Here is a 57671-nt window from a genome sequence, read left to right on the forward strand (position 1 = left end):
TTACTCACCCGTCCGCCGCTCGTCAGCAGAGAAGCAAGCTTCTCCCTGTTACCGCCCGACTTGCATGTGTTAGGCCTGCCGCCAGCGTTCAATCTGAGCCATGATCAAACTCTTCAATTAAAAGTGTTTGATGCTCAAAGAATTAAACTGTTTACTGCTGCTTATTTCTAAGCTGCTGTATTGGTCACTCTTCAAGACTTCTCAAAAATAATATTTTTTGTGATATGTCCTGCGAGTGCCCACACAGATTGTCTGATAAATTGTTAAAGAGCAGTTGCAACATTCGCTGCCGTTGCCGGTCTTCTGCGTTGTTGCGAGGCTGCGTATATTACGTTTTCAGCCCCTTCGAGTCAAGCAATAATTTCTTATCCGCCGTTCTCTTTTTTCCTGCCGGACCGCGTGTTACCGCGTTGTTCCGTGTCAGTGGAGGTGCATTATAGGGAGTCGCTTTCAGAAGACAAGTGTTAATTTTCTATTTTCTGACTGTTTGCTGCATTCCCCAGCAAAACCCCTGTTTATACCGGGTTACACACAAAGTTATCCACAGACAGTAAAAAATCACAAAATTCACAAGCATCACGCAAACGTTTGCGTTACAATCTGCTGCATTCGTGTACCGTTGCTTTTTACTCCGGGTTTTGAAATCTTATGAGATACACCGATTTCACCTGCAACCTATTGTCATCTATTCGTTGAATTCAAGGGATCCAAACTCATGCAACAGCTTCGCCCAATCCGTCGCGCCCTGCTCAGTGTCTCTGACAAAACCGGCATCACTGAATTTGCTCAGGCACTTTCCGCCCGTGGTGTTGAATTGTTATCAACCGGCGGTACTGCCCGCCTGCTGGCTGACGCCGGTTTGCCGGTGACTGAAGTCTCCGATTACACCGGTTTTCCGGAAATGATGGACGGACGCGTCAAAACCCTGCATCCGAAAGTACACGGCGGAATACTCGGCCGCCGCGGCACCGATGATGAGATTATGGCGAAGCATCAGATCTCTGCTATCGACATGGTGGTTGTGAATCTCTATCCGTTTGCGGAAACGGTGGCAAAACCCGGCTGCACATTGGAAGATGCAGTTGAAAATATTGATATCGGCGGCCCGACCATGGTGCGCTCCGCCGCGAAGAACCATAAAGATGTGGCGATTGTGGTAAAAAGCAGTGACTACAGCAATATCATTGCCGAGATGGATGCCGGGCAAAACAGCCTGAGTTTCGATACCCGTTTTGATCTCGCGATCAAAGCCTTTGAGCATACCGCAGCCTATGACAGCATGATCGCCAACTATTTCGGTCAGAAGGTAAAACCGTACTTCGGCGATACCACTCAGCCTTCCGGTCAGTTCCCGCGTACCCTGAATCTCAACTTTATTAAAAAGCAGGATATGCGTTACGGCGAAAACAGCCATCAGAATGCAGCTTTCTATATAGAAGAGAATATTCAGGAAGCGTCTATCAGTACTGCCGTACAGTTACAGGGTAAAGCCCTCTCTTATAATAATATTGCTGATACTGATGCCGCACTTGAATGTGTGAAACAGTTTGATAAGCCGGCCTGTGTGATCGTCAAGCACGCCAACCCGTGTGGTGTGGCTGTTGCTGATACCTTACTGACCGCTTATGACAACGCCTTTAAAACTGACCCGACCTCCGCTTTCGGCGGTATTATTGCGTTTAACCGTGAACTGGATGCCAAAACAGCAGCAGAAATTACCGGACGTCAGTTTGTGGAAGTGATTATTGCCCCGTCTGTCGCGGCAGACGCCCTGCCGGTACTCGCCGCCAAACAGAATGTCCGCGTGCTGACCTGCGGTCAGTGGCAGCATCCGGTTGCAGCCCTTGATTTCAAACGGGTGAACGGCGGCCTGCTGGTGCAGGATCGTGATCTCGGGATGGTCAGCGATGACGATCTGAAAGTGGTCAGCAAACGTCAGCCGACAGAGAAAGAACTGAAAGATGCGCTGTTCTGCTGGAAAGTGGCGAAGTTTGTTAAATCCAATGCCATTGTTTACGCTAAGAATAATATGACCATCGGCGTGGGTGCCGGGCAGATGAGCCGGGTTTACTCCGCGAAGATTGCCGGGATCAAAGCCGGTGATGAAGGACTGGAAGTGGCGGGATGCGCCATGGCATCCGATGCGTTCTTCCCGTTCCGCGATGGTATTGATGCGGCAGCCGCTGTCGGCATTACCTGTGTGATCCAGCCGGGCGGTTCTATCCGTGATGATGAAGTCATTGCCGCAGCGGATGAACACAATATCGCGATGATTTTCACCGGCATGCGCCATTTCCGTCATTAATACCCGGAGCTGACTTATGAATATCCTGATTATCGGTAATGGCGGACGCGAGCACGCGCTGGCCTGGAAAGCCGCCCAATCCCCGCTGGCAAAAAATGTCTATGTCGCGCCCGGTAACGCCGGTACCGCACAGGAACCGAATCTGACCAATGTGGATATCAGTGCGACAGATATTGACGGGCTGGTCGCGTTTGCCCGCGCCAATAATATCGGCCTGACCATTGTCGGCCCGGAAGCCCCGCTGGTGCTGGGTGTGGTTGATGCATTCAAGGCTGCGGGTCTGACAATCTTCGGCCCGTCAAAAGGTGCCGCACAACTGGAAGGTTCCAAAGCATTTACCAAAGATTTTCTGGCGCGTCACCACATCCCGACGGCAGACTATCAGAACTTTACTGAGATTGAACCGGCACTGGCTTATCTGGACAAAACCGGTGCGCCGGTGGTGATCAAAGCTGACGGCCTGGCGGCCGGTAAAGGCGTGATCGTCGCCATGACCCTGAAAGAAGCACAGGACGCGGTACATGACATGCTGGCCGGCAATGCCTTCGGGGATGCCGGGCACCGTATTGTGATTGAAGAGTTCCTGACCGGCGAGGAAGCCAGTTTTATCGTCATGGTGGACGGTAAAAATGTGGTACCGATGGCAACCAGCCAGGATCACAAACGGGTCGGTGACAATGACACCGGGCCGAACACCGGCGGCATGGGCGCTTACTCCCCGGCACCGGTGGTGACCGATGCCGTTCATCAGCGTGTGATGGAGAAAGTGATTTACCCGACGGTTGAAGGCATGGCGGCAGAAGGTCATACCTATCAGGGCTTTTTATATGCAGGGCTGATGATTGATGAACAGGGCGAGCCGAAAGTTATCGAATTCAACTGCCGCTTTGGTGATCCGGAAACCCAGCCGATCATGATGCGGTTGCAGTCAGATTTGGTTGAGCTCTGTCTGGCCGGTGCGCAAGGGAAACTGGCCGGTAAAACTTCACAGTGGGACCCGCGTCCGGCACTCGGTGTGGTCATGGCAGCCGGGGGTTACCCGGGTGATTACCGTAAAGGTGATGTTATTGAAGGTCTGGATATTCAGGAAGCAAACTGCAAAGTCTTCCAGGCCGGGACAGCACTGAAAAATGGCGCCGTAGTGACTGATGGCGGCCGGGTATTGTGTGTGACGGCATTGGGTGAGGATATTGCTCAGGCACAGAAACAGGCTTATGCCGCGCTGCAACACATTCACTGGAATGATGCGTTTTGCCGCAGTGATATCGGTTACCGGGCGATTGCCCGCCTGAATAAGTAAACAGCGTTAATAACCTGCGGGAGATTTACAGTGAATCTTCCGTAGGTTCCCATTTACAGAAGTTATCATTTGCCGCCAGCAGAATTTCCCGTCCTTCCGGTGAATCCAGCCATGCAATATAGATAGGTGATGCGCTGCTGCGCTGACGCTTCGCCAGAAACTGTTCTGTTTTCGCATCAAATTCAATATACGATTTGTTACCCTGACAATCCGTGACATAGCTGTCACGCCACTGTCCCTGCTTCAGACGGATATCACCAATCACCAGCGCGCTGTTCAGCGTCAGTTGTCTGCCTGCCACAAAGGTCATCCGCGTGATTTCATCTGCTGTCAGCGGAGATTTATGGCCGTCTTTTTCACGCTGCATAAAGATAGCATTGCCTTCGTGATCCAGCCGTAACTGTTCGGAAAAGCCGTTATCGCCCAGATATTCTGAACGGATCTGCCAGAGCTGACCTCTGCGGTATTCATAAACGGTGACGACGGTTTGTTGTCCGCTGTGATAGGGACTGAAGACACTCATCAGGACACGGGGCTGATTATCAGCGTTGAGACGCCACATTCTGACAGCGCCGTCATCCGCGATATAGCCGGATGCGCTGAAGGGAGGAAGATCAGGCTGAACAGAGCAGGCGCTGAGCAATGAGCCAAAGCCCAGTGCAAGCAGCCCCTGTCTGATCAACAAAAGGGGACGAAATCCCCCTCTATCAATCTGTTTTTGCAACGCAATTATTTTACTGCGTCTTTCAGTGCTTTACCGGCAGTGAAAGCAGGCACGTTTGCTGCTGCAATTTTGATTTCTTTACCGGTCTGCGGGTTACGGCCAGTACGCTCTGCACGATGGTTAACTTTAAAAGTACCGAAGCCAACTAATTGTACAGCATCGCCTTCTTTCAGAGAGTCAGTGATGGCAGCCAGAGTTGATTCCAGCGCTGCTTTAGCTTGTGCTTTAGACAGCTCTGCTTTTTCTGCGATAGCATCAATCAATTGAGTCTTATTCATAAAATATCCTTACAGTGTGTTTATCGTTTGCAAAGCATCGAGTGCGTCGGATGTGCCATTTGACAGCCCTGATACACGCGCCCCGATAGCCACTTCTTTTCGCCCCCCACTGTAGACCAGAGACGGGGCAATTGTGAAGCCTTTAACACCGGCATTTATAGGCTTAAATCACGTTTTTTGATTTAATCGCCTAAACTAACACCAATATTGCTGATCCCCGCATCACGGAGATCGGATTTCAAGCCTTTTATCAACTCAATATCGCGCTCTTCGCAGGCGGCCAATAAGCGGAAAATTTCCCACTGAATGTCCCACTCTTCTTCAACAGCGGACAATTCATTTAATTCGTCGTCGGACATTTCGCGTCCGGCATGTGTCATTTCCAGTACGGCGACAGTGCCGACTGAAATCTCACTGACCGCAATAGCATGTTCCAGTGTTTCCCCGCTCAGGCGGGTATGGATAAGCTCACTGAGTGCCGCACAGGCATCAATCGCCGGATACACACCGTAAATATCATAGTTATCTGCATCAGGGATGACATCTTCCAGCTTTTCCAGCTGATTATCAAAGTTCACTTTTGCATCTTTGACCGTCAGGATTTCCCAGATGAGATCCAGAATACGCCGGTAAAGTGACGGATCGGTAAACCCGGTCTGCTGACAGAAAACGGCATAATTCGGGTACATTCTCTCGCACAGACATGCCGCGAAGGTGAGATGCTGCCAGCTCTCCAGTTTTTCCAGCCGTAAATGGATCGGGTTCTTTAACATTCCGCTTTACTCGTTACTCTGACGTGAGCCGCAGTTTACCTGAAAATCCGTGATATCCACATCTTTACGTGGAAAATCGGGAAATTTCTGCTTCAACCGGACAAAAAACGTTCGATTTGAGGCAATACCATCAGCCCAGCGGGTCGGTTCAGGCAGGCGATAGCCGCGTGTCAGGGCTTTTACCCAGGTCAGCGCGGTATCAATACTCATATGATGACCCGGTGAAATAAACAACGGATTGCAACGGTTTTTGCTGCGCCAGACCCAGCCGAGCGGCTCACCTTTGTCTGTCAGCAGCGACTGCGCCCCGGCCTCTTCCGCCAGCGGTTCAAACGTACCGCATAACCGGCTCTTGGCAACACCAATCGCAGGTAAATCCAGCAGTACCCCGAGATGCCCGGCGACGCCGAGACGGCGCGGATGAGCACGCCCCTGGCCGTCCACCAGCACCAGTTCAGGTTTTAAGGTCAGCTTTTCCCAGGCAGCAAGTGCAGCGGGAATTTCACGGAAGGAGAGCAGCCCCGGAATATAGGGCAGTTGTGTGGGGATGCGGGCGGTCTGATACTCCGCCACCTCCAGCTCAGGCCAGGTGAGGATCACCACGGCAGCCCGTGTGACATTTCCCCCGTCCTCAAAGCCGACATCCACCCCCGCAATATAGCGGGGACTGAGAGGCACATCCTGCAGACTGACCTGTTGTGCCAGTTCCGTCTGCCGGGCTTTCAGGGCGCGGGTGTCAATGGCTGTCATGGTGACCTCCGTTATCTGTCAGTGATCAGCCCTGATGGTATTTGGCTGACAGACGATGAACAGACTCAACAAATGCGCCGGCATGCTCAGGCGGAACATCCTGGTGGATGCCGTGTCCGAGGTTGAACACATGGCCTTCCCCCTGCCCGAACCCGGCCAGGATAGATGCCACTTCCGCTTCAATGCGGGCAGGCGGCGCATAGAGCATGGACGGGTCCATATTGCCCTGTAAGGCTACTTTATTACCGACCCGGCGGCGGGCATCCGCGATATCCATGGTCCAGTCCAGCCCCAGGGCATCACAGCCGGTTTCCGCCATCGCTTCCAGCCACTGTCCGCCGCCTTTGGTGAACAGCGTAACCGGCACACGGCGCCCGTCATTTTCACGGATCAGACCATCGACAATCTTATGCATGTAATTGAGTGAAAACTCACGGTAATCACGCCCGGTCAGTACCCCGCCCCAGGTGTCAAAAATCATCACGGACTGCGCACCGGCTTTAATCTGCGCGTTGAGATAGAGGATCACACTGTCTGCCAGTTTATCCAGCAGCAGATGCAGGGTCTGCGGTTCGGCGTACATCATCTTTTTGATTTTGGTAAAGGCTTTGCTGCTGCCGCCTTCCACCATATAAGTAGCCAGTGTCCACGGGCTGCCGGAGAAACCGATCAGCGGCACATCGCCGTTCAGGGCTTTGCGGATGGCGCGTACGGCATTCATGACATAACCGAGTTCCTGCTCCGGGTCCGGTACCGGCAGTTTTTCAACATCGCGGGCATTCTGGATCGGATGGACAAAACGCGGCCCTTCGCCGGTTTCAAAATAGAGCCCGAGACCCATCGCATCAGGAATAGTCAGAATATCGGAAAAGAGAATTGCCGCATCCAGCGGGAAACGACGCAGCGGTTGCAGGGTGACTTCACAGGCCAGTTCGGTGTTTTTGCACAGTGCCATAAAATCCCCCGCCTGTTCGCGGGTGGCTTTATATTCAGGCAGATAGCGCCCGGCCTGACGCATCATCCACACAGGGGTTATATCCACCGGCTGACGCAGTAATGCCCGCAGATAGCGGTCGTTTTTCAGTTCACTCATGACAGACTCCAAAAAGTTGTTGGCCGCGTAACGTATTGACGTCCTGAATAAAACCCATTGTAACACGCCTGTCGTCCGGGGTCAGGGCGGTGTTACGCGTCTTCGTCATCCTGTCGGCACAATGCGACGGTATCTTCAATCAGACGGCGGGCGATGGTATCCGGCGGCGGAATAACCGGCAGATTATCATACCGGTACCAGTCTGCGCTGAGCAGTTCTGACGGATCGTGATGAATTTCACCGTCCGCGTAATCCGCCAGGAATCCCATCATCAGCGAGTGCGGGAACGGCCACGGCTGCGAAGAGACATAACGGATATTCTGAATCTCAATCCGGCTCTCTTCCATCACCTCACGGGCAACGGCTTCTTCCAGAGTTTCGCCGACTTCGACAAACCCGGCGAGCACGGTAAACAGCGGCGCACTTTTGTGGCGGCGGTGCTGTGCCAGCAGTATAGAGTCATGACGGCGGATGCCGACAATAATACAGGGCGCTATCTGCGGATAGTAACGTTCGCGGCAGCTGTCACACAGACACGCCCACTCACTTGCACTGTATTTCATGGCTGCGCCGCAATAGCCGCAATAGCGGTGTGAGCGGTAAAATTCCGCCAGCTGCACGCCGCGTCCGGCCATTTTGAAAAGATCATCATTATCTGCGGCAATAACGCGTGGGGAACACATATCAGAACGCATTTTTTCGCGGATAAGCCAGACCGGCAGCCCCTGCCACTCCCCGATACGCACGGCCGGTTTCCCGGTCAGCATCCATTGTGCCGCACTGCCCTCCGGCAGTTGTCCTTCCGGCAGCCAGACGCGGTTATCCGCGCTGATCACCCAGTAACCGGTTTCATTGCCTGTTAAAATCTGCTGCATAATAGAGACATCATGTTAATGAAATAATAATGGATTAAATCATACTCCCTTTGCCGGGAGAATACTCAGCAGAACGGGGGATGTTTTTCCGTGTCACCCGGCTGTCAGAAAAGTGTCACACCGATGTCAGTTGCCTGTCACAAACGCGTCATACCCTAGCCACACCACTGATACTGAATCAGTTAACTGACGAGGGTTTTATGACACGCTTTCCTTCTGCCAAACTAGTACTGACCGCCGCAGCGGTTACTGCCTCTTTCTCTGCTTTTTCTGCCGGGCAAAATACCATTCCTGAAGAACTGATTGCCGCAGCCAAAAAAGAGGGCGTGGTTTACAGTGTCGGGATGCCGGATACCTGGGCTAACTGGAAAGGCACCTGGGCTGATCTTGAAAAACTCTACGGTATCCGCCATCAGGATACCGATATGAGCTCCGCCCAGGAAATTGCCAAGTTCGCCGCTGAAAAAAATAATGCCACTGCGGATATCGGGGATGTGGGTGCCGCTTTCGGCCCTGTCGCCGTACAGAAAGATGTGGTGCAGCCTTACAAACCGACCACCTGGGATCAAATCCCGGACTGGGCAAAAGATAAAGACGGTAACTGGGCACTGGCCTATACCGGCACCATTGCATTCATTATCAATAATGACCTTGTCAAAGAACAACCGAAAAGCTGGGCCGATCTGCGCAACGGTAACTACCGCGTGACTATCGGTGATGTCGGTATCGCAGCACAGGCCAACAGCGGTGTGCTTTCCGCAGCCTTTGCCCTCGGCGGTAATGAAACCAATATTCAGCCTGCGATTGAATTGTTTGCGGATCTCGCCAAACAAAAACGTTTATCCCTGAATGACCCGAGCGTGGCAAACCTGGAAAAAGGCGAAGTGGAAGTGGCGGTAATGTGGGATTTCAACGCCCTTAACTACCGCGACCAGATTGATGCCAAACGCTTTACCGTGGTGATCCCGTCTGACGGTTCAGTCACCTCCGGTTACACCACTATCATCAACAAATACGCGAAGAACCCGAACGCCGCCAAACTGGCCCGTGAATTTATCTTCAGTGATAAAGGACAACTCAACCTGGCCGAAGGCTATGCCCGCCCGATCCGCGCTGCACATCTGACCCTGCCGGACGATATCAAAGCCAAACTGCTGCCTGAATCCCAGTACAGCAACGCCAAACCGATTACCGATTTTGACGGCTGGGAAAAAACCTCCCGCCAGTTGCCGAAGCTGTGGCAGCAGAACGTTATCATCAACATGAATTAACGGAATGACAATGAATAACCCTGTTATCCTGGTTGTTCTGGATGGCCTAAACTACCGCACAGCCCATGACTGCATGGGCTTTATGCAGGGGTTAGCCGAATCCGGGGACGCCACACTGTACCGCCTGAACTGTGAACTGCCCTCACTCTCCCGCCCGCTCTATGAATGTATTCTGACCGGCGTGCGTCCGGTTGACAGCGGCGTGGTGCACAATCAGGTGGTACGTCTGTCACACAACGACAGTATTTTCTCCCTCGCACAAAAAGCCGGAAAAACCACCGCTGCCGCTGCTTATCACTGGGTCAGTGAGCTGTATAACCGTACGCCGTTTGATGCCGTCCGTGACCGCTTCACTCATGATGATTCGCTTGCAATACAACACGGCTGTTTTTATCAGGCGGATCACTATCCGGACGATCATTTATTTCTCGATGCGGAATATTTACGCCGCCAATACCATCCCGACTTTCTGCTTATTCACCCGATGAATATTGATGATGCCGGACATAAATTCGGCGGTGATTCACAGCAGTACCGCAACAGTGCCCGCCGTGCAGACGGCCTGCTCTCCGCGTATCTGCCTGCGTGGATTGAAGCGGGTTATCAGGTGCTCGTCACGGCTGACCACGGCATGAATAATGATCGCTCCCACGGCGGAATTCTGGATGAAGAGCGTGCGGTGCCGCTGTTTGTTGTTGGTGATGCATTCTCTCACGAAGCAGACCTCCCGGTGCAGCAGACACAACTGTGCGGCACTGTCTGCCGGTTGCTCGGCCTGAGCGGACATAATAAAGCTGCTGCACCGCGCCTGCTGCGGGAGACACACCATGGCTGATATTCTGCCGGAGCTGACCGCGATGAAAAGTAAGCAACATACCCGCTCTCTGTCACGCCGTCTGCCGCTGAAACCGATGCTGTTACTGCTCCCTGCCGCGCTGCTGTTCACGCTTTTCCAGCTTGCGCCGATGTTATGGGTGATTATCAACAGCTTCGTGTATGAAGATGCCTGGTCATTGGGCAATTTCACCGAAATCTTCAGCAGCCCTTTTTATATTCAGTCCTTCGAAAACACGCTGTGGATTTCCGGGATATCGGCGGTCGGCGGGCTTCTCCTCGCGATGCTGTTCGCCGCTTCCTTACAGCACGCCCCGCCGCGTCCGCGCCGCTGGCTGATTGCTTTCACTAACATGACCGGCAATTTCAGCGGTGTGCCGCTGGCGTTTGCCTTTATCATTATTCTCGGCGTCAACGGCGCTATCACCCTGCAACTGAAAGCCTGGGGAATAATTCAGGATTTCAATCTCTACAGCGCTTCCGGACTGATGCTGATTTACCTCTATTTTCAGATCCCGCTGGGAATTCTGCTGCTCTATCCGGCCTTTGATGCCCTGAAACCGGAATGGGAAGATGCAGCCAAAACCATGGGAGCCGGCCGCCTCGCCTACTGGCGTTATGTCGCGCTGCCGGTGCTCTCTCCGGCACTGCTCGGTACGTTTATCATTCTGTTTGCCAATGCTGCCGGCGCTTATGCCTCCACCTATGCGCTGACTACCGGGAACTACAATATGGTGACCATCCGTATCGCCAGCCTGGTGTCCGGCGACCTGTTCCTGGAACCGAATATGGCAGCAGCGCTTTCTGTCCTGCTGATGGTTATCCTTGGATTCATCACTGCTGTCTATCACTGGCTGCTGAAACGGAGTTACCATGCCAAGTGCTGATCTCACACTCAATCCGCCGTCCATGCCGCGTTATCACAAATTCATGCTCAGCCTGATTGTGATCCTGCTGCTGTTACCGATTATCGCGACACTGGTGTATTCCTTTTCCACCCGCTGGGGCGCCACGGTGCTGCCGGACGGCCTGACGTTACAGTGGTATCTGAAGCTGTGGCAGGACCCGCGTTTCGTCGCGGCATTCGGCCGCTCGCTGTTTATCTGTTTTGTCACACTCGCTCTCAGCACGCTGGTGATCCTGCCGCTGGTATTTGCCGTATTTTATTATTTCCCGCGGCTGAAAGGGCTGATGGAGATCCTGATTATTCTGCCGTTCGCGGTACCCCCGGTCGTCTCCTCCGTCGGATTGCTGCAACTGTTTGCTGACGGGCCGCTGCCGATTGCCGGTACACCGTGGATTCTGATCGGTACCTATTTCACCATCACCCTGCCGTTTATGTACCGGGCGCTGGCCAACAGCCTGAACGGCGTGCCGCTGAAAGACCTGCTGGATGCCGCTCATCTGCTCGGCGCAGGTACTTTTAAAGCATTTCTGCTGGTGGTGGTGCCGAATATCCGCAAAGGACTGCTGGTGTCATTGCTGATCGCGTTCTCTTTCCTGTTCGGTGAGTTTGTATTTGCCAATATCCTGGTCGGCACCCGTTACGAAACCCTGCAAATCTATCTCTACAACATGCGTCAGACCAGCGGGCATTTCACCTCTGCCCTGGTGATGAGCTACTTTATTTTCACTCTGATCCTGACCCTGATCGCAACACGCTTAAGCCGCTGAGGAATCACCGATGAGCTATGTAATTACTGAAAACCTGACAAAATCCTTTGCTGCCACCCCGGTCTTTTCCGGTCTGAATTTTTCTGTCAGCAAAGGGGAATTTATTACCCTGCTCGGCCCGAGCGGCTGCGGTAAATCCACTCTGCTGCGCTGTCTCGCCGGGCTGGAGCCTGTCAATGACGGCAGAATTTATGTGAATAAACATGATATTACACTATCTCCGCCACAGCAGCGGGAGATCGGCATGGTGTTTCAGAGCTATGCGCTGTTCCCGAATATGACGACCGAACGCAACATTGCTTTCGGTCTGAAGATGCAGAAAATCCCGGAAAATGAACAGCGCAAAGCCGTTGCAGAAGTGATTGAGCTGGTGGGTCTGAAAGGAAAAGAACAGCATCTGCCGCATCAGCTTTCCGGCGGCCAGCGTCAGCGGGTGGCGCTCGCACGGGCACTGGTGATGAAACCACGTATCCTGCTGCTGGATGAACCGCTCTCCGCGCTGGATGCGCAAATCCGCAAACACCTGCGTCAGCAAATCCGTCAGATCCAGCGGGAACTGAATCTGACCACGATTTTTGTCACCCACGACCAGGAGGAAGCGATGCTGATGTCAGACCGTATCTTCCTGATGAACAAAGGTGAAATCGTGCAGAGTGATACGGCTGAAAACCTCTACACCCAGCCCGCCAATGAGTTTGTCGCGCGTTTTATGGGTCATTACAATCTGGTGAACGCACACAACGCCAACAGCCTGCTCGGCCTGGATCTCAGCGGCATTGTGGCGATCCGCCCGGAGTCCATTTATGTCCGCGAGGCCGGAAGACAGTACGGAGAACACATTTCCCGTCCGGTTTCAGGTACAATCCGTGACAGTCAGTTACTGGGCAATATTATTCGTTATCAGGTGGATACCGGAATGGGCGCACTGACCGTGGATCTGCTGAACCGCTCCTCTGAGCGGCTGTTTGAACAGGGCACACAGCTGGAGCTGATGTTTAATAAAAATGAAATCCGCGCCCTTGCCCCGTCAGTTAATTAAAGGAACGTCATGTCAACATTAGCGGTTTTCGACCTCGATCACACCTTAATCGCTGCGGACAGCAGCCTGTTATGGACAGACTATCTGTGGGAGAAAGGCATTATCACTGATCCGGCCTTTTTTGCCGCAGATAAGCAGATGATGGCAGATTACAGCGCCGGGAAGCTGGATATGGCCGCGTATATGGCCTTCAGCCTTAAGGCATTGGGTAATGCCACCGTTGCACAGATTGATGAATGGGTGGCTGAGTTTACCGAAAGCAAAGTGCGCCCGCTGGTCTACCCGGATGCCATCAAAACCCTCGCGTTTTACAAAGAACACGGCGTACCGGTGATTATTATTTCCGCCACCGCCGATTTTATTGTCAAACCGGTGGCGAAGATGCTGGGGGTGAATCTGGCGTTTGGTATCGAACTGGAAATCAAAGATGACCATTACACCGGCGCATTACAGGGGATCACCACTTTCCGTGAAGGCAAAGTAGAAAAACTGGCTAACTTTTTGGATATTCGCCAGTTTTTACCGGAACGTACGATTTTTTATACCGATTCCGCCAACGATTTACCGCTGTGCCGCTATGCCACCGATGTGCTGACGGTCAACGCCGACCCGGTATTGCAGGCAGAGGCAGAAAAACAGGGTTGGATGCAGCTGACGTGGTCATTAAACACAATAAACAGCTAATCTTCCTGCCCGTCACTGATAAATATGATACCCGCAGCCGAAGATACGTCAGCGGGTATCAGCCGGATCAGGCAGCGCTGCTTCCCAGTCTGAATTGGGTCATGACCTGCATGAGCTGCCCCGCCTGCTGATGCAGGCTTTCCGCTGCGGCCGCATTTTCAACCACCAGCGCGGCATTCTGCTGTGTGACCTCATCAATCTGCTGCACAGCAATCCCGACCTGCGAAATACCCTGAGACTGCTCATTCGCCGCCAGTGTCAGCTCGTCAATCATCTGGCTGACGCCTTGTGTCTGAGTGACAATCACCTGCATCGATTCACCGGCTTCTGCCACCAGCTTACTGCCGGCATCCACCTGTTCAACACTGGTATTAATCAGATTTTTTATTTCACCGGCCGCCTGTGCACTACGCTGTGCCAGTGTCCGGACTTCGCCGGATACCACAGCAAAACCGCGCCCGTGTTCACCGGCACGTGCGGCTTCCACCGCTGCGTTCAGAGCAAGGATATTGGTCTGGAATGCAATGGAATCAATCACACCGATAATGTCAGTGATTGTCCGTGAAGAGTGTGAGATATCCTGCATGGCATGAATAACCAGATCCACTTTCTCACCACCGTGACGGGCTGTTTCAGACGCTTCCGCTGCCATCATGTTCGCTTTGGCGGCAATCTCCGCACTGCTTTTCACCGTGGCAGACAGCTGTTCCATTGATGCCGCTGTCTGTTGCAGACTGCTGGCCTGGGATTCCGTGCGCTGACTCAGATCCGCATTACCGCTGGTTATCTGCATTGTCCCGGTCACAATACTGTCACTGTTATTACGCACTGTACCGACGATACCGGCCAGATTCCTCTGCATTGCCTTCAGGGTACTCAGCACGCTACCGTCCGGAACCGGATGCGTTTCATCGGACGGCGACAGATCACCGGAAGCGACACGTTCAGCCACTTCTTTCAGTTGTGCGGGTTCGGCACCCAGCGCACGGGTCAGGTTCCGGATAATCATCACCCCGGAAACAATCGCCAGCGTTAATGCCAGCAGTGCGAACACCAGAATAATGTTGCTCTGACGCTCAAAATTCGTATTAAACTGCTGAATAAGCTGATTACCGGTTTCAGTGCCGTGATCTCTGCTGGCACGGAATGACAGGATATAGGCATCCGATGCCGCATATTCCGCATCCATCATTTTCGCAATGGCTTCCTCATGCCGGCCCTGCTTATCCAGTGCGAGTACTTCCCGGGTCACGGCGGCATAGTGTTTTTCATCCGCTATCATTTTATCAAGCAGGTCCCGCCCCTGCGGATCCATACCGAACTCATTAACCATATCCAGCAGCGTCTGAGTTCTTTCACTCACTTTCCCGTCTTCTTCTTCAAAACGGTTCAGTTCTTCTGTTTTATCTTTCTTATCAGTCGAATTGATCATATCCCGCAGCATGATCGCCCGCTCTTCCGTTGCATGGCGGACTTCATACGCCTGAACCTGAAGTGCATATGTCCCGTTGACGTAATCCGTGAACATCTCCTTGTCTTTGTACAGGTTCATAACCGCCATCCCGGAAACCAGCGCCAGAATGGCGATCAGAACACCGAATGTGACAGATAACCTGACCCGGATCGTCATATTTTTAAGATTCATTTTTTTTCCTGATGCAGAAAGCAATCAATAAGGCCAATAAATAACCAAATATCTTTTCTTAATATGCCGTAATAAGGCACGCCGACAGAAAACATCGGCAACTGGCCGGAAATTATCAGTTTTAATTTAATTTTTTTTATATTTAGCCACTGCGGTGTAACTGCTGACTATCAGAGGGGAATGATCGGGAACGCTTCAGGTAAATAAATGATGTTATAAAAAGGTTGTAGTTTCCGGGCAGCTTCTTATACTGAAATCTTTCTTGTCGGAGTGCCCAGCATTTATCTCTGTGATAAATCGGGCTGAGACCGTTAATTCGGGATCCGCGGAACCTGATCGGGTTAGTACCCGCGAAGGGAACAAGAGTAATCTTTCCTTTTTTAACCGCCGTTTTTCAGCCGCCGCCATGCGGATGTTGTGTACAGCCGGTTATCACGCATTACTCCTGACGCACCTCCAGACAAGCAATTTCTCACTTTTTCTTCCGGCGTTGCCGGTTTCACTGTAAGGAATTTGCTATGTCCCGTGAACAACGTATTGATACCACTGATCTCTCCCCGGGCGCGGAAACCGCAGCTCCCTCCAAAGCCCGTACCCGCCGTGAGCAGCGCGACGCGGCTGAGGAATATATCAGCACGCTGAAAGGCGTCAATTTCCCGAATTCGTCCCGTATTTATCTCACCGGCTCCCGCCCGGATATTCGTGTGCCGATGCGGGAAATTGCCCTGTCAGCCACACTGATCGGCGGTGACAAGGCCAATCCGCAGTATGAAGAGAATGAACCGGTACCGGTTTATGACACCGCCGGGCCATATGGAGACCCGCAGGTGAAACTGGATGTCCGCGCCGGTCTTGCCCGTCTGCGTGAACAATGGGTTGCAGAGCGGGGTGATACCGAAGCAGTGACACATCTGAGTTCTGATTTTACCCGTGACCGGCTGGCTGATAACGGACTGGATCATCTGCGCTACCCGGATCGTCCGGCGCCGCTGAAAGCCAAAGCCGGAAAATGCGTGACGCAGCTGCATTATGCCCGGAAAGGGATTGTTACCCCTGAGATGGAATTTATCGCCATCCGCGAAAATATGGGACGTGAACGTATCCGTGGCGAAGTCCTGCTGCAACAGCATCCGGGACAGCATTTCGGCGCCAATCTGCCGGATAACATCACGCCGGAGTTTGTCCGCGATGAAGTCGCCGCCGGACGTGCCATTATCCCGTCCAATATTAACCACCCGGAATCCGAACCGATGATTATCGGCCGTAATTTCCTGGTGAAAGTGAATGCCAATATCGGCAACTCCTCTGTCACCTCCTCCATTGAAGAAGAAGTGGAAAAACTGGTCTGGTCCACCCGCTGGGGGGCAGATACGGTGATGGATCTCTCCACCGGCCGTTATATTCACGAAACCCGCGAATGGATACTGCGTAACAGCCCGGTGCCTATCGGTACCGTACCGGTCTATCAGGCTCTCGAAAAAGTGAACGGTGTGGCCGAAGATCTGACCTGGGAAATGTTCCGCGATACGCTGCTGGAGCAGGCGGAACAAGGGGTGGATTACTTCACCATTCACGCCGGGGTTCTGCTGCGCTATGTGCCGATGACCGCAAAACGCCTGACCGGCATTGTGTCACGCGGCGGCTCGATTATGGCGAAATGGTGCCTGTCTCATCATCAGGAAAACTTCCTGTATCAGCACTTCCGTGACATCTGTGAAATCTGTGCGGCCTATGATGTGGCGCTGTCTCTCGGTGATGGTCTGCGTCCGGGGTCAATTCAGGATGCCAACGACGAAGCTCAGTTTGCGGAACTGCATACCCTCGGCGAACTGACCAAAATCGCGTGGGAATATGATGTGCAGGTGATGATTGAAGGCCCGGGTCATGTGCCGATGCAGATGATCCGCAAAAACATGACGGAAGAGCTGGAGCATTGCCACGAAGCACCGTTCTACACGCTGGGGCCGCTGACCACCGATATCGCGCCGGGTTATGACCACTTCACGTCCGGTATCGGCGCGGCACTGATCGGCTGGTTCGGTTGCGCGATGCTCTGTTATGTCACACCGAAAGAGCATCTCGGTCTGCCGAATAAAGAAGACGTTAAACAAGGACTTATCACCTATAAAATCGCTGCGCACGCCGCCGATCTTGCCAAGGGGCATCCGGGAGCCCAAATCCGCGATAACGCGATGTCAAAAGCACGTTTCGAATTCCGCTGGGAAGATCAGTTCAATCTGGCGCTGGATCCGGAAACCGCCCGGACTTACCACGATGAAACGCTGCCGCAGGCATCCGGAAAAGTCGCGCATTTCTGTTCCATGTGCGGGCCGAAATTCTGTTCAATGAAAATCTCACAGGAAGTCCGCGACTACGCCGCCGGGATGGAAGAGATGTCTGACGCCTTCCGTGCCAAAGGCAGCGAGCTGTATCACAGTGCAGAGGAGCGTATCGATGAATCTGCCTGACGCGCCGTTTGCCCGGACGGAACATAAACTAGGGCTGTATCCGGTAGTGGATTCGCTGGTATGGATTGAGCGGCTGCTGGCATACGGTGTGCGGACCATTCAGTTACGCATCAAAGACAAAACCGATGCACAGGTGGATGAGCAGATCCGCACCGCCGTCGCGCTGGGAAAACAGTATCAGGCGCGGCTGTTTATCAACGATTACTGGCGCCCGGCGATAAAACACGGTGCTTATGGTGTGCATCTCGGCCAGGAAGATCTGGATATTGCCGACCTGCGGGCTATTCAGCAGGCCGGGCTGCGTCTCGGGATTTCCACTCACGATGATACGGAATTGCAGCGCGCCAAAGCGCTGCATCCCTCCTATATCGCACTGGGACATATTTTCCCGACACAAACCAAAATCATGCCTTCTTCCCCGCAGGGATTAGAAAACTTAGCCCGCCAGGTTGCCGCCACGCCGGATTTCCCGCTGGTCGCCATCGGCGGTATTTCCCTTGATCGTGCTCCTGCTGTTGCTGCCACCGGGGTCGGCGGCATTGCGGTGGTCAGTGCGATCACCAAAGCCGCTGACTGGCAGACCGCCACCCGGCAACTGATGATACTGACCGGGGAAATCACAGAGCATCAGGAGGTTAACCATGCTGAATGATCACGACTTTATGCGCTACAGCCGCCAGCTGCTGCTGGAGGATATCGGCCCGGAAGGCCAGCTGAAACTCAAACGGTCTCATGCGGTGATCACCGGCCTCGGCGGACTGGGCTCACCTGCAGCGCTGTATCTGGCTGCGGCCGGTGTCGGTGAGCTGACACTGATTGATGATGATGAAGTGCATCTCTCCAATCTTCAGCGTCAGATTTTATATACCGAAGCCGATGTGCCGGACAATAAAGCCCGTACCGCAGCGGCGCGTCTGCGGGCGCTGAATCCCGCACTGACACTCAATGTGATCACCGAACGCCAGACCGGGGAAACGCTGCAACATATTGTACAGACAGCGGATATTGTCCTCGACTGTACCGATAACATGGCGACCCGCCATGCTATCAATACCGCTTGTGTCACGCAGCAAAAAACCCTGGTCAGCGGCAGTGCGGTCGGATTCAGCGGACAGCTTCTGGTGTTGCAGCCACCGTTTGAGCACGGCTGTTACTGCTGTCTTTATCCCGATGATGTGATTCCGGAACGCAACTGCCGCACCGCCGGTGTTCTCGGTCCGGTTGTCGGCGTGATCGGCACGCTCCAGGCGCTGGAAGCGATTAAACTGCTGGCCGGATTACCCTCCCCGCTGAACGGAAAATTACGTCTCTTCGACGGCAGACAGCAAAGCTGGAGCACACTGCAACTACGGCGGGATACCGGTTGCCCTGTATGTCAGGAGGCAGCCGCATGCGCATAACGGTTAATGACGAGATCATGAATTTTGATGCTCCTGTCACCGTCAGTGAACTGCTGGCATCCCTCGGCCGCCCGGCGGCGGGTATGGCTGTCGCGGTCAATCAGACCATTGTTGTCCGCGGCTGCTGGTCAGAACACGTTGTCCGCGACGGCGATCAGATTTTACTTTTTCAGGCTATCGCAGGAGGTTAATCATGCTGACGATTGCAGATACTACATTTACATCTCATTTATTTACCGGCACCGGGAAATACACCAGCAGCCGGGTGATGCAGGAAGCCATTGCCGCCTCCGGCAGCCAGTTAGTCACCATGGCGATGAAGCGCATCGATCTGACACAAGGACACGATGATATCCTCGCCCCGCTCCGTGAACTCGGTATTAAACTGCTGCCGAATACCTCCGGGGCGAATAACGCCCGGGAAGCGGTCTTTGCCGCACAACTGGCGCGGGAAGCACTCGGCACCAACTGGATCAAACTGGAGATCCACCCCGATACCCGTTACCTGCTGCCGGACCCGGTTGAAACCCTGGCAGCGGCAGAAATACTGGTAAAAGAGGGCTTTGTTGTCCTGCCTTATTGCAGTGCGGACCCGGTGTTATGCCGCCGGTTGCAGGAAGCCGGATGCGCAGCCGTTATGCCGCTGGGGGCACCTATCGGCTCCAATCAGGGATTACAGACCCGCGACATGCTGCGCATTATTATTGAGCAGGCAACGGTTCCGGTAGTGATTGATGCTGGGATTGGCACGCCCGGGCACGCCCTGGAAGCCATCGAACTGGGCGCGGACGCCGTGCTGGTCAACACCGCCATGGCGGTTGCCCGCTCGCCGGTCATCATGGCGAAAGCGTTCCGCCAGGCCGTTGAGGCCGGACTGCTGGCCCGGGAAGCCGGACTTGCGCCGAAGCAGCAGCAGGCATCGGCATCCAGCCCGCTGACCTCATTTCTGGAGGCGTTGTGATGCGTGAAACAACCTTCAGCGATCACTGGCGGCTGCTGGACTGGGATGATCTCACCCTGCAACTCAACAGCAAAACTGCCCGCGATGTCGAACGGGCACTGAGTGCGGACACGCTGACCACGGCGGATTTTATGGCGCTGATTTCCCCTGCCGCCCGTCCGTATCTCGAAGTGATGGCGCAGAAAGCACAGACGCTGACCCGTCAGCGTTTCGGCCATGTCGTCGGAATGTATGTCCCGCTTTATCTCTCTAATCTGTGTGCCAATGACTGCACTTACTGTGGTTTCTCCATGAGCAACCACATTAAACGCAAGACCCTGACACCGGAAGAAATCCATACAGAATGCAGGGCGATAAAAGCCCTCGGGTTTGACAGCCTGCTGCTGGTCACCGGCGAACATCAGCGCAAAGTGGGAATGGACTACTTCCGTGAAACATTCCCGCTGATCCGCGATTATTTCAGTACCATGATGATGGAAGTGCAGCCGATGGCGACAGAGGAATACGCCGAACTGCGCACGCTGGGGCTGGACGGGGTGATGGTGTATCAGGAAACCTACCATGAAAGCACCTATCAGCGGCACCATCTGAAAGGGAAAAAACAGGATTTTCACTGGCGGTTACAGACACCGGATCGTCTCGGTCAGGCCGGGATCAGCAAGATCGGCCTCGGCGCGCTGATCGGTCTGTCCGGACAGTGGCGGACAGATTGCTATATGGTCGCGGAGCATCTGCATTATCTGCGTCAGCGCTACTGGAAAGCCCGTTATTCCATCTCTTTCCCGCGTCTGCGCCCGTGCGCAGGTGGTATTGAGCCGGAATCCCTGATGAATGAAACGGAGCTGGTACAGCTTATCTGTGCTTTCCGCCTGTTCGCACCGGATATTGAACTGTCTCTCTCCACCCGCGAATCACCGTATTTCCGTGATCATATGGTGCCGGTGGCGATAAACCAGGTCAGCGCCGGTTCCCGGACCCAGCCCGGCGGCTACGCCGAAGATGATGATCCGGAACTGGAGCAGTTCAGTCCGCATGATAACCGCTCTCCGCAGCAGGTCGCCGATGCCCTGCTGGCCGCCGGTCTTCAGCCGGTCTGGAAAGACTGGGATAAATATCTGGGACGATGATGTAAAAAGGCCGGTGAATACCGGCCTTGAGATTGCTGACAAAGCAGGATAAAACGCGGTTTTTCCTGCTTTGTGTTATCAGTCGAAAATCAACAGATTGATTTTCCTGGTTTATTTTTACAACCTCTGGCGGTCGTCGCCAACCCCTGCGGGTTTGTCAACGGCCTGAAGGCCGGTGAATACCGGCCTTGTTTTTTTAGTCTATCCGCTTACAGTAAGTTACCGGCGGCACATCCTGCCCGGCATTTTTCGCCGGAATATAGCGATCCCAGAAATCATTAAACAACCGGAAAATCTCTTTTCGTCTGCTCAGTATTAATGTCATGGTGATCAGCACATAAACCGCACTCAGAATATCCGTCAGCGCCCATAAAATATCAGCCTGAAGGTTCGTAAATAACACAATCGGCGCCAGATAATAAACCCGGTACAGGTTTTTCGCGATTTTATTGGCTTTGGTATCCCCGAAGAAAAAGTTAACCGCTTTCTCACAGGTAAAATACATACCGATGGTCGTCGTACAGGCCAGCAGAGTAATAAATATCGCCATAAACCAGCTGCCTGCATCACCGTATGTCACTTTAAATGCCAGCGTGGTCAGGCGTGATGAGGTGATACCGGCGTAATCCACCCAGACATTGGTGGTCAGAATAGCCAGCGCCGTCACGGTACAGATAATAATGGTCAGGAAAACCTCGCCAAAACCCCAGCTGGACTGGCGGATCGGGTGATCCGTTGTTGCTGCCGCATGTGCCACAATACCGTAGCCGGTTCCGGCATCATTGGAATAAATCCCCCGCGCGATCCCGAAACGGATGGCTTCCATCACGGTTGCCCCGGCAAATCCGCCGACACCGGCAGCCGGTGAAAAGGCCGATTTAAAGATCAGGGCAAATGCAGACAGGATCTGATCATAATTCATCACCAGCAGAATCACCGCGACGGTCAGATAGGTGATCGCCAGTTTCGGCACCACACTTTCCATTTTGGAGGAAATACCTTTTAATCCGCCGATAATGACACTGGCAATAAAAATAACCATCACCAGCAATGTCAGATAACTGTCGACATTAAACGCTTCTTCGATAGAAGATGTTGCGGATTCACTTTGCACCAGACATGTCCACGGCCCGAGCATAAAACAGCACACCGACAATGCAACCGCACCTTTTTTCCAGCCCAGTGCATGTTCCATCACAAATGAACGGTCACAGACATATTCATCCATCGATTTTTCATATTTGACGCGGTAACGCTGGCCGAGAATAATTTCACAGGCTTTCGTTGCGATTCCGAAAAAGGCGGAGAACCAAAGCCAGAATATCGCGCCCGGCCCGCCCATCGTAATCGCGGTTGCCACCCCGCCGATACTGCCGATACCCACGGTATTCGCCAGCGCGGTACAGGCGGCGGCAAAACTGGACACCGATCCCGTACCCTGAATTTGTTCACCGGCATTTTTTTTCTTAAATAATCCGCCATAGGTATTTTTAATATTAAAACGAAAATTAAGCTGGTATTTAAAACGGAATTTAATAGTCAGCCAGATACCGAGACTGACTAATAAAACCGGCATCGGATAAGTCCAGATAAAATCTGAAAACTGATTAATAAGATTAAGAATCGTGTCCATAATGAGTATCCGGTTTAATTAAACACATCAAGTGCCTGAGTAATATCAGCAATTAAATCTTCGGCAGCTTCGCATCCGGCAGAAATACGGATAAGCCCTTCGTGCATACCAAAATCAATCAGCTGCTGCGGTGTAAATTCAGTGCGGAATGCGGTCGCCGGATGCGCCAGAGAGGTACGGAACCCGCCCAGCGTGCCCAGATAGGTAATGAGATTTAAGCGGCGGATAAAATCATCGACCTTTGTCTGGTCGTCAGCAACACGGAAACTGAGCATCGGACCGCAGCCCTGCAGAAACAGGGATTTCGCCAAATCATGCTGCGGATGTGAAGCCAGTCCCGGATAGTTCACTTGTGCCACGCGCGGGTCGCTGCTGAGCGCCTCCGCAATACGCTGCGCATTTTCCATCTGGCGTGATACCCGCATTTCCATTGTCCGGATACTGCGCAGACAGAGCCAGGCAGTATAAGGATCACTGCATCCCCCCAGCAGGCGGGCTTTCAGCTCAATTTTCTGCATCAGCGCCTGAGAGCAGGTCACCGAACCGGCTGTTAAATCACTGTGTCCGCCGAAAAACTTGGTCAGGCTGTGGATCACGATATCCGCGCCGTGCTGTAATGGTTTGATAACAAACGGGGTTGAAAAAGTATTGTCCACCACCAGCAGACAATCATTCGCTTTACTGATACGGGCAATAGCATCGATATCGACAACTTTAATCAGCGGGTTACTGATAATTTCGGTATACAGCATCACCGTTTCCGGTCTGACAGCCGCCAGCACCGATTCCGGTGACAGGAAATCTGCATAAGTGACCGTCACACCGAACGGAATCAGAATTAAATCAATCAGCTCAATGGTTTCACCGTAGATAGCCTCATTGACGACAATGTGATCGCCCTGTCTGAGCAGGCTCAGTAATACTGCCGAAATGGCCGCCATCCCGGACGCCATAACAGCAGATACCTCACCGTCTTCCATCAGTGAAATTGCCGCCGATAAGCTGTCACGGTTAGGGTTTGCGGTACGGTTATACTGATACTCACCATTGCCGCTGCTGACAGCAAAATAGTGCTGTGTATCCTGCATGGCATAGGCGGTGGCCGGAAAAATAGCGGGTGCATCCGGGTGAATATGACCCGGTAAATTCATTTCCCCTGAATACAATAGCTGTGTGCGTTCTTTCATTTTTTATCCTGCTTTTTTTAACAATAAATAACAATGCGCACACCCTAAACCTTATAGCTGGAATAAGGTTAAATCCGTAATTCAGGTTATGAGAAGATAATCACAAAATTATTTCCCCGGGAAATAGTATGTTAATTTTAAATCTGATAATTTAAATAAAAGTAATTATTTTACAGGCAGCAATCATGAAGAAATATTTTACTATCGGGGAAACCGCTGCGTTATTAGGTGTCTCAACGCAGACACTGCGTTTTTATGATAAGAAATCCATTCTCAAACCCGGTTATACGGATAATGAAAACGGATACCGTTATTATACATTTGAACAATTTCATTATATCGACAGAATTAAATATCTTCAGAAGATGAACATGAATCTGAATGATATTAAAACCATTATGGAAAGCGGTGATAAAAATAAATTAACCGAATACTTAATTCAGGAAAAATCCCGTAAATTACAGCAGATGGCAGAATTAAAAAAAACCATTGAAACACTGGACTGGTATCTGGATTACTTTACCTTCACCGATAATAAACCACGTAACGGGGCTTTTTATACTACTGAATTACCGGAACGCTGGTGTCTGTTTGTTCCCTGTTATCCGGCAGATCGTCCGATTTCAAAAATGGAACTGCGACTGGCTGAAATGAAAGCCAGACCGGAAAATCAGTCACTGGATTATCTGCGGCAGTACGCCTATGTGCTGGATTATAAAAACATTATTGAACAAACCTTCTACCCGTCAAAATACCTGATTTACTTAAAAGAAAAACCGGATTTTGATTCGCCTAACCTGGTGTGTTTACCGGCGGGATTTTACCTTTGCTGTATCTGTCATTATCTCAGTGAAAATATCGATGCAGAAATGGTTAAACGTTATTTTCACGGAAAAGAAAAACCACGGATGGTTATTGCCAATGAATTTGAAGATAACCTGGTCAGCTATGAATCTGCGCCTTATGAACTGCAATTTTTAATTTCATAATATATTCTGTAAAAAAACGGCCTGATAATCATGATTAACAGGCCGTGAGTTGTTATATAAAAACAATATTATCTGTCGACAACAATATCCTTATTCACCACTTCCGGACCACTGTTGCCAATCATGGTGGCAAATTTTTCAACCGGGTCAGTTCGCAGTGCATAGAGACGTTTCAAGGCATACGGATTATCACCGAGACGGACCTTTCCCTGAATAGTCGTGACGGCCATCGTCATGCCGGCCTGCTGTGCGGCATCCATCGCATCCTGATTATATGCCCCGAAAGGATATGCCAGATAGTGCTGCTGCGGATTCAGTTTCGCCAGTACGCGCTGTGAACGCTGGTAATCCAGCAGGAGCGTATGTTCTTTGCGGCTGAAAATAATCGGGTTTTTGCGGTTATCGAGACGATGTAAGAAATGAGTATGTGACTGAATATCAAATACATCCCGTGACTGCATCAGTTCCGGCCAGCACATAAACTGCAATCCGTCCGGCGCCCATTTCTGTGATTTTGATTTCACCCGCGAGGAAATCACAAACAGCGTGGCCTTTTGGTCATTCTGTTTCAGGATCGGATAAGCATACCGGTACACCGATTTCAGACCATCATCGAACGTCAGCGCGACCACTTTCCCCGGCAGGTTATTTTCTTTCGCCAGATAACCGGCCACATCATCAAGAGAAATTGTCCGGTAACCGGCCTGCTTCAGATAGTCCATCTGCGCCTTAAAGGCTTCCACTGATGTTGTGGTTGAAGTATGGCGGAAGTTTCTGTTTTCACTGTCTTTCAGGATATGGTGATACGTCAGGATCGGGATACCTTTATCCAGTTCCACATCCGGTAAACGGATATAGGCCAGCCTGTCCGCCAGACGGATCGTCAGCCAGACAACTTTTTCACCCTCCCGGTTTTCTCTGACCATTTTAGCCAGAACCGGATAACGCAGATCACCAAACAGGGTGGCAACCGGGGATACCGAATCATCCGGTGTGCCGAAAACAGGAGTGTTGCTGATAGTGATCAGATAGTCATAGATCGGATTATTCAGTTCATTCAGCGTATCCAGCGGCGGCACGACTTTAGGTTTTTTATCCGACAGATACTCACTGCCGATAAAACCGCGGTCATTACCAAACTGTAACTCGCGGAATTCCCCTTTCATCGGGTAAATATAAAAACCGTGTGACGGATTCAGTTCAGCAACGCCCTGCATCGTACCGGCAACCGGTGCAAAAATGACCTGTGGTTCTTTTACCTGGATCAGTACCGGCGGTTCATCTTTCAGTAACCATTCCTGTGAATCTGACGGGACTTCCGCGGCCCGGCTGATACCGGTGACGGAGAATAAAACCATAATAATAAACAATACGTTGCGCATAATATGCCCATTTACTTACGGTACTGCACAAAAAAGCCCTCCTTAAAAAGGAGGGCTGTTCAGTCAGTTACATCGCTGTATCACTTACTCTTTACTGCCACCGAAGCCGGCGTTCAGAAGCTCAGCTAAGTTAGCTGTTGCTTCATCAGCACTGACCTGCTGTGGTGCTGCATCGGCAGTTTCTGCCAGATGGCGGCGGCGGATACGATCCTGGTGGTACGCGAAACCGGTACCGGCCGGGATCAGGCGACCCACGATGACGTTCTCTTTCAGACCGCGCAGTTCGTCGCGTTTACCCGCAACGGCCGCTTCGGTCAGAACGCGGGTGGTCTCCTGGAACGATGCCGCAGAGATAAAGGACTCTGTTGCCAGAGACGCTTTGGTGATACCCAGCAGATCACGTTCGAAGGTTGCAGGGATTTTGCCTTCCTGCTCCAGCTGACGGTTTGCCACTTTCACGCGTGCATATTCAACCTGCTCACCTTCGAGGAACTCAGAGCTTCCCGCAGAGGTGATGGTGACTTTACGCAGCATCTGACGAACGATAACTTCGATGTGTTTATCGTTAATCTTAACGCCCTGTAAGCGGTAAACTTCCTGGACTTCGTTCGCGATATAACGGGCAACCGCATTCACGCCACGCAGACGCAGGATATCGTGCGGTGATTCCGGACCATCGGATACGACGTCACCACGTTCAACCATTTCACCTTCAAACACGTTGAGCTGACGCCATTTAGGAATCATCTCTTCGTATGGATCGCTGCCGTCGATTGGTGTGATCACCAGACGACGCTTACCTTTGGTCTCTTTACCGAACGAGATGATACCGCTGATTTCAGCCAGGATAGCAGGCTCTTTCGGACGACGCGCTTCGAACAGGTCAGCAACGCGCGGCAGACCACCGGTAATATCCTTGGTACCGACAGATTCCTGCGGAATACGTGCCAGCGTGTCACCGGCGTTGATGGTAACACCATCATCCAGCTGAACAATCGCTTTACCCGGCAGGAAGTAAGCAGCAGGCATATCAGTGTTCGGGATCAGAACGTCGTTACCCTGTGCATCGATAATTTTCAGTGCCGGACGCATTTCTTTCGCACTGGCGGTACGTTCTGCAGAATCCAGAACAACCAGTGAGGACAGACCGGTTAATTCATCAGTCTGACGGGTAATGGTCTGGCCATCGTGCATGTCGGTAAAGCGGATAACACCGGATACTTCACTGACAACCGGCATGGTATGCGGATCCCAGTTAGCGACCGTTTCACCGCCGTTAACAGCTTCGCCATCACCTTTGGAAAGCTGAGCACCGTAAGGAACTTTATAGCTTTCTTTCGTACGGCCGAATTCATCGATCAGACGCAGTTCAGTGTTACGTGAAGTCACCACCAGTTTACCGGCAGTGTTACCGATAAGCTTCGCGTTGAACAGTTTCACTGTACCTTTGTTACGAACCTGAATGCTGGATTCCGCAGCAGCACGGGATGCCGCACCACCGATGTGGAACGTACGCATCGTCAGCTGTGTACCCGGCTCACCGATTGACTGTGCAGCAATAACACCAACGGCTTCGCCTGAGTTGATGATATGACCGCGCGCCAGGTCACGACCGTAGCATTTCGCACACACACCGAAGTCAGTTTCACAACTAACCACAGAGCGGACTTTCACGCTGTCGACTGAGTTTTCTTCTAACAGGTCACACTGTTTTTCGTGCAGCAGGGTGTTACGCGGGATAAGAATATCCGCAGTACCCGGCTTCAGAATGTCTTCAGCAGCCACACGGCCTAATACGCGGTCGCGCAGAGGTTCTTTAACATCACCACCCTCGATAACCGGGGTCATGACGATACCTTCGTGCGTACCACAGTCATCTTCAGTGATGACGAGGTCTTGTGCCACGTCAACCAGACGACGGGTCAGGTAACCGGAGTTTGCTGTTTTCAGTGCGGTATCCGCCAGACCTTTACGCGCACCGTGGGTTGAGATGAAGTACTGGAGTACGTCAAGACCTTCACGGAAGTTCGCGGTGATTGGCGTTTCGATGATGGAACCATCCGGTTTCGCCATCAGACCACGCATACCGGCCAGCTGACGAATCTGTGCGGCAGAACCACGCGCACCGGAGTCGGCCATCATAAAGATACTGTTGAAAGAAACCTGCTGTTCTTCTTCGCCGTCGCGGTTAACCACGGTTTCAACAGACAGGTTTTCCATCATCGCCTTGGCAACACGTTCGTTCGCCGCGGCCCAGATATCGATAACCTTGTTATAACGTTCGCCGGCGGTAACCAGACCAGACTGGAACTGCTCCTGGATTTCGGCCACTTCCGCTTCCGCTTCTGCGATGATCCCGGCTTTTTTCTCCGGAATAACCATGTCATCGATACCAACGGATGCACCTGAACGGGCAGCGTAGGCAAAACCGGTGTACATGATCTGGTCAGCAAAGATAACGGTCGGCTTCAGACCCAGAATACGGTAACAGGTGTTCAGCATTTTGGAGATTGCTTTTTTACCCAGCGGCTGGTTAACCAGTGAGTAAGGCAGACCACGCGGAACGATACGCCATAAGATGGCACGGCCGACAGTGGTATCAATCATGCTGGTACGCTTGGTGACATTACCTTCGCCGTCTTTCACTTCTTCAGTGATACGGACTTTCACACGGGCATGCAGAGACGCATGACCGGCGCGGTATACACGCTCAGCTTCCGTTGAACCGTTCAGTACCATGCCTTCGCCTTTGGCGTTAACACAGTCACGGGTCATGTAGTACAGACCCAGAACAACGTCCTGAGAAGGTACGATAATCGGATCGCCGCTTGCCGGTGACAGGATGTTGTTGGTGGACATCATCAGGGCACGGGCTTCGAGCTGCGCTTCCAGGGTCAGAGGGACGTGAACCGCCATCTGGTCACCATCGAAGTCGGCGTTATATGCCGCACAAACGAGCGGGTGCAGCTGGATAGCTTTACCTTCGATAAGGATTGGTTCAAACGCCTGAATACCCAGACGGTGAAGTGTCGGTGCACGGTTCAGGAGAACCGGGTGCTCACGGATAACTTCATCCAGGATATCCCATACGACCGCTTCTTCGCGCTCAACCATTTTCTTGGCAGCTTTGATGGTGGTAGCAAGACCACGCAGTTCCAGCTTACCGTAGATGAACGGTTTGAACAGTTCCAGTGCCATTTTCTTAGGCAGACCGCACTGATGCAGACGCAGGTAAGGACCTACGGTGATTACAGAACGACCGGAATAGTCAACACGCTTACCGAGCAGGTTCTGACGGAAACGACCCTGTTTACCTTTGATCATGTCTGCCAGAGATTTCAGCGGACGCTTGTTAGAGCCGGTAATTGCACGACCACGACGGCCGTTATCCAGCAGCGCATCCACGGCTTCCTGCAGCATACGTTTTTCGTTACGTACGATGATGTCAGGCGCAGCCAGATCCAGCAGGCGTTTCAGACGGTTGTTACGGTTGATCACACGACGGTACAGATCGTTCAGATCTGATGTCGCAAAACGACCACCATCGAGCGGAACTAACGGACGCAGATCCGGTGGTAACACCGGCAGCACTGTCAGGATCATCCACTCAGGTTTGTTACCTGACTGAATGAAGGCTTCCAGCAGCTTGATACGCTTGGTCAGTTTCTTACGTTTGGTTTCTGAATTGGTTTCATTCAGTTCTTCGCGCAGGTTTTCGACTTCCTGCTCCAGATCCATTGCTTTCAGCAATGCCTGGATGGCTTCCGCACCCATTTTCGCGTCGAACTCATCACCGAACTCTTCCAGAGCGTCGAGATACTGTTCTTCTGTCAGAATCTGGCTGCGCTCCAGGCTGGTCATCCCGCCTTCAACAACAACATAAGATTCAAAGTACAGAACACGTTCGATATCACGCAGCGGCATATCCAGCAGCAGGCCGATACGGGACGGCAGTGATTTCAGGAACCAGATGTGTGCGGTCGGTGATGCCAGTTCGATGTGACCCATGCGCTCACGGCGCACTTTAGTCTGAGTCACTTCAACACCACACTTCTCACAAATCACACCACGGTGTTTCAGACGTTTGTACTTACCGCACAAACATTCGTAATCTTTTACCGGCCCGAAGATACGCGCACAGAAAAGCCCGTCACGCTCAGGTTTGAACGTACGGTAGTTAATGGTTTCCGGCTTTTTCACTTCACCAAATGACCATGAACGAATCATGTCAGGTGAGGCCAGACCAATTTTGATCGCATCAAACTCTTCGGTCTTGGTTTGCGCTTTCAGAAACTTTAATAAGTCTTTCACGAAATGGCTCCTGTCGGAGTTAGACCTGTGAGACAAACGGTAGTCTGTCTGTCCCTTAAACCAGATTTACTGGTGCTGCCCGTGTACCACGGGCAGCCACAACGGTAATTACTCGTCTTCCAGCTCGATATTGATACCGAGGGAACGGATTTCTTTCAGCAATACGTTGAAAGATTCCGGCATTCCCGGCTCCATCTGATGACTGCCGTCGACGATGTTTTTGTACATCTTCGTACGACCGTTAACGTCATCCGATTTCACAGTCAGCATCTCCTGGAGGGTGTAAGCTGCACCGTATGCTTCCAGTGCCCACACTTCCATCTCCCCGAAACGCTGACCACCGAACTGCGCCTTACCACCCAGCGGCTGCTGGGTAACCAGGCTGTAAGAACCGGTAGAACGTGCATGCATCTTGTCATCAACCAGGTGGTTCAGTTTCAGCATGTACATATAGCCGACGGTAACCTGACGCTCGAACTGCTCGCCGGTACGGCCATCAAACAGTGTGATCTGACCGGAAGTCGGTAAGCCACCCAGAGTCAGTAATGCTTTGATTTCCTGCTCTTTCGCACCATCGAATACTGGTGTCGCTGTCGGCATACCTTTTTTCAGGTTATCCGCCAGGCGCAGAACTTCTTCATCACTGAAGGTGTTCAGATCCACTTTCTGACGCGGGTCGTTACCCAGGTCATAGGCTTTCTGGATGAATTCACGTAATTTCGCGACTTCCTGCTGCTCTTTGATCATCTGGTTGATTTTGTCACCGATGCCTTTCGCAGCCATACCCAGGTGGGTTTCCAGAATCTGACCGATGTTCATACGCGATGGTACGCCCAGCGGGTTCAGTACGATGTCAACAGGGTTACCTTTTTCATCGTATGGCATATCTTCGATAGGGTTAATTTTAGAGATAACCCCTTTGTTACCGTGACGACCCGCCATTTTATCACCAGGCTGGATCTGACGTTTAACAGCCAGATACACTTTAACGATTTTCAGCACGCCCGGTGCCAGATCATCGCCCTGAGTGATTTTGCGGCGTTTCGCTTCCAGTTTCTTGGCGAACTCAGATTTCAGTTCGTCATACTGCTCTGCCAGCTGTTCTAACTGATTCTGTTTTTCTTCATCAGTCAGAGCCAGTTCTAACCAGCGCTCGCGCGGCAGTTTGTCCAGTTTGTCAGCTTCCATGCCGCCGTTGATCAGAACGGAACGGATACGGCTGAACAGACCGGCTTCCAGAATCTGGAGCTCTTCGGTCAGGTCTTTCTTCGCGTCACGCAGCTGCATCTCTTCGATTTCGAGAGCACGCTTGTCTTTTTCCACGCCATCGCGGGTAAAGACCTGGACGTCGATAACAGTACCGGAAACACCGTTCGGTACGCGCAGAGATGAATCTTTCACATCTGACGCTTTTTCACCGAAGATAGCACGCAGCAGTTTCTCTTCCGGGGTTAATTGTGTTTCACCTTTAGGTGTCACTTTACCGACCAGAATGTCGCCGCCTTTCACTTCCGCACCGATATACACGATACCGGATTCATCCAGTTTGGAGAGCGCTGCTTCACCCACGTTAGGGATGTCGGCGGTGATCTCTTCAGGCCCCAGTTTGGTGTCACGGGACACACAAGCCAGTTCCTGGATGTGGATAGTGGTGAAACGGTCTTCCTGAACAACACGCTCGGATACGAGGATGGAGTCTTCGAAGTTGTAACCGTTCCATGGCATGAATGCCACGCGCATGTTCTGACCCAGTGCCAGTTCGCCGAGGTCAGTTGACGGACCATCAGCCAGCACGTCACCGCGTTCAACCGGCTCGCCCAGCGATACGCAAGGAGTCTGGTTGATACAGGTGTTCTGGTTAGAACGGGTATATTTGGTCAGGCTGTAGATGTCGATGCCCGCTTCGCCGGCATACATTTCATCTTCATTAACCTTGATAACGATACGTGACGCGTCAACGTACTGAACCATACCGCCGCGTTTGGCTACGGCTGTAACACCGGAGTCAACCGCTACCGCACGTTCCATACCGGTACCAACCAGCGGCTTATCAGCGCGCAGAGTCGGAACCGCCTGACGTTGCATGTTCGCCCCCATCAATGCACGGTTGGCGTCATCGTGTTCCAGGAACGGGATCAGGGATGCACCGACAGAAACCACCTGCTGGGTGGAAACGTCCATGTACTGAACCTGATCACGGCTGAATAAGCTGGATTCACCTTTGTTACGGCAGGTGATCAGTTCATCAACGAAGTGTCCATCGTCATCTAATACGGTGTTTGCCTGTGCAATGATGAAGTTGCCTTCTTCGATTGCAGACAGGTAATGAATTTCATCGGTAACAACATCGTCACGCACTAAACGGTACGGGGTTTCCAGGAAACCATATTCGTTAGTCTGTGCATAAACAGATAAGGAGTTGATCAGACCGATGTTCGGACCTTCAGGGGTCTCGATAGGACATACGCGGCCGTAGTGAGTCGGGTGAACGTCTCGTACTTCGAAGCCGGCACGCTCACGGGTCAGACCACCCGGGCCTAATGCTGAGATACGGCGTTTATGCGTGATTTCTGACAGCGGGTTGTTCTGGTCCATAAACTGGGACAGCTGGCTGGAACCAAAGAACTCTTTAACGGCAGCAGAAATCGGCTTGGCGTTGATCATATCCTGAGGCATCAGGTTATCCAGATCACCCAGGGACAGACGCTCTTTCACCGCACGCTCAACACGGACCAGACCCACACGGAACTGGTTTTCTGCCATTTCACCGACAGAACGGATACGACGGTTACCTAAGTGGTCGATATCATCCACTTCACCACGGCCGTTACGGATGTCGATCAGTTTCTTCATGACATCAGTAATGTCCTGCTGGCTCAGGATACCGGTACCGTCAGAGTCATCACGACCCAGTGAACGGTTGAACTTCATGCGGCCGACCGCAGACAGATCGTAACGATCTTCAGAGAAGAACAGGTTCTCGAACAGATTTTCAGCAGCTTCGCGGGTTGGCGGCTCACCAGGACGCATCATACGGTAGATTTCCACCAGTGCGCTTAAACGATCGTTGGTCGGGTCCACACGCAGGGTTTCTGACATGTAGGCGCCGTGATCCAGGTCGTTGGTGAACAGCGTTTCAATGGTTTTGTGACCGGACTGGCTCAGACGCGCCAGCAGATCCAGTGACATTTCCATGTTCGCTGCACAAATTAATTCACCGGTCGCTTCATCGATGTAATCACGTGCAACCACTTTGCCTGCGATATATTCAACAGGAACTTCAATCTGGCTGACTTCGTCTTTTTCCAGCTGACGGATATGACGGGCAGTGATACGACGGCCTTTCTCAATATAAACTTTACCGTTCGCTTCGATATCGAAGGATGCGGTTTCACCACGCAGACGCTCAGGAATGAGGGTCATGGTCAGTTTATTATTGCGGATTTCAAAGGTGGTCTTCTCGAAGAACAGATTCAGAATGTCTTCGGTGCTGAAATTCATCGCGCGCAGAATGATCGATGCCGGTAATTTACGGCGGCGGTCAATACGGACAAATAAGTTGTCTTTCGGATCGAATTCGAAGTCCAGCCATGAACCACGGTAAGGAATGATACGTGCGTTATACAGCACTTTACCGGAAGAGTGTGTTTTACCTTTGTCACTGTCAAAGAACACGCCCGGGCTGCGGTGTAACTGAGAAACGATAACACGCTCAGTACCGTTGATAACGAACGTTCCGTTTTCGGTCATGAGCGGAATCTCGCCCATGTAAACTTCCTGTTCTTTAATATCTTTAACTGTGCCTTCCGGTGCTTCACGCTCGTAAACAACCAGACGCAGTTTTACGCGCAGCGGTGCGGAAAAGGTAACGCCGCGGATCTGACATTCTTTCACGTCAAATACCGGCTCACCCAGACGGAAGCTGACATATTGCAGTTCAGCATTACCACTGTAGCTCTGAATCGGGAAAACGGAACGGAACGCGGCTTCCAGGCCGTTCTGACCGTCCGGATCGAGTTCAATGAATTTCTGGAATGAATCCAGCTGGATAGAAAGGAGATAAGGTACATCCAGCACTTGCGGACGTTTACCAAAATCCTTACGAATACGTTTCTTCTCGGTATAGGAGTAAACCATAGGGTTCCTCAGCTCGCTTGATCAGTGACCCGGCCTGCCCGTATTAACGGACAGTCGCTACAACTATCTAATTTGGACAGAAAATTGAACATTTTCTGTTAATACCCATTGCTATTACTCTTAAATCATTTCATTGCGCTGCTGACTACCGAGCTACCCGAGCGAATCGCAGTCATAAACACAGTATATTAAGTCGTCAATAGCAAAAAGTATTCGGAGAGTTTGCGGGTGTCAGATAACACAACTGTTACCCCGAAAACACACGCATGCGCATTAGCGCAAAAAGGCTGGTGACCAATAAGTCACCAGCCATCAGCCATTTTCAGGCTGCTACTGCAAAAAGTGGCTTATTTAACTTCAACTTCTGCGCCAGCTTCTTCCAGAGATTTTTTCAGAGTTTCAGCTTCATCTTTGCTCACACCTTCTTTCAGTGCAGCAGGTGCGCTTTCAACTAAATCTTTAGCTTCTTTCAGGCCCAGACCAGTTGCGCCGCGAACAGCTTTGATTACTGCAACTTTGTTAGCGCCGGCAGCTTTCAGAATAACGTCGAACTCAGTTTTCTCTTCAGCAGCTTCAGCAGGACCCGCAGCAACTGCTACAGCAGCAGCAGCAGAAACGCCGAATTTTTCTTCCATCATGGTGATCAGTTCAACAACGTCCATTACAGACATTTCAGCAACTGCGTCCAGGATTTGTTCTTTAGTGATAGACATACGATATGTTCCTAAAATTCAGAATAAGTTTATACGTTAAAAAGCAACGAAGAAAAGAAAGGGCAATTAAGCTGCTTCTTTCTGATCGCGTAACGCTGCCAGAGTGCGAACCAGTTTGCCTGCAGAGGCTTCTTTCATGGTTGCCATCAGGCGCGCGATTGCTTCTTCGTAAGTCGGGAGTGTTGCTAAACGATCGATATCTTTCGCTGCAATTAACTCACCTTCAAAGGCTGCGGCTTTAATCTCGAATGCAGGGTTCGCTTTCGCGAATTCTTTGAACAGACGAGCAGCAGCGCCCGGATGTTCATGAGAAAATGCAATCAAGGTAGGACCGACGAATACGTCTTTCAGGCACTCAGAAGAGGTACCTTCAACAGCACGACGCAGCAGGGTGTTACGTACTACACGTACAGTAACGCCAGCTTCACGACATGCTTTACGCAGACCGGTCATTTTATCTACAGTTACACCACGGGAATCCGCGACAACTGCAGACAGCGCGCCTTTGGCAACTTCGCTGACTTCAGCAACAATCGCTTGTTTGTCTTGAAGATTTAATGCCATTAGCTTCTTGCTCCTGGTTTAGCCGGGTATACAACCCCGGAACTCACTTCACTCAGCACCGGAAGGTGGAGAGCGCTAAAACACGGTGAGCAGAATACTCGAATAAAATTCTTGTGGCTCTGTCACCGTCTACGCAGGAAAATTAAGTAATCACTTACACCTGCGGTCTTGGACGGGGCCCGGAAAAGGCCGGGCTCCAACCGAAATTCTGAGCTGTTCCTGATCCTGTGATAATTTCACAAATCAAATACAGCAAACATTGGGCGTCAGATTCTACAGAAACCTGACCCCAATGTAAAGTGCTTATTATCAGCAGATATTAAGCAGCAGCAGTCAGACCAGACTGGTCGATTGCAACACCCGCACCCATGGTGGTAGACAGGCTGATTTTCTTGATGTACACGCCTTTCGCTGAAGATGGTTTTGCTTTTTTCAGCGCAACCAGCAGAGCTTCCAGGTTTTCTTTCAGTTTATCAGTATCGAAATCTACTTTACCGATGGTAGTGTGGATGATCCCGTTTTTATCGTTACGGTAACGAACCTGACCCGCTTTAGCGTTGTTCACAGCTTCAGCAACGTTAGGAGTTACAGTACCTACTTTCGGGTTTGGCATCAGGCCGCGCGGCCCTAAGATCTGACCTAATTGGCCAACAACGCGCATTGCATCCGGAGATGCGATAACAACGTCGAAGTCCATTTCGCCGGCTTTGATTTTGTCAGCCAGGTCTTCCATACCAACCAGTTCTGCGCCTGCAGCTTTAGCAGCTTCAGCGTTAGCGCCCTGTGCGAACACAGCTACGCGGACAGAACGACCGGTACCGTTCGGCAGTACAGTTGCACCGCGGACGTTTTGGTCAGATTTACGTGCATCGATACCCAGGTTGACAGCAACGTCAACGCTTTCAACGAATTTAGCAGTTGCTAATTCTTTCAGCAGGGCTACGGCTTCATTGATGTCGTACTGTTTGGTAGCATCAACTTTTTCACGGATATTGCGCATGCGCTTGGTCAGTTTAGCCATCGATTAACCCTCCACTACCAGGCCCATGGAACGAGCAGTACCTTCGATAGAACGCATCATAGCTTCTACATCGGCACCAGTCATATCCGCTGCTTTAGTCTCAGCAATCTCACGAACCTGAGCAGAAGTAATTTTACCTACTTTCTCTTTGTTCGGTTTGCCGGAACCAGATTTCAGACCTGCAGCTTTCTTCAGTAAAACTGCCGCTGGCGGAGTTTTAGTGATGAAAGTGAAAGAACGGTCAGCGTAAACGGTAATAACAACCGGGATTGGTAAACCTTTTTCCATGCTGTCTGTTTTGGCGTTAAACGCTTTACAGAATTCCATGATGTTCACACCCTGCTGACCCAGTGCCGGACCAACCGGTGGACTAGGGTTTGCCATACCAGCTGCAACCTGCAGTTTGATATAGGCTTGTACTTTCTTAGCCATTTAAAAAATCCTCAATGTGGGTAATAGCGCCGGGTATCCCGGCTCCCCTATGAATACAGGCCCGCGTGAAAACGCGAACCCCTGAAAAACAAAAGGCGCGAAATTGTAGATAAATTTCCCGCCCTTTGCAAGTCCGGAAAAGAAACCGTTACGGTTTTTCGACCTGACTGAAATCCAGTTCGACCGGTGTTGCACGACCAAAAATAGAGACTGATACCTTCAGGCGGCTCTTTTCGTAATCGACTTCTTCAACCACACCGTTAAAGTCTGCAAACGGACCATCGGAAACGCGGACCATTTCGCCCGGTTCGAACAGCGTTTTCGGACGCGGCTTATCACCCACCTGCTGCAGGCGGTTCATAATCGCATCAACTTCTTTATCGCTGATCGGTGCGGGACGATCGGATGTACCGCCGATGAACCCCATTACACGCGGCACATTACGTACCAGATGCCAGGATGCATCGTTCATCGCCATCTGAACCAGGACATAGCCCGGGAAGAATTTGCGCTCACTTTTGCGGCGCTGACCGCTGCGGATCTCGACGACTTCTTCCGTTGGCACCATGACTTCGCCAAATGAATCTTCCATCCCGTTGATTTTGATATGTTCACGCAGAGACTGCGCAACCCGGCTCTCAAATCCGGAGAAAGCCTGGATGACATACCAACGTTTTTTAGGAGAATCCGACATCTTTAGAACCTCAGAAGGATGTTATATAGGAAACAAGACGGACAAGGATACCATCAAGGCCCCATAACACTAACGACATAACTGCTGTGACAGCCGCAACGATAAGTGTTGTATGCAGTGTTTCCTGACGTGTAGGCCAGATCACTTTACGCATTTCAACCCGTGCTTCGCGGGCAAAAGTCAGTGTCGCTTTGCCTTTCGTTGTCCACAGTGCAATACCACCGGCTAATGCGATGACGACAACGACTGCCAGCGCACGCAGCGCAAGATTAAATTCGCGGAAGTAGTAGTTCCCGCCGATGGCAGCGATCAGCAGAACTGCGACCACTAACCATTTGGCAATGTCAGCACCACGGCCGTTTTGTTGAGCTTCGCTATTCGCACTCATAAACCAACCTGTAACCATGAAATAAAAAAGTCAGCCGGACTGCCTCGCAGTTGCAAAACAAATCAGACCAAAATTAAGGACAGATGCAATTGTATCTGACTTGGCGTCATAATCCAGCATGAGTTTCGTATTCTTCGAGATACTCACCATTCGTTGCGTGAGAGCCTATCTCACCAGTAGTTGATGATCAACTAGTGATGAGATAGGTTCTTCATAAGACAACGCAGAAAAAGGGCATCATTTGATGCCCTTTTTAGGATTATTACATCCGTAATTAACCCAGAACTTTCGCTACAACACCCGCGCCAACGGTACGGCCGCCTTCACGGATTGCGAAACGCAGACCTTCGTCCATTGCGATTGGGTGGATCAGGGTTACGTGCATCTGGATGTTATCACCAGGCATAACCATTTCCACGCCTTCCGGCAGTTCAATTGCACCGGTTACGTCAGTTGTACGGAAGTAGAACTGAGGACGGTAGCCTTTGAAGAACGGAGTATGACGACCACCTTCATCTTTGCTCAGAATATAAACTTCTGATTCAAATTTGGTGTGTGGCTTGATTGAACCTGGTTTAGCCAGAACCTGACCACGTTCGATTTCTTCACGCTTAGTACCACGCAGCAGAACACCAACGTTCTCACCCGCACGGCCTTCGTCCAGCAGTTTGCGGAACATTTCAACACCGGTACAGGTAGTTTTGATCGTGTCTTTGATACCCACGATTTCAACTTCTTCGCCCACTTTAACGATACCGCGCTCAACACGACCGGTAACAACTGTACCACGGCCGGAGATTGAGAATACGTCTTCGATTGGCAGCAGGAACGGCTTGTCAATTGCACGCTCTGGCTCAGGGATGTAAGAATCCAGGAAACCAGCCAGTTCAACGATTTTCGCTTCCCACTCTGCTTCGCCTTCCAGTGCTTTCAGCGCTGAACCGCGAACGATTGGGGTATCGTCGCCAGGGAAATCGTACTGAGACAGAAGTTCACGAACTTCCATTTCAACCAGTTCCAGTAGCTCTTCATCATCAACCATGTCACATTTGTTCAGGAATACGATGATGTAAGGAACGCCAACCTGACGACCTAACAGGATGTGCTCACGGGTCTGTGGCATAGGGCCATCAGTTGCAGCAACAACCAGGATTGCGCCGTCCATCTGAGCAGCACCGGTGATCATGTTTTTAACGTAGTCGGCGTGCCCCGGGCAGTCAACGTGCGCATAGTGGCGGCTTGGGGTATCGTATTCTACGTGAGAAGTAGAGATGGTGATACCACGCGCTTTTTCTTCTGGTGCGTTATCGATCTGATCGAATGCACGAGCGCTACCACCGTAGGTTTTTGCCAGAACGGTAGTGATTGCAGCAGTCAGGGTAGTTTTACCGTGGTCAACGTGGCCGATAGTACCAACGTTAACGTGCGGTTTCGTACGTTCAAATTTTTCTTTAGACACGACTCTATTCCTTATGGAGTCCCTTCTTCATTCTGAGAAGGGACTGAAATTAACGAGTTAAACCGGTAAATTACCGATTATTTTGCATTACGAGCTTCAATAACAGCCTGAGCTACGTTGTTTGGTGCTTCATTATACTTCAGGAATTCCATGGAGTAAGAAGCACGGCCCTGGGTCTGTGAACGCAGGTCAGTTGCATAACCAAACATTTCAGACAGTGGCACTTGCGCACGGACGATTTTACCGGTAGGCATGTCATCCATACCTTCAATCATACCGCGACGACGGTTCAGGTCACCAATGACGTCACCCATGTAGTCTTCCGGTGTTTCCACCTCAACTTTCATGATTGGTTCCAGCAGAACTGGTTTCGCTTTTTTGAAGCCGTCTTTAAACGCCAGAGATGCCGCCAGTTTAAACGCCAGTTCAGAGGAGTCAACATCATGGTATGAACCGTAATGCAGACGAACACCCATGTTCACAACAGGGTAGCCTGCTAACGGACCAGATTTCAGCTGCTCCTGAATACCTTTGTCAACCGCAGGGATGTATTCACCAGGAATCACACCACCTTTGATTTCGTTGACAAATTCGTATTCCATGTTGACGCCGTCAGCATCTTTCTTGTTCAGTGGGTACATGTCGATAACAACATGACCGTACTGACCACGACCACCAGACTGTTTAGCGTGTTTACCTTCGATATCAGTCACTTTCATAGTGATTGCTTCGCGGTAAGCTACCTGTGGTTTACCCACGTTCGCTTCAACTTTGAACTCACGACGCATACGGTCGACCAGAACGTCCAGGTGTAATTCACCCATACCGGCGATGATAGTCTGATTAGTCTCTTCATCACTTGATACGCGGAATGACGGGTCTTCCTGTGCCAGACGGCCCAGTGCGATACCCATTTTTTCCTGGTCAACTTTGGTTTTCGGTTCAATTGCAACAGAGATTACCGGCTCAGGGAATTCCATACGCTCCAGGATAATTGGTGCATCAATCGCACACAGAGTATCACCAGTAGTGACGTCTTTCAGACCGATAGCAGCCGCGATGTCACCAGCGCGAACTTCTTTAATCTCTTCACGTTTGTTAGCGTGCATCTGAACGATACGACCGAAACGCTCTTTCTTGGATTTAACCGGGTTCAGTACGGTATCACCGGAGTTAACAACACCAGAGTATACGCGGAAGAACGTCAGGTTACCCACAAACGGGTCGGTTGCAATTTTAAATGCCAGCGCAGCAAACGGATCTTCGTCAGAAGAGTGACGTTCAGCAGGAGTATCTTTACCGTCGTCCAGAATACCTTTAATAGCAGGAACTTCTGTCGGAGATGGCAGGTACTCAACAACCGCATCCAGCATCGCCTGAACACCTTTGTTCTTAAATGCAGAACCACAGGTTACCAGGATAATTTCGTTAGCCAGTACGCGCTGACGTAATGCTGTTTTGATTTCAGCTTCAGTCAGTTCTTCACCGCCGAGATATTTTTCCATCAGCTCTTCAGAGGCTTCAGCTGCGGCTTCAACCAGATTCTGGTGCCATTCAGCAGCTAATTCCTGCATGTTTGCCGGGATATCTTCGTAAGTGAAAGTAACGCCCTGGTCTTCTTCACTCCACTGAATCGCTTTCATTTTAACCAGGTCAACAACACCGGTGAATGACTCTTCAGCGCCGATAGCTAACTGAAGTGGTACCGGGTTGGCCGCTAAGCGGGTTTTGATCTGATCAACAACTTTCAGGAAGTTTGCACCCATACGGTCCATTTTGTTAACGAACGCGATACGAGGTACATGATATTTGTTTGCCTGGCGCCATACGGTTTCAGACTGTGGCTGAACACCACCAACGGCACAGTAAACCATTACAGCACCATCAAGAACACGCATAGAACGTTCTACTTCGATTGTGAAGTCAACGTGCCCCGGGGTGTCGATGATGTTGATGCGGTGTGGTTCAAATTGTTTACCCATACCAGACCAGAACGCAGTGGTTGCTGCGGAGGTGATAGTAATACCACGCTCTTGTTCCTGCTCCATCCAGTCCATCGTTGCTGAACCTTCGTGGGTCTCACCAATTTTATGGTTCACACCTGTATAAAACAGAATACGTTCTGTTGTGGTGGTTTTACCGGCGTCGATATGTGCACTGATACCGATATTACGGTAACGTGAAATGGGTGTTTGACGAGCCATTTTTTCCTCTCTCTTGGACGTTCGTTTAATTTGGTCGGGCAGCCTTACGGCTACCCTATACACAATTCACTACGGTTTGATTACCAACGGTAGTGTGCGAACGCCTTGTTAGCTTCTGCCATACGGTGAACGTCTTCACGTTTCTTAACGGCAGTGCCTTTGTTTTCAGCTGCATCGGATAATTCATTTGCCAGGCGCAGAGCCATGGACTTATCACCGCGTTTACGGGCAGCTTCAACGATCCAGCGCATTGCTAATGCATTACGGCGGACCGGACGAACTTCAACCGGCACCTGGTAAGTAGAACCACCAACACGGCGGGACTTAACTTCGACAGTCGGACGCACGTTATCCAGTGCGGTTTCGAATGCTTCCAGGTGATCTTTACCTGAACGCTGAGCCAGGGTCTCAAGCGCGGTATATACGATTGATTCTGCGGTAGATTTTTTACCGTCTACCATCAGGATATTTACAAATTTGGCCAGCAGCTCTGATCCGAACTTAGGATCTGGCAGAATTTTACGTTGACCAATTACACGACGACGTGGCATGGAAATACTCCGTTGTTAATTCAGGGTTGTCCAAAACTCAATGAGTTTATTTGACATTAATGCGATAAATGTTTGGCCTTACTTAACGGAGAACCATTAAGCTTTTGGCTTCTTCACACCGTACTTAGAACGAGCTTGTTTACGGTCTTTAACACCGGAACAGTCCAGTGCGCCGCGAACAGTGTGGTAGCGAACACCCGGTAAGTCTTTAACACGACCACCGCGGATCAGGATCACGCTGTGTTCCTGCAGGTTATGACCTTCACCACCGATGTATGAAGAAACTTCAAAACCGTTGGTTAAACGTACACGGCATACTTTACGCAGTGCTGAGTTAGGTTTTTTAGGTGTGGTGGTATATACACGGGTACATACGCCACGTTTTTGCGGGCAGGCTTCCAGTGCAGGAACGTTGCTTTTCACAACTTTCGAGCTACGGGATTTGCGAACCAGCTGATTAATCGTTGCCATTATAAAAAAAGCTCCTGGTTTTTTGCTTCGTAAACACGGATTTGTGCCTCGTATCTGTCAAAGACAAAACACGAGGACGCGAAATTTTATTGCTGACGCAACAGGGTGTCAAGAAATATACAATGATATTTGCTATTCCCACGCAAAATGTTGCGTGTGTGTGACGGTGAGTGCCACAAAACCAGTATAGTCTGTGATTCTCACTTTGCCCGAAAGGAACGGTAATAAACCGCGTGCTTCGGCATCCTCCCGCAGCACACAGGGAATATGACCCGACTGAATAAGCGCCTGCAACAACGGGTTACCTTCCGTTGCTGCGATTACGCCATCTTCGGTAAAAAGGATGTCATCCTCAGGGGATAACAGATTCAGTAATGATTGGATATCAGTACGAAATGGCGATTGGCTGACAGTATATAGCATCTTGCTCACCGTATGTAGATCAAAATGACACCACGGCGTCAAATGCCGCCAGTTTCCGCGCCAGTTCCGCCGCACTCAGACAGGTCACCGGCAGAATATACGGTGTCTCCGGGGACAATCCCCGTGCGGCCATATCTTCTGTGCAGCAGTAGCACTCTTCAATATCGTAAAGCGGCAGGACTTTGAAGGTGGAAATATAATCACGGGCGAGAATATTTGCCGGTGTTTGTTCCGGTAATAACTGTAACACCCCGTCGGACACAAAAAAGGCCGCGACCCCTTCCGTATAATTACTGGTTGCCAGCAGCGCATCCAGCCCTTCCCGGCCACCACTGCTGCCGTGAGGCGCACTTCTGAAAACAAAGGCAATACGTTTCACCGGATCTCCCTAAAACTGGATAACACGGTCACAGGTCACCATGGCTTCCGCCAGCGTGCCCAGACCGCTGAGGGCGAACCCGTCCGCCAGATTAGCCGCAGCCAGTTGCAGCGATGCCGCCTGAGCAGCATCAGTGACACCACGGCGCAGTGCCGCCGCCACACAAACCGCAAGCTGAATATCGTTGTCACGGGCAAGCTGCTGCCACTGACGCACCATATCGGTTTCGTCCCCGGCCGGTGATGTCAGCACATTAGCGTTGCTGACCCCTTCACGGTAAAAAAACACACACTGAATCCGGTGTCCGGCCACAATCACATGCCGGGCAAACAACAACGCGCTGCCGGCACGCTGTGTGCCGTAGGCAGGGCCGGTAACCAGCAGGCAGTAAGATAACGGTGTCATTGCTCCGTGCTGCCTTACTCGCCGTTTTTAAACTGGCGGATGTAGAGATAAACCGTGTGTTTGGAGATATTCAGACGCACAGCAACAAGGTTGATGGCATCTTTGATATCAAATATCCCTTTCTCATACAGGTTCAGCACCACTTGTTTGTTCTTCGCGTTGTTTGCCACATTGCGGTCGGCATTCACTTCTTCGATTGTCTGTTCCAGCGTCTGTGCCACCAGGTCTTCAACGGAAGAGGCGAAGTTTACATTGGACGTTTCTTCCGCCAGTTCTTTCGGGATGAAGGTCTGAACAACCTGAGAAAAAGGCACATCCAGGTTCATGTTGATACACAATAACCCGATGATACGGCGTGACTTATTGCGGATAGCAATAGTCAGCGATTTCATCAGTGCCCCGGTTTTCGCCCGGGTAAAATAGGCTTTCGACGTGCTGCAGTCTTCATCAGTAATGTCGTGCAGCATACGCAGCGCCAGGTCTGTGATCGGGGAACCGACTTTACGGCCGGTATGGTGACCGTTTGCGATCTTCACCGCTGAGCGCTTCAGGTCTTCCAGTGAGTGGAGAACGATTTCACAGTGCTCACCGATGAGCAGCGCCAGACCATCAACGGCCGCCTCATAGGATTTCAGAATTTCATAATCCGTTTCAGTAAACGGATGATTTACGATGTAATCTGAATCATTGTCATTAAATAATACTGGGTTAGACATTTAATACACCACTCTTTGTAACGTGTGAACGTCGTTGGTTTTACTCATCTGTAATCTTTCACTGCAGGAGGATTACCCTGTCATCATGTATCAATTATATACCCGTATTTACCGGGTGCAGGAAAGCTGCAAATGACGGGCTTCCGGTTCTGTGCAGATACCCGCAGGTTAAGTTATAGCGAAAAACAGGCCGTTTTGCGCCTGAGGTGATCAAATTCTGGTAAAAAATACAAAAAAACACGGATGTTTTGCAAATTTTTCATAATCCTGATCGCCGCGGAAACAAAAACCCGCACAGAAAAGTGCGGGTTTTGTCAGTTTCCGGTATCAGCAGGGCTTATTTGGCTGCTGGTTTGATATCCAGTAACTCAACGTCAAAGACCAGGGTTGAGTTTGCAGGGATACCCGGAACACCATCGGTGCCGTAAGCGGCTTCCGGCGGGATAACCAGTTTGGCTTTACCGCCTTTTTTCATCTGCTTCAGACCTTCGGCCCAGCCTTTAATCACGCTGTCCAGACGGATAGTCAGCGGCTCGTTACGATCGTAAGAGCTGTCAAACTGAGTGCCGTCGATTAATGCGCCTTTATAGTGAACGACAACGCTGTCAGTTTCTTTCGGAGATGCACCGTTACCGTTTTTCTCAGATTTGTAAAGCACACCGCTTTTGGTTTTTTCCACGCCTTTTTCTTTGGCGAATGCCGCACGGTATTTATCACCGGCTGCTTTGTTCTCAGTGGCCTCACGTGCCATTTTTTCCTGGGCGGCACCTTTCACCTGCTCTTCAAAACCGCGCAGAGTCTGGTTGATCTCTTCATCACTCAGCTTACTTTTGTTGCTGAATGCATCCTGAACACCCGCCATCATCTGGTCACGATCCAGATCCAGACCAATGGATTTCTGCTCATTCAGGGCATTTTCCATATAACGACCCAGTGACGCCCCCAGCGCATAAGCATTCTGCTGACTTGCGGTTTTAAATGCGCTGTTCAGTTTTACTTCTTCTTTTTTCGGCGCGGTATCCGCATAAGCCTGTGACATACCTAATGTCATTGCCAGCGAGGTTGCGACAACAGTCGCTTTAAACAGTGATTTCATCCTTTTCTCCATAAGTTTTGCAACAGTTACAGGACATACCGCACAGCAGATCACGCCAGAGAGTCCTTGCAGCCGTCACCGGGCGACATCATAATGTCACGGTTTTGTGATGCTGAGACAACCTTAGCAAAAAGAGGTTTCATAGTAACCCCCCAATAAAATATATCCTCTCACACTAAGTGTATTTCACAGGAATATTACATACTTTTACACAGTAATCCCCGTCTCAGACAGGAGAAAACGATGGACCTTTTTGAACTGGAACAACGCCTCGAACAACTGGAGAGCAAAACTGCCTTTCAGGATATGACTATTGAGGAACTCAATCAGGTGGTCACACAGCAGCAGATGGATATTACCCGGCTGAATGAAAGGCTCCGCCTGCTGACCGAACGCCTGAAAGCCACCCCCGGCTCAAATGTGGCACCGCTGTCAGAAGAAGTGCCGCCGCCGCACTACTGATAAACAACGGACATAAAAAAAGCGCATCCGTCAGGAATGCGCTTTTTTTGTCCGGTTCAGACGCGGATTATCAGTGACAACCGCAGCCGCCGTTACCGTGGCCGTGACCTTTACCGTGACCACCGCCGCCACAGCAGCCGCCTTCACCGTGTTCGTGACCATGGTCGTGATCGTGACCATGACCGCCGCCGCAGCAACCGCCCTCTTCGCCGTGGTCGTGACCACCGCAGCAGCCGCCTTCTTCACCGTGAACGTGACCATGCTCCAGCTCTTCTGCTGTTGCTTCACGCACACCGATAACTTCGACGTGGAATTTCAGGTTCTGACCGGCCAGCATATGGTTACCGTCAACAATCACTTCGTCACCTTCGATACCGGTGATTTCAACCGGTACAGGACCCATATCGGTGTCTGCCAGGAAACGCATGCCGACTTCCAGCTCGTCAACACCGACGAAAACGTCTTTCGGTACGCGCTGAACCAGGTTTTCGTCATACTGACCGTATGCATCATTTGCGCCGACATCAACGTCGAACACATCACCGGCAACGCGGCCGTCCAGTGCACTTTCCAGCCCGCTGATCAGCGCACCGCGACCGTGCAGATAGTCTAACGGAGCACTTGCCGGAGACTCATCAACTAATACACCGTCTTCTGTTCTTACCTGATAAGCCAGGCTCACTACCAGGTCTTTTGCTACTTTCATTGGTATCTCCTACACATCCGCGGGGGATAAGATTTTAATTAACGCGCCGATTGTAACGGAATTTACAGCCACTGTATCTGTTTTGGGACAAATTCCCCCAAATTCTCTGTGAAAAACCGTTGCCTGTTATTCCCCCGGTGTAAAGATACCAATTACCTGTTCATCTTTACGTATATGCTGCTCCGCGGGTGCATCCGCCCGGCGCTCAAGATGGCCGCACTGCACGCACTGCACCACATCCACATTATCTTCACGCCACATTGCGAGTGTGTCCTGCGTCTGACATTCAGGGCATACCGCACCCGCAATAAACCGTTTCCGGTTACTCATTTTTCAGCTCCTGTCATCTGTCCGTCCGCTGCCCGGAGAGTCTTCCGTCAGGTTCCAGCTGTCCGGCAGATGTTTTTCCCGTTTCATTTCATTATCAAACAGATTTTCCAGCTCACGCCGCGCTTCTTTGACGCGGGAGATATGCGAGATTTCCTCTTCCGCCTGCGGAATCAGCTCACGCAGCAGCTGCATATCCAGCCTGCGGAATAACTGTTGTGCCCGGTGAGCTTCTGCCGGGTGTGTTCCCAGCCCGATCAGGGTTTTTCGTGCCAGTTCCAGAGCCGACGAGAACGTTTCGCGGCTGAACTGCGTCACGCCGTGCGTGAGCAGCTCATGCGCTTCCACCCTGCCCCGTGCGCGGGCAATGATTTGCAGGTGCGGGAAATGCTCCTGACACAACTGCACAATCGTCATGGTATCTTCCGGCTTATCACAGGTAATAACAATCACCTTTGCTGTCTCTGCCCCGGCAGAACGCAACAATGCGAGTCCGGTCGCATCCCCGTAATACACTTTATAACCGTAACGCCGCATGGCACTGACCGCACTGACATCTTTTTCCAGCACCGTCGGATGGATTTTGTTGGCCATCAGAAGGCGGCCGATGACCTGTCCCATCCGTCCGAAACCGACCAGAATCACATGCGGGTGATTATCTTCCACAAACGGCGTTTCACCCGTTCCCGGTTCAGCATTATTGTAACGGCGCGCCAGAATCATATCGATGCCCTGCATCAGCAGCGGCGTGGTCATCATGGAAAGAGTAACCACCACCAGCAGCAGTGCCATCTGGTGATCCGTGATAACACGGCTGGCCAGCGCCGCCGAGAACAGGACGAACGCAAATTCACCGCCCTGGCTGAGCACTCCGGCAAACTGTAAGCGCCCGCTGCGGCGGCAGGTAAGATGTGCCAGCAGATACAGCACCATCATTTTGACACTCACCAGCACAATCACACCCAGCAGGATTTGCGGCAGATACTGCCACAGCACGCCGATATTCAGCGACATGCCGACAGAAATGAAGAACATTCCCAGCAGCAGCCCTTTGAACGGCTCGATGGTGATCTCCAGCTCATGGCGGTATTCCGTATCCGCCAGCATCACACCCGCAATAAACGTCCCGAGCGCCATGGAGAACCCGAGCTGCTCCATAAACACCGCGGAGCCGATCACCACCAGCAGTGAGGCTGCGGTAAAAACTTCACTGACCCCGGATTTCACCACCAGCCGGAACAGCGGCCGCAGCAGATAGCGCCCGCCAATCAGTAGTCCGGCGAAAGCCAGAATTTTGATACCGATACGATACCAGTCACTGCCCGCAGTTTCCCCGCCCAGCAGCGGGATCACCGCGAGAATCGGGATCACCGCCATATCCTGAAACAGCAGTACAGAAAATCCCATCTGGCCGCTGTCGTTGTTGGTCATGCCCTTTTCATCCATCAGCTGTAATGCCATCGCGGTGGAGGACATCGCCAGCCCCAGCCCGCCGACAACGGCCGCCTGCCAGGAAAAATCAGTCAGCCAGAGCAGTATCCCGAGGATCAGTGCGGAAAACACCACCTGGGCGGTTCCGGTACCGAAAATAGATCGCCGCAGTTTCCATAACTCACGCGGATTCAGTTCCAGCCCGATCAGAAACATCAGGAACACCACCCCCAGTTCGGAGAAGTGCAGCAATTCATTGACGTTTTTGATAAATCCCAGCCCCCACGGGCCGATAGCAATCCCCGCCAGCAGATACCCCAGTACCGCACCGATGCGCAACCGCTGCGCCACCGGCACCATCACCACGGCCGCCGCAAGAAAAACAATACCTGCATGCAGCAGGTTGCCGTCAGCTGGCTCCATAAGTACGTCCTCCGGTCAGTTGTGGTTCCCGCAGCCAGTCACAATAAGCCTGCGCCTGTTCATGCAGCATCGCTTTCCCCTGACGGCGCGCGGCATACAGGATCACCGGCGCCAGCCAGTGCATTTCACACAGTGCTGCGGTCAGTTCAAAGGGGCGCAGTAATTCACTGAGCGGAAAGCGATTATAACCGCCGTGCCGGTATGCTTCGGCAGGTTCTCCGGTGGTGATCACCTGCCGCCAGTATTTGCCCGACAGCTGTCTGCCGCCCTGCTCACCGGAGAAATCACGGGTCAGCACGCGGTCAAACCACTCTTTCAGCAGTGCGGGACAGCTGTAGGTATACAACGGGTGCTGAAACACAATGATGTCATGCTGCCGCAGCAGCTCCTGCTCATGCCGGATATCGATAAAAAAGTCCGGATAAGTGCCGTACAGGTCGTGCACCGTGACATGCCCGAGTTCCGACGCCGCAGAGATAAGCGCCTTATTGGCGATGGAGTGATGCGGTTCCGGATGCGCGTAAATCAGTAATATGGTCGGATTATTTATCATCACTTCCTCTTAAAAACGTGAGAATCTTTGCGATTTTCGCTACTATGCCCGCTGCAACGATACTCCTCGCCTGCTGACGGGTGATTTGCTGCTGACAACGCACGAATTACATTAATTTTACTCTCAATTACTTACCCTATCGATATTTATGATTGTTTTCTCTTCACTTCAGGTCCGCCGCGGCGTCCGTGTTCTGCTCGACAACGCAACGGCCACCATCAATCCGGGCCAGAAAGTCGGCCTGGTGGGAAAAAACGGCTGTGGTAAATCCACTCTGCTGGCACTGCTCAAAGGCGAATTACAGGCCGAAGCAGGCAGTGTGACGTTTCCGGGAAACTGGTCCATGGCCTGGGTCAACCAGGAAACACCGGCACTGGATGAACCGGCGATTGAGTATGTCATTGACGGTGACCGTGAATTCCGTGAGCTTGAGGCAAAATTACAGCAGGCGAATGAACAGAATGACGGCCATGCAATTGCCGTGATCCACGGCCAGCTCGATACCCTCGATGCCTGGACCATCCGTTCCCGTGCCGCCACACTGCTGCACGGGCTGGGATTCTCGCAGGAACAGCTGGAAACTCCGGTGCGGGCTTTCTCCGGGGGCTGGCGGATGCGTCTGAACCTGGCACAGGCACTGATTTGCCGCTCAGATCTGCTGCTGCTCGATGAACCGACCAACCACCTGGATCTCGATGCCGTGATCTGGCTGGAAAAATGGCTGAAAAGCTATCCCGGCACCCTGATCCTGATCTCCCATGACCGCGATTTCCTCGATCCGATCATCGATAAAGTGCTGCATATTGAACAGAACGGCCTGTTTGAATACACCGGCAACTATTCCTCCTTTGAAGTGCAGCGCGCCGAAAAAATGGCACAGCAGCAGGCTCAGTATGAAAGCCAGCAGTTACGCCGCGCACATCTGCAAAAATATGTGGATCGCTTCCGCGCCCAGGCCACCAAAGCCAAACAGGCACAGAGCCGCCTGAAAATGCTGGAACGCATGGAACTGATCGCCCCGGCCCTGGCGGATAACCCGTTCCGTTTCAGCTTCCGCCCGCCTGAAGTGCTGCCGAACCCGCTGCTGAAAATGGAAAAAGTCAGCGCCGGATACGGAGAGAAAGTGGTGCTGGACAATATCAAACTGAACCTGGTGCCCGGTTCACGTATCGGCCTGCTGGGACGTAACGGTGCGGGTAAATCCACCCTGATAAAAATGCTTGCCGGTGAACTGGAGCCGTTGCAGGGTAAAATTGGTCTCGCAAAAGGGATTAAACTGGGGTATTTCGCCCAGCATCAGCTGGAATTTTTACGGGCGGATGAATCCCCGTTACAGCATATGGTGCGCCTGGCGCCGGATCAGACAGAACAGCAGCTGCGTGATTATCTCGGCGGTTATGGTTTCAAAGGTGATCAGGTGACCGATAACACCGGCCGTTTCTCCGGCGGAGAAAAAGCGCGTCTGGTGCTGGCAATGATTATCTGGCAGCGTCCGAATCTTCTGCTGCTCGATGAACCGACCAACCACCTGGATCTCGATATGCGTCAGGCACTGACTGAAGCACTGATCGAATTTGAGGGCGCGATCGTCGTGGTTTCCCACGATCGTCACCTGCTGCGATCCACTACCGATGATCTGTATCTGGTACATGATGGTCAGGTCGAACCTTTTGACGGTGATCTGGACGACTATCAGCGCTGGCTGGCAGACAGCCAGAAACAGATGCGTCAAAATACAGAACCGGCAGCGGAAAACGGTGAGGAAAAAAATACCGTCACCGCACAGGATCGCAAAGAGCAGAAACGCCGTGAAGCGGAATTCCGCCAGCAGACTCAGCCGCTGCGCAAAGAATCGGAAAAACTGGAAAAAACCATGAGCCGGTTATCAGATGCCATTGCCGCAGTTGAGGAAAAACTCGGTGACAGCGGCCTGTATGATCAGTCCCGCAAAGCAGAGCTGAACACCTGCCTTCAGGAACAGGTGCAGTTCAAAGCTGAACTGGAAGAGGCGGAAATGGCCTGGATGGATATTCAGGAAAACCTCGAAGCCATGACACAGGCGTTTGAAAATCAGTAAGTAATGAAGAGCGGCAGATGCCGCTCTCTTTACCTTATCAGCCGTCCAGGCTGTTAATCATGGTGCGGGCATTAATCACCAGTTGCCGGGCCTGTTCTTCCCGCCGCTGTAACAGCGCCATAAACAGCAGATCCGTCACCGTATTCTGTGCTGTCCGTGAGGAAATGGACGAACTGCGCCACTCATTTTCCTCCGCGACCGTTTCCAGCACATAATCCGCCATTTTCGCCAGCGGTGACTGACGGTTGCCGGTAATCGCAATCAGCGTGGCATCCTGTTTTTTCGCCGTGGCTGCGGTGACCAGCATATCCTTGCGCTTGCCGCTGAATGACAACACCACCAGCACATCCTTTTCGGTCAGTGTCTGGGAAAAGGCGATCTGGATATGGTGATCCGCTTCCGCCAGTGTCATCAGCCCGATTTTCTGGAGCTTATAGGCCAGGTCTTTCGCCGTCAGCCCGGAGCCGCCGATACCGGCAACCTGAATGCAGCGGGCATGATCCAGACACGCGACAATCTCTGCCATCTGTTCAAAATCGATCCGTCGTGTGGTTTCCGTAATGGAATGCTGTTTTTCCTGCGCCAGTTTCTGGGCAATCACCAGCAGCGGGTCATGTGCCTCTATCCGGTTATGCAGCGCCTGCTGCTGATTGGCCGCCAGTACCCGGTTACGGCCAATCTCTTCACTGATAGCCACCTTCAGTGCCGGAAAACCCTTAAATCCCATTTTCTGACTAAACTTCACAATAGCAGACTGACTCACCCCCACCCGCTCAGCCAGTACCTGAGAGGAGAGTGTTACCGTCTCTTCCGGCTGTGCCAGGATAAAATCAGCAATATGCTGCTGATTCGCCGCCAGCTCTGCTTTTGCCCAGCTGATTTTTGTCAGGATCGCCATGCGTGTCTGTTTTCCTTATCCGGATAATAAAAAAGGAATAAATTATTTCAAAAATTAATGCCGAATTATTCCTGATAAACAACGGCTCTGAATAATAAAAAATACATTTATATTCAATGCAATACTTAAAAATAAAAGATGGCGGGATACAGAAATATTCCTGCTATACCATCATAGTTGAATAGATCGCTCTGTGATAACTCTCACATAAAAAGAATAATTAATTCTCTAGCATGCCGATTATATCTTATACAAAGGATCACGCATGAAGATTGACTTAACCTCTATGATTACCGAGAGCCGCAACCCGGCCAGCGCGGATATCGACAGTCTGCCGACATTGGATATGCTGCGGGTGATTAACCGAGAAGACCAGACCGTCGCGCTTGCCGTGGAAAAAACCCTGCCGCAGGTGGCACAGGTCGTGGATGCAGTCGCGCAGGCATTCCGCTGCGGCGGACGGCTGATTTATATGGGTGCGGGCACCTCCGGCCGCCTCGGGATACTGGATGCCAGTGAATGCCCGCCGACCTTCGGCACCCCGGCTGAGCAGGTGGTCGGTCTGATTGCCGGCGGTCATAAAGCCATTCTGAAAGCCGTTGAAAATGCAGAGGATAACCGCGAACTGGCCGTGAGTGATCTGAAAGCGCTGAATTTCAGTGAGAAAGATGTACTGGTCGGGATCGCCGCCAGCGGCCGCACCCCTTATGTACTGGGCGGCATGGAATACGCACTGTCCCTCGGCGCAACAGTTGCCGCCGTCAGCTGCAACCCGGACAGTGAAATGAGCCGCCTGGCCGGTATCGCCATCACACCGGTGGTCGGTCCGGAAGTGATCACCGGTTCCTCCCGTATGAAAGCCGGGACCGCCCAGAAACTGATACTCAATATGATCACCACCGGAGCGATGATCCGCTCGGGGAAAGTGTACGGCAACCTGATGGCGGACGTGGAAGCAACCAACGCCAAACTGGTTGAGCGGCAAAAACGTATTGTGATGGCCGCAACGGAATGTGACAGAGCGACCGCAGAACAGGCACTTACCGCCTGTGACGGACACTGCAAAACCGCCATCGTGATGATCCTGGCACAGCTGAGTGCCGGTGACGCCAAAGCCCTGCTGGCACAGCATCAGGGGTTTATCCGTGACGCGCTGACCGGTGCGGCACACTCTTAACGCAAGGTAATCACCATGGCCAAAATCAGTCAGTCAACCATCATACAGATTCTGGATGCCATCGGCGGTCCGGGTAACGTGGCGCAGAGCGGAAACTGTATGACCCGCCTGCGTCTGACACTGCACAACACACAGCTGGCGGATAAAATCGCCATCAAAAAAATTGAGGGCGTGCTGGGTGTGATTGAAAGTGATGAGCAGTTCCAGATTGTGCTGGGACCGGGAAAAGCACAAACCGCAGCAGAACTGATGCAGAAACATCTCGATGACTATGTTCCCGGCAGTCAACCGGACAGCCGCAGTCTGAAAGAGATTGCCGCCGATCAGAAACAGCATCTGAAAGAGAAACAAACGAACCCGGTACAACGTTTTCTTGCCAAATTTGCCACGATTTTTACCCCGCTTATTCCGGGTTTTATCGGCGTGGGTCTGCTGCTCGGCTTTGCCACATTGTTTGAATCGCTCTGGGTCACCGGTAATCCGTCCCCGAACAGCACGCTGGTTGAAGTGCTCAGTTACATGAAGGTCTTCGGCAAGGGGCTGTTTACCTTTATGGGGATACTGATTGGTTATAACGCACAGAAAGCTTTCGGCGGTTCCGGCGTCAATGGCGCAATTATCGCGGCGCTGTTTATCCTTGGTTATGATCCGCAGGCAACCAAAGGTTTCTACTCCGGTATGGAAACCTTTTTCGGCCATGGTATTGATCCGCGCGGTAACATCATCGGTATTCTGATCGCCACCATCACCGGCGCATGGGTGGAGCGGCAGGTACGGCGCTTTATTCCGGCAAACCTGGATATCATTCTGACATCCGCCATCACCCTGCTGATTATGGGTGCACTAACCTTTATTGTGATTATGCCGATCGGCGTCTGGCTGTTTGACGGCATGTCATGGCTGTTTATGCACCTCAACGCCAATCCGTTCGGTGCTGCAGTTCTCGCCGGTCTGTTCCTGATTGCGGTGATGTTCGGTATCCATCAGGGTTTTATCCCGGTGTATACCGCACTGGTCGGCACTCAGGGTTTTAACTCCCTGTTCCCGATCCTTGCCATGGCGGGTGCCGGTCAGGTCGGTGCGGCACTGGCACTGTATATCCGCGCTAAAAAAGACTCGGTTCTGCGTAATCAGATCCGCGGGGCGATTATCCCGGGTTTCCTCGGCATCGGCGAACCGCTGATCTACGGCGTGACCCTGCCGCGCGTGAAACCGTTTATTACCGCCTGTTTCGGCGGTGCGGCGGGCGGGTTCTTTATCGGACTGATTGCCTGGTTCGGCTATCCGGTCGGGCTGAATACGGTTTTCGGACCATCGGGAATTATCGCGATTCCGGTCATGACATCCGACAGCGGTATCTTCATGGGGATGGCGGTCTATACCGGCGGGTTGCTCGTCGCCTATCTGGCCGGATTCCTGCTTACCCTGCTGTTCGGCAGTAAGAATGTGGATTTAAGCTGATTTCACTGTAGTGATACAAAAACAGACCGCAATGCGGTCTGTTTTTCATGATTATTCAAACAGGATAAAATCAGCGGGAAATAAGTGCCTGCTCCGGTAACTGAACAATAAACTGATTTTTTGAGATCGAATTCGCTGTTGTGGCAGCATTCAGCCGCGCCTCAAGCCAGCCCGGATAACGCAGCGTAAAGGCCTTTAATTTATCAGTCTCTTTAAAAGGCTCAATGCCTTCTTCAGTACAAGATTGTATAAACTCCGCCAGAGACACTGCACCTTCTTTTTTCAGGCCTTCAATGCTGTCAGATACAAAATCGCAATACCCGTTTACATCCAAAAACTTACCGCGGAATGCCTTAATTTCATCCTCATAAGTTACGGATGCAGGGTGACCTTTGATAGTCATGATATTTGTGCTCTTAATCATTACTTATCCTGCCGGTATCATTCAATGATATCACTCTATGCAGGAGTAGCATGACGTCAACTCATGATATCACATGAAATAGTGAGGCAGATTATTGTGAGCCATTTTTCATTCAGCTTCTGTTTTTGTTCCGCAGGTTATATTATGTCGGCTATTCAAGCCAGATGAGCGGCACACAGGCGGCGGTGAGTAACCCCATCACAATGTTGAAGGTGAACCAGGTATTGCGGCTGCGCAGAAAACGGCCGATAAAGGCACCGAATCCGATCCAGATAAACCCGGCAACCAGATTCACTGAGACCATCACGATACTCATCACCCCGACAGACAGCATATAGGCGTCACCGCTCAGGCTGTAACTGCCGACAGCGCCCAGTCCCATCAGCCAGGCCTTGGGATTGATAAACTGTAACAGCGCGCCCTGATACCAGGTAACGGCTTTACTGACCTGAGGTTCATTAAGAGGCTGATAAGGTGCGGTGGCCAGTTTTTTGGCAAGCCACAGAAGGTAAAGACTGCCTGCAATTTTCATAGCAGTATGCAATTTCGGATAAATAAGTAAAATAGCCGCAACGCCAAAGGCGGAAAGGTATAATACCGTCTGCATACCGAGCATAATACCGGCCATCAGCACCAGTGTGCGGCGGAAACCGTACTGCGCACCGGAGGCAGTCAGCAGCAGATTATTAGGCCCCGGCGTGACTGCCGCAATAAACATAAAAACAGAAAGTGAGATAAAAAGGTGTGCAGTCATGAATAATCCGGCAACATGGTCATTTCCTTTACCGGAAATTACCAGCATGTTTTTCATTAAACAAGAGACGTTTTTTCATTACGAACCAAACTATGTCTAGTCATTTTCAACCGATTTCCTGGGCAACGAATCCGCACCTGCAAACACTGCTGCCCCGGATTTTCCGCCGGAAACCGGCGATAAAACCATTCTGGCAGCGCCTGACGCTGCCGGATAATGATTTTATTGATCTTGCATGGAGCGAAGACCCGGATACCGCACGCCACAAACCACGCCTGGTCATTTTTCACGGCCTGGAGGGCAGCTTCCGCAGCCCTTATGCGCACGGTATCCTGGCAGCCGCCGCCCGTCAGGGCTGGCTGGGCGTTGTCATGCATTTTCGCGGCTGCAGCGGCGAGCCGAACCGATCGAAACGGATTTACCACTCCGGGGAAACCGGTGATGCCCGTTATATGCTGAAGTGGCTGCAGGATACCTACGGCAAAGTGCCGACCGGTGCGGTCGGTTATTCACTCGGCGGCAATATGCTGGCCTGTTATCTCGCCGAGGAAGGTGAAAATGCAGCGGTGGATGCAGGTATTATAGTTTCTGCCCCGCTGATGCTGGAACCCTGCTCCTTCAA

The 57671-nt window shown here is 51.6% G+C and carries 54 protein-coding genes, 1 rRNA gene and 1 riboswitch (1 of these 56 running past the window's edge); of the genes, 20 read left to right on the plus strand and 35 right to left on the minus strand.

All coding sequences use genetic code 11. The features are described 5' to 3' along the window. Nucleotides 1-120, minus strand: a 16S ribosomal RNA gene (locus AAZR23_RS13950); the annotation flags it as partial. A 595-nt stretch (nucleotides 121-715) separates the two neighbouring features. Between AAZR23_RS13950 and purH the strand changes: the two genes are divergently transcribed. Both purH and purD read left to right on the plus strand, forming a co-directional pair. Continuing rightward, the gene (gene purH / locus AAZR23_RS13955) at nucleotides 716-2305 is read left to right on the plus strand and encodes a bifunctional phosphoribosylaminoimidazolecarboxamide formyltransferase/IMP cyclohydrolase (protein ID WP_283623328.1); all 1590 of its coding nucleotides are present in this window, start codon (nucleotides 716-718) and stop codon (nucleotides 2303-2305) included. A 16-nt stretch (nucleotides 2306-2321) separates the two neighbouring features. Next, nucleotides 2322-3605: a phosphoribosylamine--glycine ligase gene (purD, locus tag AAZR23_RS13960; RefSeq protein WP_166706887.1), complete on the plus strand. Its 1284-nt coding sequence runs from the start codon at nucleotides 2322-2324 to the stop codon at nucleotides 3603-3605. Nucleotides 3606-3630: 25 nt separating this feature from the next. Here the strand turns inward: purD and AAZR23_RS13965 are convergent, their stop codons facing one another. The 6 genes from AAZR23_RS13965 to nudC all read right to left on the minus strand — a co-directional run bounded on the left by AAZR23_RS13965 (nucleotide 3631) and on the right by nudC (nucleotide 8098). Continuing rightward, entirely contained in the window at nucleotides 3631-4290 is a 660-nt protein-coding gene (locus tag AAZR23_RS13965; RefSeq protein ID WP_309297279.1) for a DUF1481 domain-containing protein, read from the minus strand. A gap of 44 nt (nucleotides 4291-4334) precedes the next feature. Further along, a complete protein-coding gene (hupA, locus tag AAZR23_RS13970; RefSeq protein ID WP_046895341.1) occupies nucleotides 4335-4607 on the minus strand; it encodes a nucleoid-associated protein HU-alpha in 273 nt (90 codons plus the stop codon). 182 nt (nucleotides 4608-4789) lie between these two features. Then, the gene (locus tag AAZR23_RS13975) at nucleotides 4790-5380 is read right to left on the minus strand and encodes a YjaG family protein (RefSeq protein ID WP_107680683.1); all 591 of its coding nucleotides are present in this window, start codon (nucleotides 5378-5380) and stop codon (nucleotides 4790-4792) included. Between the two features lie 6 nt (nucleotides 5381-5386). Continuing rightward, nucleotides 5387-6130, minus strand: coding sequence for a deoxyribonuclease V (gene nfi / locus AAZR23_RS13980; RefSeq protein WP_434693275.1), 744 nt, complete (start codon nucleotides 6128-6130; stop codon nucleotides 5387-5389). A 25-nt stretch (nucleotides 6131-6155) separates the two neighbouring features. Further along, nucleotides 6156-7223 carry a uroporphyrinogen decarboxylase gene (gene hemE, locus AAZR23_RS13985; RefSeq protein WP_166706885.1) on the minus strand — a complete coding sequence of 356 codons (1068 nt, stop codon included), beginning with the start codon at nucleotides 7221-7223 and terminating at the stop codon, nucleotides 6156-6158. 92 nt (nucleotides 7224-7315) lie between these two features. Beyond that, complete coding sequence (gene nudC / locus AAZR23_RS13990) at nucleotides 7316-8098, minus strand: NAD(+) diphosphatase (protein WP_434693279.1); 783 nt, start codon at nucleotides 8096-8098, stop codon at nucleotides 7316-7318. Between the two features lie 200 nt (nucleotides 8099-8298). On the opposite strand from nudC, the gene AAZR23_RS13995 reads away from it, so the two are divergent. From AAZR23_RS13995 to AAZR23_RS14020, 6 genes are read left to right on the plus strand one after another with little or no spacing between them, the layout of a single operon-like run. Continuing rightward, entirely contained in the window at nucleotides 8299-9369 is a 1071-nt protein-coding gene (locus AAZR23_RS13995) for an ABC transporter substrate-binding protein (protein WP_046895360.1), read from the plus strand. A gap of 10 nt (nucleotides 9370-9379) precedes the next feature. Beyond that, a complete protein-coding gene (locus tag AAZR23_RS14000; RefSeq protein WP_434693281.1) occupies nucleotides 9380-10204 on the plus strand; it encodes an alkaline phosphatase family protein in 825 nt (274 codons plus the stop codon). Nucleotides 10205-10226: 22 nt separating this feature from the next. Beyond that, nucleotides 10227-11090 carry an ABC transporter permease gene (locus tag AAZR23_RS14005; RefSeq protein WP_434693555.1) on the plus strand — a complete coding sequence of 288 codons (864 nt, stop codon included), beginning with the start codon at nucleotides 10227-10229 and terminating at the stop codon, nucleotides 11088-11090. After that, nucleotides 11077-11877 (plus strand): ABC transporter permease, encoded by an 801-nt coding sequence (locus AAZR23_RS14010; protein WP_434693283.1) that lies wholly within the window; start codon nucleotides 11077-11079, stop codon nucleotides 11875-11877. Before AAZR23_RS14005 ends, AAZR23_RS14010 begins: the two co-directional genes overlap by 14 nt. Before the next feature lie 10 nt (nucleotides 11878-11887). Next, complete coding sequence (locus AAZR23_RS14015) at nucleotides 11888-12916, plus strand: ABC transporter ATP-binding protein (protein ID WP_434693286.1); 1029 nt, start codon at nucleotides 11888-11890, stop codon at nucleotides 12914-12916. A gap of 9 nt (nucleotides 12917-12925) precedes the next feature. Beyond that, complete coding sequence (locus tag AAZR23_RS14020) at nucleotides 12926-13600, plus strand: HAD family hydrolase (protein ID WP_166706879.1); 675 nt, start codon at nucleotides 12926-12928, stop codon at nucleotides 13598-13600. A 67-nt stretch (nucleotides 13601-13667) separates the two neighbouring features. Here the strand turns inward: AAZR23_RS14020 and AAZR23_RS14025 are convergent, their stop codons facing one another. Then, nucleotides 13668-15245 (minus strand): methyl-accepting chemotaxis protein, encoded by a 1578-nt coding sequence (locus tag AAZR23_RS14025; RefSeq protein ID WP_166706878.1) that lies wholly within the window; start codon nucleotides 15243-15245, stop codon nucleotides 13668-13670. A 256-nt stretch (nucleotides 15246-15501) separates the two neighbouring features. Further along, a riboswitch (TPP riboswitch) is annotated at nucleotides 15502-15621 on the plus strand. A gap of 142 nt (nucleotides 15622-15763) precedes the next feature. Between AAZR23_RS14025 and thiC the strand changes: the two genes are divergently transcribed. From thiC to thiH, 6 genes are read left to right on the plus strand one after another with little or no spacing between them, the layout of a single operon-like run. Then, complete coding sequence (thiC, locus tag AAZR23_RS14030; RefSeq protein ID WP_434693290.1) at nucleotides 15764-17713, plus strand: phosphomethylpyrimidine synthase ThiC; 1950 nt, start codon at nucleotides 15764-15766, stop codon at nucleotides 17711-17713. Continuing rightward, the gene (gene thiE / locus AAZR23_RS14035) at nucleotides 17700-18365 is read left to right on the plus strand and encodes a thiamine phosphate synthase (RefSeq protein WP_218427253.1); all 666 of its coding nucleotides are present in this window, start codon (nucleotides 17700-17702) and stop codon (nucleotides 18363-18365) included. Before thiC ends, thiE begins: the two co-directional genes overlap by 14 nt. Beyond that, entirely contained in the window at nucleotides 18355-19113 is a 759-nt protein-coding gene (locus AAZR23_RS14040; protein ID WP_166706875.1) for a HesA/MoeB/ThiF family protein, read from the plus strand. The genes thiE and AAZR23_RS14040 overlap by 11 nt, the downstream gene beginning before the upstream one ends. Beyond that, a complete protein-coding gene (gene thiS, locus AAZR23_RS14045) occupies nucleotides 19104-19304 on the plus strand; it encodes a sulfur carrier protein ThiS (RefSeq protein WP_166706874.1) in 201 nt (66 codons plus the stop codon). Before AAZR23_RS14040 ends, thiS begins: the two co-directional genes overlap by 10 nt. A 2-nt stretch (nucleotides 19305-19306) precedes the next feature. Then, nucleotides 19307-20074: a thiazole synthase gene (locus AAZR23_RS14050; protein WP_369451255.1), complete on the plus strand. Its 768-nt coding sequence runs from the start codon at nucleotides 19307-19309 to the stop codon at nucleotides 20072-20074. Then, nucleotides 20074-21201: a 2-iminoacetate synthase ThiH gene (gene thiH, locus AAZR23_RS14055; RefSeq protein ID WP_166706872.1), complete on the plus strand. Its 1128-nt coding sequence runs from the start codon at nucleotides 20074-20076 to the stop codon at nucleotides 21199-21201. The genes AAZR23_RS14050 and thiH overlap by 1 nt, the downstream gene beginning before the upstream one ends. A 196-nt stretch (nucleotides 21202-21397) precedes the next feature. Here thiH and AAZR23_RS14060 read toward each other — a convergent pair whose 3' ends face one another. Both AAZR23_RS14060 and AAZR23_RS14065 read right to left on the minus strand, forming a co-directional pair. Next, nucleotides 21398-22834, minus strand: a complete 1437-nt coding sequence (locus AAZR23_RS14060) for an alanine/glycine:cation symporter family protein (RefSeq protein ID WP_166706871.1) — start codon at nucleotides 22832-22834, stop codon at nucleotides 21398-21400. 14 nt (nucleotides 22835-22848) lie between these two features. Next, nucleotides 22849-24021, minus strand: a complete 1173-nt coding sequence (locus tag AAZR23_RS14065; RefSeq protein ID WP_434693296.1) for a trans-sulfuration enzyme family protein — start codon at nucleotides 24019-24021, stop codon at nucleotides 22849-22851. Nucleotides 24022-24206: 185 nt separating this feature from the next. Here AAZR23_RS14065 and AAZR23_RS14070 point away from each other — a divergent pair, with 185 nt between their 5' ends. After that, nucleotides 24207-25010 (plus strand): MerR family transcriptional regulator, encoded by an 804-nt coding sequence (locus AAZR23_RS14070; protein ID WP_166706869.1) that lies wholly within the window; start codon nucleotides 24207-24209, stop codon nucleotides 25008-25010. Between the two features lie 68 nt (nucleotides 25011-25078). Here AAZR23_RS14070 and AAZR23_RS14075 read toward each other — a convergent pair whose 3' ends face one another. From AAZR23_RS14075 to fkpA, 18 genes are all read right to left on the minus strand, one after another. Beyond that, complete coding sequence (locus tag AAZR23_RS14075; protein ID WP_166706868.1) at nucleotides 25079-26392, minus strand: polysaccharide deacetylase family protein; 1314 nt, start codon at nucleotides 26390-26392, stop codon at nucleotides 25079-25081. An 84-nt stretch (nucleotides 26393-26476) separates the two neighbouring features. Continuing rightward, nucleotides 26477-30703: a DNA-directed RNA polymerase subunit beta' gene (rpoC, locus tag AAZR23_RS14080; RefSeq protein ID WP_107680699.1), complete on the minus strand. Its 4227-nt coding sequence runs from the start codon at nucleotides 30701-30703 to the stop codon at nucleotides 26477-26479. A gap of 108 nt (nucleotides 30704-30811) precedes the next feature. After that, nucleotides 30812-34840 (minus strand): DNA-directed RNA polymerase subunit beta, encoded by a 4029-nt coding sequence (rpoB, locus tag AAZR23_RS14085; RefSeq protein WP_107680700.1) that lies wholly within the window; start codon nucleotides 34838-34840, stop codon nucleotides 30812-30814. 347 nt (nucleotides 34841-35187) lie between these two features. Further along, entirely contained in the window at nucleotides 35188-35553 is a 366-nt protein-coding gene (gene rplL, locus AAZR23_RS14090) for a 50S ribosomal protein L7/L12 (protein WP_004242306.1), read from the minus strand. Nucleotides 35554-35619: 66 nt separating this feature from the next. Next, nucleotides 35620-36117, minus strand: coding sequence for a 50S ribosomal protein L10 (gene rplJ, locus AAZR23_RS14095; protein ID WP_004242307.1), 498 nt, complete (start codon nucleotides 36115-36117; stop codon nucleotides 35620-35622). A 319-nt stretch (nucleotides 36118-36436) separates the two neighbouring features. Then, complete coding sequence (gene rplA, locus AAZR23_RS14100) at nucleotides 36437-37138, minus strand: 50S ribosomal protein L1 (RefSeq protein ID WP_046893914.1); 702 nt, start codon at nucleotides 37136-37138, stop codon at nucleotides 36437-36439. A gap of 3 nt (nucleotides 37139-37141) precedes the next feature. After that, the gene (rplK, locus tag AAZR23_RS14105) at nucleotides 37142-37570 is read right to left on the minus strand and encodes a 50S ribosomal protein L11 (protein WP_004238484.1); all 429 of its coding nucleotides are present in this window, start codon (nucleotides 37568-37570) and stop codon (nucleotides 37142-37144) included. Between the two features lie 148 nt (nucleotides 37571-37718). Beyond that, complete coding sequence (gene nusG, locus AAZR23_RS14110) at nucleotides 37719-38264, minus strand: transcription termination/antitermination protein NusG (protein WP_004238483.1); 546 nt, start codon at nucleotides 38262-38264, stop codon at nucleotides 37719-37721. 10 nt (nucleotides 38265-38274) lie between these two features. Further along, entirely contained in the window at nucleotides 38275-38652 is a 378-nt protein-coding gene (secE, locus tag AAZR23_RS14115) for a preprotein translocase subunit SecE (protein ID WP_004238482.1), read from the minus strand. Between the two features lie 274 nt (nucleotides 38653-38926). Beyond that, nucleotides 38927-40111 (minus strand): elongation factor Tu, encoded by a 1185-nt coding sequence (tuf, locus tag AAZR23_RS14120; RefSeq protein WP_166706867.1) that lies wholly within the window; start codon nucleotides 40109-40111, stop codon nucleotides 38927-38929. Nucleotides 40112-40188: 77 nt separating this feature from the next. Continuing rightward, a complete protein-coding gene (gene fusA / locus AAZR23_RS14125; protein ID WP_166706866.1) occupies nucleotides 40189-42315 on the minus strand; it encodes an elongation factor G in 2127 nt (708 codons plus the stop codon). 80 nt (nucleotides 42316-42395) lie between these two features. Then, on the minus strand, nucleotides 42396-42866 hold the full coding sequence (gene rpsG / locus AAZR23_RS14130; RefSeq protein WP_107680779.1) for a 30S ribosomal protein S7: 471 nt from the start codon (nucleotides 42864-42866) through the stop codon (nucleotides 42396-42398). Between the two features lie 96 nt (nucleotides 42867-42962). After that, entirely contained in the window at nucleotides 42963-43337 is a 375-nt protein-coding gene (gene rpsL / locus AAZR23_RS14135; protein ID WP_004236497.1) for a 30S ribosomal protein S12, read from the minus strand. Nucleotides 43338-43469: 132 nt separating this feature from the next. Next, nucleotides 43470-43760, minus strand: a complete 291-nt coding sequence (tusB, locus tag AAZR23_RS14140; RefSeq protein ID WP_025154801.1) for a sulfurtransferase complex subunit TusB — start codon at nucleotides 43758-43760, stop codon at nucleotides 43470-43472. Between the two features lie 19 nt (nucleotides 43761-43779). Then, nucleotides 43780-44139 (minus strand): sulfurtransferase complex subunit TusC, encoded by a 360-nt coding sequence (gene tusC / locus AAZR23_RS14145; RefSeq protein ID WP_052927228.1) that lies wholly within the window; start codon nucleotides 44137-44139, stop codon nucleotides 43780-43782. A gap of 9 nt (nucleotides 44140-44148) precedes the next feature. Beyond that, the gene (tusD, locus tag AAZR23_RS14150) at nucleotides 44149-44544 is read right to left on the minus strand and encodes a sulfurtransferase complex subunit TusD (RefSeq protein ID WP_434693308.1); all 396 of its coding nucleotides are present in this window, start codon (nucleotides 44542-44544) and stop codon (nucleotides 44149-44151) included. Between the two features lie 14 nt (nucleotides 44545-44558). Then, nucleotides 44559-45260 carry a helix-turn-helix transcriptional regulator gene (locus AAZR23_RS14155; RefSeq protein ID WP_046894370.1) on the minus strand — a complete coding sequence of 234 codons (702 nt, stop codon included), beginning with the start codon at nucleotides 45258-45260 and terminating at the stop codon, nucleotides 44559-44561. Between the two features lie 337 nt (nucleotides 45261-45597). Next, nucleotides 45598-46356, minus strand: a complete 759-nt coding sequence (gene fkpA / locus AAZR23_RS14160; RefSeq protein ID WP_052927226.1) for an FKBP-type peptidyl-prolyl cis-trans isomerase — start codon at nucleotides 46354-46356, stop codon at nucleotides 45598-45600. Nucleotides 46357-46599: 243 nt separating this feature from the next. On the opposite strand from fkpA, the gene AAZR23_RS14165 reads away from it, so the two are divergent. Then, the gene (locus AAZR23_RS14165) at nucleotides 46600-46818 is read left to right on the plus strand and encodes a SlyX family protein (RefSeq protein WP_046894372.1); all 219 of its coding nucleotides are present in this window, start codon (nucleotides 46600-46602) and stop codon (nucleotides 46816-46818) included. A gap of 70 nt (nucleotides 46819-46888) precedes the next feature. On the opposite strand, the gene slyD is transcribed toward AAZR23_RS14165, so the two are convergent. The 4 genes from slyD to kefG all read right to left on the minus strand — a co-directional run bounded on the left by slyD (nucleotide 46889) and on the right by kefG (nucleotide 50258). Then, the gene (gene slyD / locus AAZR23_RS14170; RefSeq protein WP_046894373.1) at nucleotides 46889-47524 is read right to left on the minus strand and encodes a peptidylprolyl isomerase; all 636 of its coding nucleotides are present in this window, start codon (nucleotides 47522-47524) and stop codon (nucleotides 46889-46891) included. Between the two features lie 126 nt (nucleotides 47525-47650). Next, nucleotides 47651-47854 carry a YheV family putative zinc ribbon protein gene (locus tag AAZR23_RS14175; RefSeq protein WP_046894374.1) on the minus strand — a complete coding sequence of 68 codons (204 nt, stop codon included), beginning with the start codon at nucleotides 47852-47854 and terminating at the stop codon, nucleotides 47651-47653. Nucleotides 47855-47857: 3 nt separating this feature from the next. Next, nucleotides 47858-49705 (minus strand): glutathione-regulated potassium-efflux system protein KefB, encoded by a 1848-nt coding sequence (gene kefB / locus AAZR23_RS14180; RefSeq protein WP_166706864.1) that lies wholly within the window; start codon nucleotides 49703-49705, stop codon nucleotides 47858-47860. Then, entirely contained in the window at nucleotides 49692-50258 is a 567-nt protein-coding gene (kefG, locus tag AAZR23_RS14185) for a glutathione-regulated potassium-efflux system ancillary protein KefG (RefSeq protein ID WP_166706863.1), read from the minus strand. Before kefG ends, kefB begins: the two co-directional genes overlap by 14 nt. 148 nt (nucleotides 50259-50406) lie before the next feature. Between kefG and AAZR23_RS14190 the strand changes: the two genes are divergently transcribed. Further along, a complete protein-coding gene (locus tag AAZR23_RS14190) occupies nucleotides 50407-52335 on the plus strand; it encodes an ABC transporter ATP-binding protein (RefSeq protein ID WP_434693315.1) in 1929 nt (642 codons plus the stop codon). A 37-nt stretch (nucleotides 52336-52372) separates the two neighbouring features. Here the strand turns inward: AAZR23_RS14190 and AAZR23_RS14195 are convergent, their stop codons facing one another. Continuing rightward, complete coding sequence (locus tag AAZR23_RS14195) at nucleotides 52373-53233, minus strand: SIS domain-containing protein (protein ID WP_166706861.1); 861 nt, start codon at nucleotides 53231-53233, stop codon at nucleotides 52373-52375. 265 nt (nucleotides 53234-53498) lie between these two features. On the opposite strand from AAZR23_RS14195, the gene murQ reads away from it, so the two are divergent. Then, complete coding sequence (murQ, locus tag AAZR23_RS14200; protein ID WP_230059689.1) at nucleotides 53499-54410, plus strand: N-acetylmuramic acid 6-phosphate etherase; 912 nt, start codon at nucleotides 53499-53501, stop codon at nucleotides 54408-54410. Between the two features lie 15 nt (nucleotides 54411-54425). After that, nucleotides 54426-55871: a PTS N-acetylmuramic acid transporter subunit IIBC gene (murP, locus tag AAZR23_RS14205; RefSeq protein WP_434693319.1), complete on the plus strand. Its 1446-nt coding sequence runs from the start codon at nucleotides 54426-54428 to the stop codon at nucleotides 55869-55871. A gap of 70 nt (nucleotides 55872-55941) precedes the next feature. On the opposite strand, the gene AAZR23_RS14210 is transcribed toward murP, so the two are convergent. Beyond that, nucleotides 55942-56295, minus strand: a complete 354-nt coding sequence (locus tag AAZR23_RS14210) for a type II toxin-antitoxin system HicB family antitoxin (RefSeq protein ID WP_434693322.1) — start codon at nucleotides 56293-56295, stop codon at nucleotides 55942-55944. A gap of 151 nt (nucleotides 56296-56446) precedes the next feature. After that, a complete protein-coding gene (locus AAZR23_RS14215) occupies nucleotides 56447-57049 on the minus strand; it encodes a LysE family translocator (protein ID WP_046891955.1) in 603 nt (200 codons plus the stop codon). 92 nt (nucleotides 57050-57141) lie between these two features. On the opposite strand from AAZR23_RS14215, the gene AAZR23_RS14220 reads away from it, so the two are divergent. Beyond that, a protein-coding gene (locus AAZR23_RS14220; protein WP_107679937.1) for a hydrolase crosses the window boundary here: on the plus strand, nucleotides 57142-57671 show its 5' portion. It continues 457 nt past the right edge of the window; the window shows 530 of its 987 coding nt (coding positions 1-530); the start codon lies at nucleotides 57142-57144; its stop codon lies off the right edge, out of view.

Origin of the sequence: Morganella sp. Je.2.23 (assembly GCF_051129855.1) — a bacterium.
GTDB classification, from domain to species: Bacteria; Pseudomonadota; Gammaproteobacteria; order Enterobacterales; family Enterobacteriaceae; genus Morganella; species Morganella sibonii.

Bases quoted from the DNA above. Each gene is read 5' to 3' on its own strand.
- kefG (WP_166706863.1), bottom strand. From the start codon at position 50,258: ATGATAAATAATCCGACCATATTACTGATTTACGCGCATCCGGAACCG.
- AAZR23_RS14175 (WP_046894374.1), bottom strand. From the start codon at position 47,854: ATGAGTAACCGGAAACGGTTTATTGCGGGTGCGGTATGCCCTGAATGT.
- AAZR23_RS14025 (WP_166706878.1), bottom strand. From the start codon at position 15,245: ATGAATCTTAAAAATATGACGATCCGGGTCAGGTTATCTGTCACATTC.
- thiE (WP_218427253.1), top strand. From the start codon at position 17,700: ATGAATCTGCCTGACGCGCCGTTTGCCCGGACGGAACATAAACTAGGG.
- secE (WP_004238482.1), bottom strand. From the start codon at position 38,652: ATGAGTGCGAATAGCGAAGCTCAACAAAACGGCCGTGGTGCTGACATT.
- thiC (WP_434693290.1), top strand. From the start codon at position 15,764: ATGTCCCGTGAACAACGTATTGATACCACTGATCTCTCCCCGGGCGCG.
- purD (WP_166706887.1), top strand. From the start codon at position 2,322: ATGAATATCCTGATTATCGGTAATGGCGGACGCGAGCACGCGCTGGCC.
- rplJ (WP_004242307.1), bottom strand. From the start codon at position 36,117: ATGGCATTAAATCTTCAAGACAAACAAGCGATTGTTGCTGAAGTCAGC.
- murP (WP_434693319.1), top strand. From the start codon at position 54,426: ATGGCCAAAATCAGTCAGTCAACCATCATACAGATTCTGGATGCCATC.
- fusA (WP_166706866.1), bottom strand. From the start codon at position 42,315: ATGGCTCGTCAAACACCCATTTCACGTTACCGTAATATCGGTATCAGT.
- tusB (WP_025154801.1), bottom strand. From the start codon at position 43,760: ATGCTATATACTGTCAGCCAATCGCCATTTCGTACTGATATCCAATCA.
- AAZR23_RS14010 (WP_434693283.1), top strand. From the start codon at position 11,077: ATGCCAAGTGCTGATCTCACACTCAATCCGCCGTCCATGCCGCGTTAT.
- AAZR23_RS14050 (WP_369451255.1), top strand. From the start codon at position 19,307: ATGCTGACGATTGCAGATACTACATTTACATCTCATTTATTTACCGGC.
- rpsL (WP_004236497.1), bottom strand. From the start codon at position 43,337: ATGGCAACGATTAATCAGCTGGTTCGCAAATCCCGTAGCTCGAAAGTT.
- AAZR23_RS14020 (WP_166706879.1), top strand. From the start codon at position 12,926: ATGTCAACATTAGCGGTTTTCGACCTCGATCACACCTTAATCGCTGCG.
- AAZR23_RS14060 (WP_166706871.1), bottom strand. From the start codon at position 22,834: ATGGACACGATTCTTAATCTTATTAATCAGTTTTCAGATTTTATCTGG.
- AAZR23_RS14065 (WP_434693296.1), bottom strand. From the start codon at position 24,021: ATGAAAGAACGCACACAGCTATTGTATTCAGGGGAAATGAATTTACCG.
- hemE (WP_166706885.1), bottom strand. From the start codon at position 7,223: ATGAGTGAACTGAAAAACGACCGCTATCTGCGGGCATTACTGCGTCAG.
- fkpA (WP_052927226.1), bottom strand. From the start codon at position 46,356: ATGAAATCACTGTTTAAAGCGACTGTTGTCGCAACCTCGCTGGCAATG.
- purH (WP_283623328.1), top strand. From the start codon at position 716: ATGCAACAGCTTCGCCCAATCCGTCGCGCCCTGCTCAGTGTCTCTGAC.
- AAZR23_RS14215 (WP_046891955.1), bottom strand. From the start codon at position 57,049: ATGACTGCACACCTTTTTATCTCACTTTCTGTTTTTATGTTTATTGCG.
- rplL (WP_004242306.1), bottom strand. From the start codon at position 35,553: ATGTCTATCACTAAAGAACAAATCCTGGACGCAGTTGCTGAAATGTCT.
- nudC (WP_434693279.1), bottom strand. From the start codon at position 8,098: ATGCAGCAGATTTTAACAGGCAATGAAACCGGTTACTGGGTGATCAGC.
- nusG (WP_004238483.1), bottom strand. From the start codon at position 38,264: ATGTCGGATTCTCCTAAAAAACGTTGGTATGTCATCCAGGCTTTCTCC.
- rpoB (WP_107680700.1), bottom strand. From the start codon at position 34,840: ATGGTTTACTCCTATACCGAGAAGAAACGTATTCGTAAGGATTTTGGT.
- AAZR23_RS14165 (WP_046894372.1), top strand. From the start codon at position 46,600: ATGGACCTTTTTGAACTGGAACAACGCCTCGAACAACTGGAGAGCAAA.
- AAZR23_RS14000 (WP_434693281.1), top strand. From the start codon at position 9,380: ATGAATAACCCTGTTATCCTGGTTGTTCTGGATGGCCTAAACTACCGC.
- AAZR23_RS13975 (WP_107680683.1), bottom strand. From the start codon at position 5,380: ATGTTAAAGAACCCGATCCATTTACGGCTGGAAAAACTGGAGAGCTGG.
- AAZR23_RS14075 (WP_166706868.1), bottom strand. From the start codon at position 26,392: ATGCGCAACGTATTGTTTATTATTATGGTTTTATTCTCCGTCACCGGT.
- tusD (WP_434693308.1), bottom strand. From the start codon at position 44,544: ATGACACCGTTATCTTACTGCCTGCTGGTTACCGGCCCTGCCTACGGC.
- hupA (WP_046895341.1), bottom strand. From the start codon at position 4,607: ATGAATAAGACTCAATTGATTGATGCTATCGCAGAAAAAGCAGAGCTG.
- AAZR23_RS14195 (WP_166706861.1), bottom strand. From the start codon at position 53,233: ATGGCGATCCTGACAAAAATCAGCTGGGCAAAAGCAGAGCTGGCGGCG.
- AAZR23_RS14015 (WP_434693286.1), top strand. From the start codon at position 11,888: ATGAGCTATGTAATTACTGAAAACCTGACAAAATCCTTTGCTGCCACC.
- AAZR23_RS14005 (WP_434693555.1), top strand. From the start codon at position 10,227: ATGAAAAGTAAGCAACATACCCGCTCTCTGTCACGCCGTCTGCCGCTG.
- kefB (WP_166706864.1), bottom strand. From the start codon at position 49,705: ATGGAGCCAGCTGACGGCAACCTGCTGCATGCAGGTATTGTTTTTCTT.
- thiS (WP_166706874.1), top strand. From the start codon at position 19,104: ATGCGCATAACGGTTAATGACGAGATCATGAATTTTGATGCTCCTGTC.
- thiH (WP_166706872.1), top strand. From the start codon at position 20,074: ATGCGTGAAACAACCTTCAGCGATCACTGGCGGCTGCTGGACTGGGAT.
- rpsG (WP_107680779.1), bottom strand. From the start codon at position 42,866: ATGCCACGTCGTCGTGTAATTGGTCAACGTAAAATTCTGCCAGATCCT.
- AAZR23_RS14190 (WP_434693315.1), top strand. From the start codon at position 50,407: ATGATTGTTTTCTCTTCACTTCAGGTCCGCCGCGGCGTCCGTGTTCTG.
- AAZR23_RS14210 (WP_434693322.1), bottom strand. From the start codon at position 56,295: ATGATTAAGAGCACAAATATCATGACTATCAAAGGTCACCCTGCATCC.
- AAZR23_RS13995 (WP_046895360.1), top strand. From the start codon at position 8,299: ATGACACGCTTTCCTTCTGCCAAACTAGTACTGACCGCCGCAGCGGTT.
- murQ (WP_230059689.1), top strand. From the start codon at position 53,499: ATGAAGATTGACTTAACCTCTATGATTACCGAGAGCCGCAACCCGGCC.
- AAZR23_RS14070 (WP_166706869.1), top strand. From the start codon at position 24,207: ATGAAGAAATATTTTACTATCGGGGAAACCGCTGCGTTATTAGGTGTC.
- rplA (WP_046893914.1), bottom strand. From the start codon at position 37,138: ATGGCTAAACTGACCAAGCGCATGCGCAATATCCGTGAAAAAGTTGAT.
- nfi (WP_434693275.1), bottom strand. From the start codon at position 6,130: ATGACAGCCATTGACACCCGCGCCCTGAAAGCCCGGCAGACGGAACTG.
- AAZR23_RS14040 (WP_166706875.1), top strand. From the start codon at position 18,355: ATGCTGAATGATCACGACTTTATGCGCTACAGCCGCCAGCTGCTGCTG.
- AAZR23_RS14155 (WP_046894370.1), bottom strand. From the start codon at position 45,260: ATGTCTAACCCAGTATTATTTAATGACAATGATTCAGATTACATCGTA.
- slyD (WP_046894373.1), bottom strand. From the start codon at position 47,524: ATGAAAGTAGCAAAAGACCTGGTAGTGAGCCTGGCTTATCAGGTAAGA.
- rplK (WP_004238484.1), bottom strand. From the start codon at position 37,570: ATGGCTAAGAAAGTACAAGCCTATATCAAACTGCAGGTTGCAGCTGGT.